This is a genomic window from Nostoc sp. (genome assembly GCF_036917575.1).
Lineage (GTDB): Bacteria > Cyanobacteriota > Cyanobacteriia > Cyanobacteriales > Nostocaceae > Nostoc.
Window position 1 is genome coordinate 57,672 of the sequence record NZ_JBALDC010000008.1, and the last position, 57,671, is coordinate 115,342.

Here is a 57,671-nt window from a genome sequence, read left to right on the forward strand (position 1 = left end):
CACCCACAACCACGGCATCAACTTCCCCAGTAGCGAGTAGCATTTGTGCAACTTCCAACGCCTTCAGGGCAGAATTTTCGCCAGCCGTAATCGTGAATGCAGGGCCAGTAAAATTCCACAAAGCAGAAATCCGACTCGCCATAATGTTGGCGATGTGACTTACATATTCGCCGATTTCTACTGGTTGGTGAATACTATCTTTGACAATGGTTTCCAGTTGCGCCAGCTGTTCATCAGGTAAAGAAATTCCTTGGTTGAGTAAGCCATCCTTAACTTGCCAAGATAGATTCCATCTTTGCTGTAGCTGATGCACAGAAAACTCTGTCTCAGCAGCGATAATAACCGCCACATTGCCACCCTCCTGTAGTTTCGCATCTTTTATGGCGCGATCGCTAACCTTCAGGAGTAATAGTTGTTGCGTGTTTAATGTTTCGATTTCATTCGGTGGGATTTTGTACGATAAAGTATCAATTTCAAAATCTTTAATATATGCTCCTACTGGCGCTTTACCATCTGCTAAACCGTAATCTTTCAGAATATTTTCTTGGTTTTCTATACCGTGCCATCTTTGAGGCGGTAGGGAAATAAAATGTTGGGTGCCATCATAAATACTGCGTTCAAAAGCATCTAAACCATTACAGTTCCCGAAAAAGGCATCCATGCCAACAATGGCAACTTTGGAAGATAAAACAGGTGCGATTGATTCAACTGGTTGTGTTGTATTTCCTTGTTCTAAAATTATATGAGAATTAGTACCGCCAAAACCAAAAGCGCTAATAGCTGCCCGTTTTGTTGATAAATTATTATTCGGCCATGCTGTAGCTGTTCTTACAATTGTATCGGCGGAAATTGTCTTATTTTCTGAGGATAAAGGTTCAGTAACATTAATGGTTGGTGGAATTACGCCATGAGACATACTCAAAATTACTTTAGTCAAGCCAACCATACCAGCAGCAGTTAGCAAGTGACCTATATTTGCTTTAGCAGAACCCACCAGAGGCGCAGCTTGATTTTGACCAAAGAAGGTTTCTACAGAGTTGACTTCAGTTGTATCTCCTAGTAATGTGCCAGTAGCATGACACTCTAAATAATCGATGGTTTTTGGACTAATTTTTGCCTCTTTATAAGCTCGTTCAAAAGCTAAGATTTGTCCTTTAGGATTTGGACTAAGTAAATGCTTACCTTTGCCATCATTTGAAAGTCCATTACCACAGATGGTAGCAAGAATATTATCGCCATCTCTGATGGCATCAGAATATCTTTTCAGCATTACCATCCCAACACCATCAGAGGGAATTAATCCTCTAGAGGATTTATCTAAGGGACGACTAATATCATTTTCTGGATAACCTTGAACACCAGAAAATAGCATCCGCACGAATAAGGAATCTGCACAACTGATGGCTCCAGCTAACATCACATCAGCTTTGTGTGACCATAAGTAATGAGATGCTAATTTAATAGCATAAAATGATGATGAACAAGCAGCATCTAGACAGAAATTAGTCTCGGATAGAGAGAGGGCTTGAGCAATAATAGATGCTGGTAAGCCAGATATCATCGCATTGTAAAAAGACGCTTTATTTGCAGTTAATACAGCTAAATCAAAGTTTTCATACTGCAAAAGTTCTTTGACAGCAGGGGTAAGAGCTTTCTGGTAAATGGGAGAGAATAATTGATTAGATAATTTTGTCGGTAACGACAAATTACCTAAAATGATGCCACATTTTGAGAGAACAGTTTGATTACCCCAATAACCACTCTTTACAATTGCTTGTTTAGCAGCATACAATGACCATTTGAAGGTGTTATCTAAACTAGCAACTAACTCTGATGGTAGATTGTATTCACTAGGGTCAAACTGAAAGTTACGGATGTATCCGCCTTTGAGCGAATAGGTTTTGTCTGGTGTACCTTTAACTGGATTATGAAAGATTGTTGGGTCTACTCCCATGTCTTCGACAGTTGCAGAGGATGTCGAATCTTTTTTATTAACAAGATTTTGCCAAAACTCTTCCGGGTTTTTCGCATCAGGAAATAGACATGATAATCCGATAATGGCTATTTTTTCCACTAGTTATATCCTTAAGGTTTGGGTATTAGGCAAGAGATATTTAAAACGCAGGATTTACGCTGTTCCCCAAACTTTAAACTAGTCAAATCTCACATACGAGGTAAGAGAGGCGCAGAGAAAAGAAGTTGAAAACTACTAGCTTCGGAGTGATTTCATTGACCAAATAATTGCGTGAGCGCCGAGCATACGCGAATATATTTGTCCTTGACGATCATGTACGATAAAGTCAGCGATCGCACTAGTTGCTGTTTTCGCTTTCACTTCACAAGAAACGTAAAAAGGTTTGTTATGTGGTGTAGCTACAAACTGTTCATATTTTTCCACTCTACCAGGTAAACAACCTTCTTGATAAAAGTGCTGTGTCCAAATCCATAACCCGTGCATACTCAAGTCAATCGTATAAGGATTGATCCATTGCACTGGAAATTGTCCTTGTTGCTTGTCGCTGATTTCTTGCCAAAAACATTCTGTAGTAATTTTTTCTGGGCTAATGTTTAAAACTTTTTGGACTTCCTGAAAAGCAGGGCCATGAAATAATGTACTTCCTCCATTTTGGTAAAGGGCTTTTCCTGTAACGGTGATGATGTTATCCTGTTCAAGATTAATTGATTCATAAGGACGGCAAATGGGGATTTCTTGCCGAAGATTGAGTTGAGCGCTAAAATGATAATGAATTTTTCCTTGTGGGTTTTTACTCCAGATTTTCGCTTTAATTTCGATGCTTTCAAAGCTAATCTTGGAAATCTCTTCTATTTCTAAAATATGTTCCTTTGCTAAAGATTCATTGACAGTAATCCCCTTCAGAATTTTAAAATCTTTGTGATAGAACAATTTGTAACCGGGATAAAGTTGTTCACAAGCATTAATCATCCATGACATTGCACAAGTTGCTGGTAAAACTGGAGAACCAGCGATAGTATGATCCAGCAAAAAAGGATTATCTGCTAGTGTGATTTGGCGACGAATATGATGGGTTCGTAGTTGAGAATCTAGTTCTGTGGCAACTGGAATTAGTTTGCTACCAATCACAACTTGTGTAGTTGCATGATTAGCATTACCCATTTCTTGAACGAGCATTTGTGCTCCAGCTGCAACGGGAATTATTTCAATTCCACGCTCTTGAAAAACTTTCTTTAATTCCGGTGTCACCATCCCACTATCCCAAGCACCCCAGTTGATCGCAACTACATGACATGAGGGATATTGTTGCTTGAAGATATGGGCTGATTTATTGAGAATTTCATTGGCGATCGCATAATCCGATTGTCCAGTATTTCCGTGAAATCCTGTTACGGAAGAAAACAAAACCAAATACTGGAGTTGATTAGGATTGATGCAAGCCAACAGGTTTTCTAAACCTTGAACTTTGGCGGTGTAAACTTTTTCAAAATCCTCTTCTGTTTTCTTTTCAATTAACTTATCGGCTAAATTGCCAGCGCCGTGGATGATTCCTGTAATTGACCCAACATTAGCCAGCTTTTCTTGTAAAGCCTGCGTATCTGTAACATCAACACTGATATATTCTGCTTTAGCTCCGGTTTTTTCAATTGCTGCTAAAGTATTTTTAATTTCGCGGCTGGAGGTAATTTTGTTATATATTTTTTGCACGCTCATGGGTGTGGGTTTCTCTCCTTGGGAAAGAAGATTTTCCATGATGCGTTTTTTCAATGCGGATTCATCACAATCTTGAGCAAAATCTGGCTCGGTTTCTAATAGTTCGGAGCGACCGAGAAGGATGAATTTGCCGGGTTGCTGTTGGGCTAATTTGATAGTACACTCAGCCGTAATCCCTTTTGCACCGCCGCTCACAACAAAGACAGATGATGGACTAAGCTGGGCTGTTTGGGTCATAAATCCTCTGATATTAATTCGTAATTCGTAATTAAGACAAGTTGTTTTCTATCTCTTTCTCTGTTTACTCTGCGGTTATTTAAAAAACGAACCGCAGAGGCGCAGAGAGAAAAGATTAATCAGCAATTAAAGTGACTCGTCCTTGTGAGCCGTAGCCAACTTCACTGATATAAAGATTGGGGTCGTGAAGCTCGGCGATAATATTGTGTACTGACTGTTTAGCGTCAAGTCTGGGACTTAGGTCGATCGCACGAGTGAATACTTTTGGCCATTCCCATCTCAGAGTCTTGGTTAATCCGAATAAACCAGCGCCGATCGCCCCGAAGTTGACTTTGTACTCTAAGCCGAAGGCTCCATCAAGGTGAGCTACTGTACAGAAACAACTACGTCCATGCTTTGCAGCTTCGTTGAGGGAAGGTTTGAGGTGTTTCGCCATTAAAAATACGTGCTTGACGATCGCCTTTTCTTGTTCGTTATAAGAAATACTTCCGGTGTGATTTCCTACAAACATTGGATGGAGATGGATGAAAGCCCCAATCGCTCCGCAGTGAGATGCGATCGCTTGCAATTGTTGTTGAAGATGTTCTTCACTCAAGTTTGCTAAGGTGACGCGGGTTACTCCTGTGGGTAAGGGCGCTTGTTGGACGATCAGCGATTGGGGGAAGCTGATAACTACTACTTTCCAGCCTTTGGCGATTAGGGATTCAGTTAATTTGAAAGTGGTGAGGGAACCATCATCGGTGATTAAAGCGATGTGTCCCTCTGGTAACGTGAAATCCAAATAATCGGGTTGTACTAGACTTCTGAGTTTGACCGGATGGCGCTGGATATTATGCTCTAATTCTGGTGGCTGTTGGACAAACTCAGGCTCAGACTTTTTTTTTTCACCTCCAGCTAACTGCTGTAGGTAATCGACTATTTGACCGATGGTGCGGAGTTCTCCGAGTTCTTCGATATTCGGTTTGGGTAAGTTGGGGTACATTTCTTGCATCGCCCCTAAGATTTCTACCCGTTTGATAGAGTCAATCCCTAAGTCGGCTTCCATGTCCATTTCCAATTCCAGCATTTCTACTGGATAACCAGTCTTATCACTGGTGATGGCTAGTAGGGTTTGACCTAAGTCTGCAAATTCATCAGTTACAACTAGTTCTGTGTTGAATGCGACAACTATACTTGATTCCGGTGAAGTAACTACCTCAACTACGGGTACAGCCTCTACTACAATCTCGGTTGCTTGTTGTACTTCGTGAATTGCAATTTCTACAGAAATACTTCTGGAAGCCTGGGATTGCAGATACTCTACAACTTGACCGATGGTGCGGAGTTCTGCCAGTTCTTCAACGTTTGGCTTGGGTAGGTTGGGGTACATTTCCTGTAGCGCCCCCAGGATTTCTACCCGTTTGATGGAGTCAATTCCTAAATCGGCCTCCATATCCATGTCCATTTCCAGCATCTCTACTGGGTAGCCCGTCTTGTCGCTGGTGATGGCTAATAAGTTTTTATCCAAGTCAACAACATCAATGGTTGCGCCGGATACAGGTGCAGCAATTATGGCTGCTGGTTCTGGGCTGAATACGACAATTTCGTTGACTGGGGGTGAGCTAATTTTGACTACAACCTCGCTTTGAGGTTCTACTACTGGGACAGGTGGCTCGGCTACAGGCTTTACTGTCTCGGTAGGAAGTGGGGAGAAGAGATTAGGGAGCAAAGAAGAGGAATTTTCATCCTTCTTAGCAGTGGGAAATACAGGAGTTTCAATTACAGGCTCCACCACTTGGGGAGTAGGCGGTAGAGGTGCTGGGGTAACATTTAAGCCATTTTTAGCTACAGGCTCAGTTACAGGCAAAGGCTGGCTTTCTACTATCTTGGTAGTAGGAGGTACGGGTGCATCAGTAAGAGTTGTTTCTCTGGTGAAGGGAGCGAAATTGCTAAGTTTCTCTGTTAGTTGGGTTGCTCCCTCACCAGAGATGATTTGAGAATACTCTTGCTGTATGAGTTGGAAAAAGTTTTTAGTATATTCCAGTTGCTCTTGGAGATATTGCTCATGGATGCGTAGGGTTTCACCTTGTTGGGAATGAAACTGCATCATGCTGCGCTCTAAGCTTTCCATCACAACTAACTTCATTTTGGCAGTTTCGGCTGTTGATTTACTTTCACTCAACAAGGAATTCTGCTGCTGCATCAGTTGGAAAAACGCTTTGGCGTATTCCATTTGATGGTTGAGATAAGTACCGTGAACTTGTAAATTCTCGGCTTGATTTTCCTGAAACTGTGTCAGAAGATATTCTAAACTTGCTAAAAGTTGTTCGTAATTTGTAAGTTTTTCTGGTATTGGTTGCATCTTAGATTCCTGGGCTGGTTGTGAAAGGGTCACAGGATTCATCTGTTGCTCTGTTTGGGTGATATTAGAAGTCACACTACTCATTGCTGGGGTGAGTTTTTTATGTCCGTTAGTCTCGATCGCAGCCAGAGGTGGTGTTACACCTGGGCTACTAAACAAAGGAGCCGCATCAGGATATTCGGGGGTAGGTAATGTGACTTGATGCCCATCCTGCAAAGCTAGAGCGAAAGCATTTTTCGTTTTTTCGGATCTGTAGTTTATCCCGTTTAAACGGACATTTAATGTCTTCTTCGTCTCAATTGGGGGGATAGTTTGAGGAAGTTGGTAAGGATCGAGGTTATTCAAAGCCAAACCAATTACTCGCAACTGCACAACTGCTTCTCGTAAGGAGCGATCGCTATTCTTTTGAGTGCTGGGATTTAAAGATACGGTTAGGTGTGGGCGATCGCCAAGGATATCTTTTACCAAGTTGGTGAGAATTCTTCTCGGCCCAAATTCCACAAAGCAAGTACCACCCGCCGCATAGATATTTTCAATTTCCTGTTTAAACAGCACTGAATTAGAAAGGTGCGTTTCCAAGATTTTTTGAATACCTTGGGGTTCTTTGGGATACTGCTTACTGGTGACGTTGCTGTAAACAGGGATTTTGGGACTTTGGAATTTGACAGACTTAGTAGCGATCGCAAAGGATTTCTGAGCAAAGGCGATTAGCGGTGTATGGAACGCTGCTGAAACAGGTAACAATACAGCTGTATATCCTTTCTCGTGTAAAGCCTCTCTAACTCTGACTATTTCTGCGGTAGGCCCAGCCAAGACAAATTGAGTTGGAGAATTTTGATTAGCGATCGCAACTTGCGGAAAATGTCTGATTACGGCTTCCACTTTGTTGATGTCTTCTTTAACAGCCAGCATACTACCCGCATCATGATCCGGATCTTCGGGAGCCGCCATTGCTTGACCCCTAGCTTTCACTAAGAACAAGTAATCTTCGGTACTCAAAACTCCCGCAGCCCATAGCGCTGTCAGTTCACCAAAACTATGTCCCGCGACAAAATCTGATTTGAATCCAGCTTGTTGCAGAATACTGTACATCCCTGCACTCAACACCCCAATAGCTGGTTGAGCGTATTCTGTGCGTTGTAAAGCAGCAATTTGGACATTTTTTTCTGTTTCTCCAAACACAGGATGAGGAAAAACGATTTCTGACAACGGCTGCAAATTATCTTTGAGCAACAGGCTATCCATATAACCATGAAGACGGCGCATCAAAGGAAAATTCATCACCAGTTCCCGGCCCATCTCCAAGTATTGCGAACCTTGACCAGAAAATAGAGAGACAACTTTTCCGCCCAACTCCATACCAGAGGCGCGGTAATAAATTCCTTGGGGATGCTCCCAAGATGCTGCTGTTCCTTTGTGTTTCAGCCAGTCAATGCTAGTTTGCAGCAACTTGCAAGCTTCTTCGAGATTTTCAGCTACGAACCCAAATCTGGCAGCAGAGAGGGGAATTTGTGGCGATTTGCACTCATTGACTAATTGGGTGTAATGTGCTTTGCCTTCAGGCGATCGCAACTTACCTAAAATCTCTTCCGATTTGCTCAACAATTGGTCTACTGTGGGAGCAAACAACAGCACTTCACTAGCACCACAGTGTAAGCGGTAAGCGTGGTTTTGCTCGGCTTCATATTCTTCCAAAACAACGTGATAGTTAGTTCCACCAAAGCCAAAAGAACTTACACCTGCGCGTCTTGGCGCTTCCCCTTCTGGACGAATCCAAGGTCTGGTTTCGGTATTCAAATAAAAGGATGAAGTTTTAATGTTGAGTTTGGGGTTCGGCTCAGTGATATTAATTGTCGGCGGTAATACTTTGTGATGTAGCGCCAAAGCAGTTTTAATCAAACTCGCCGCACCCGCAGCCGCTTTTGTGTGTCCAATTTGTGATTTCACACTACCCAAAGCGATGTGCTGCTTTTTGTCATCATGCACATCAAAAAAGTCTTTTAAAGATCCGAATTCTGTCGGATCTCCAGCCATTGTACCAGTGCCATGTGCTTCCATCAAACCAACGGTGGCGGGAGAAAAACCGGCATCTTCATAAGCACGTTCTAAAGCTTTGACTTGACCTTCTTTGCGAGGAGCATAAATACTCTTGTAACGCCCATCGCTGGAAGTACCAATACCTTTAATTACGGCATAGATTTTATCGTTGTCCCGTTCAGCATCTTCCAACCGTTTGAGGACAATCATTCCGATACCTTCACCTAGCATCATCCCATCTGACTTAGCATCGAAAGGTTTGACATTTTCACTAGGAGAAACAGCCGGTGTTTTGCTGAAAGAGATGTAAGCCATGATGGTGTTATCGGTATCAACACCACCAGTCAGCATCATGTCAGAACGATGCTCAACTAGCTCACTAATTGCCATTTTTAAAGCACCAAAGGAACTAGCGCAAGCGGCATCAACTACGCAATTCATCCCGCCAAAATTCAGGCGATTGGCAATTCTACCCGCGACTACGTTAGCTAACATTCCAGGGAAAGCATTCTCATCCCATTTCACATAAGCGCTTTTGATTTTATCAACGATTTTTTGCGTATCTTCGTCAGATAAACCACTGCTTTTGAGTGCTTTTTCCCAAATCGGATATTCCAATCTTGCAGAAAGTGGCATTCCTAATTGCTTGGCCATCGCCACGCCTAAGATTACCCCAACCATCTCGCGGTTAAACTGACGTTTTTCCCCATAACCTGCATCTTCCATCGCTTCTTTCGCAACTACTAAACTTAATAGTTGCGATACATCTGTAACTTCCAAAATGCTGGGTGGTATGCCGAATTCCATCGGGTTAAAATCTACCTCTGGAAGAAATCCACCTCTTTTACAGTAGGTTTTATCTTCAGGGCTTCTGGGATTTGGATCGTAATAGTCTTCAACACTCCAGTGGGTGGAAGGAACATCAGTAATACAGTCAATTTTGTTTACTATATTTTGCCAATATTCCCGCAAATTTCTGGCTTGAGGCAATAGAGAAGCCATCCCAACAATGGCGATAGGATTGTGTTGTAATTGTCTGTTAATTCTGTTGATTGACACTGATTTATCTGATTTCATGTTTCTTTCCTCTATAGACTTCATTACAGCCTTTTCACAATTATTGATAAGGCTCTCTAACTCCGCTAAGGCAGTATCAATTGAATAAGCAGACATAGGACATAGTTAGTACTGTGGATTGTGTAGCTACAGTAATTTCTGTTGCCTACTAAATAATGAAAATCTCTCATCTTATAAGCAGCTAGCTATCCTATCTGTGCTAAATGCTTTTCTCCAAATCGACACTACACGACACGACTGCCTTCATATAGCCTTAGATTTATAGGCGATTTTGGCACACTGTGTAGGCGTAGCCCGTCGTAGACATCGCAAAAAAATGTTAGACAACGCTAGACTCTTAATATTGTGGCAATAGGTCGATGACGTTGTTAAAACTGGTAAAATAGTCTTGGAGTTTAATAGCTGCTTAACCAGTGAATTCAATCCATTTGTAATAGTAGAGATTTTCCGCAATGGTATCCTACTAGAGCGATGAAAACTGAGGAGTAGCTAAGGAAACAGAAACGTTTTTTTCACCCGATACCGTTTGATTATCTAGCCTAATCACAGCAATATAGCTGGTGTTAATAACAACGTTCTGTATCTCAATCAATGTCATAGCTAGTTTCAACGTCCAGGATAATGTATTTTATGGTATTTGACCTAGTGAAGTTGACAATTTCGTTACAGAAAAGACACCACCTTTAATCAGAGTTTATGCCAATTGAGAAAGTAATTAAACGAGTACCATGTCATGAAAACACAGTTATCTTTAGTTATTTTTAATTTAAAAACATCAATTAAATAACTAGTTTATATAACCACTTTAAAACATTGAATTAATAAAAACACTAGCATACTTTACAGAAACTAAATTATTCCTTTAAAGTTATTTTATAAATGATTATATACTTTTACTGATATAAATTTTGAATTAAACTTAATATAAAAGTATAATTTATGACTAAATTAATGTGCGATAAATTTTGTTATCTATGGAATAAACATAAATATTTTCTTGATTTAGTTAACACTACAAATCTGTCGTCCAGCAAGTAACAGCCCAATAGATACATAGATAAATTGAAAAAATACAAGTATTATTTTTCAGATAAACATCATAATTAAGTTAAAGTATTTGGTTATTTTTCAATATAAGTCAACTTAAAAAGCAAGGTGGTTATTTATAAAGCAAATATTAATTTTTAATATGTTGCTTGATAAACATAATATGGGTTTAATAGGTCTTCGGTAAAAAGTAAATCGAAGCAAAGCTTAGGTGAGAGCATCTTATCTACCACCTAACCCGCCTTGCAATTAATTGCAAGGCGGGTTAGCTTAAGTAGGGGCAATTCATCAATTACCTCTACTAGAAATCGTTATCATAATGTCTTATATTACACAATCTTGACAAGAATAGTCTGTTAGTAATATAAAATCTGCTTAATAACTAACTATTTGTAAATATTAAATTGCTAAATAAAAAAAGTAATTAGTATATCTTTCAGCATATCATCTTGCTGCAATAAAATCTTAAAGTGAAAGAATCAAGATTTATGCAAATTGAATTAGTTGACAATAATTAAGCATTTTGCCATAATTAATAATAAGTTTATCCCGATTTTTATTTCATTTTTATTAGCGCTTCGTTGTTCTTGAAAGTTAAGTTTCCTGACTAGCGTTATTGTATTTTACGCTACTGGATTAGATATCAAATTAGGATATAACTTAGGAAGCTTTAAAGTAACACGCCATTAATTTTCACGCCACAATAGTAAGTTTGGGCGGTAAAAGCGTACAACAATTCATATAAAACCAATTTAGACCCCTCCACTTAATTTAAAGTAGAAAACTTAGAGGAAAAGCCCTTTTGGTAAATTGCGGATGAGTCTATTCTAATCGATTAAATATAACCAGGCTATCACCTAAAAAATCAGAATTGGAATGAAAAGATGGCAGTAAATAAAGAAAGTCGATTATTCACAAAACCCGTAGGGCGATCGCAAGTAATTTTAGCAGCTTCTCTGACTTTAGCGGCTGGATTAATCGCTTTCTATAGTTTGGCCTCCTATTGGTCTAAACCTAAAGTTGTGACATCGCAAGCGATTCCTCCAAAAGCTGCCACGCCTGCGAAAATTGCTGTGACAGCTTTGGGACGTTTGGAGCCAGAAGGCGAAGTTACTACTTTAACTGCTCCTGCTTCTAATAATGGGGTACGAGTAGACAGACTGTTGGTGAAAGAAGGAGAAACGGTTAAAGCAGGGCAAGTACTGGCATATCTCGAAAATTATGGTCGTTCTAAAACATCTTTACAACAGGCTATAGACCAACTCCAAGTTGCCAAAGCTAAACTAGCGCAGGTGAAATCTGGAGGTAAAAGCGGAGATGTTGATGCTCAAAAGGCTGTAATTGCTCGGTTAGAGCCACAATATAAAGGGGACGTTGCGACACAACAGGCGACAATTGACCGCATCCAAGCGGAAGTAGACAATGCTCAAGCTGAGAACGATCGCTATCAGCAATTATATAAACAAGGTGCGATCGCGGCTTCTGTAGTAGATACCAAAGCTTTGCAACTAAAGACTACACAACAGCAGCTAACAGAAGCTCAAGCCACCCTCAAACGGACTGAAGACATATTCCAAGCACAACGCAAGCAAGCACAAGCGCAACTCACCAGTATTAGTGAAGTGCGTGGTGTAGATGTTCAAGTAGCACAAACTGAAGTTAACAGTGCCACAACTTCTGTTCAACAAGCAAAAGCCGACTTAGATTTGAGTTACATCAAATCTCCCATAAATGGCAAAATTTTGAAAATTAACGCCAAAACCGGAGAAGTCATCAGCACCAGCAGAGGATTTGCTGAAATCGGTAAAACATCTCAAATGTATGTGATTGCAGAGGTGTATCAAACCGATGTTCAAAAAGTGCGTGTAGGACAAAAAGCTACCATTAACAGCACTGCATTTACTGGAACAATAAAAGGAACTGTAAAAGAGATTGGTTGGCAGGTTGACAAGCAAAACATCTTTAGCCTCAACCCTAATTCAGATACAGACCGCAGAATAGTTGAAGTGAAAATCTCCATCGATAATCCCGCAGAAAGTGAAAAGGTTGCTCGTTTAACTAACTTACAAGTGGATGTCGCCATTCATATTTAGTCATCAGTCATAGGTCATTCTACAAATGACCAATGACAAATGATAAATAACAAATGACAAATAATAAATAAATCTATGATTTTCAAAATTCCTTTAGCATGGCTACAGCTAGCCCAGCAAAGAGTTCGTTTATTAGTAGCTGTAGCTGGTATTGGTTTTATTGTACTGCTAATGTTTGTACAACTTGGTTTTCAAGATGCTCTCTATTCCAGTGCAACCGCAGTGCATCAGAATCTCAAGGGAGATTTATTTCTAGTTAGTTCGCAATATAAATCTTTAACCTCAAATCAAAGTTTTTCGCGGACTCGTTTATACCAATCTCTGGGGTTTGATGGTGTAGAGTCAGTTAGCCCCATGTATTTACAATTTGCCAAACTGAAAAATCCGGCAACTAGTGAGAAATATTCAATATATGTCATTGGTTTCGATCCGGGTAGACCTGTGATGAACATCCCAGAAGTTGAGAAAAATTTAGACAAACTCAAAACTCCTGATGTTGTGCTTTTTGACCGGGGTTCTCGCCCAGAGTTTGGCCCAATAGCCGAAAAATTTAATGCCGGAGAGACTGCACAGACAATTGAAATATTCCCCTTCAACTCATTAATTGGTTATAGAGTGAGAATTGGTGGCTTATTCACATTAGGGCCTTCCTTTGGTGTAGATGGTAATTTACTTGTTAGTGACTCCACTTTCTTGAGGATAAATCCTAATACTCGTCCAGCAGATATGATAGATATTGGTTTGATTTCCCTCAAACCTGGTACTAACGCAGAAACAGTACTGAAAAATTTACAAACAAGTTTGCCTAATGATGTCCAAGTTTTTACACGCCAAGGCTTCATTGATTTTGAAAAAACATATTGGGCTGTCAGAACACCTATTGGTTTTATTCTTAACTTGATGTTAACAATGGCTGCGGTTGTTGGTGTAGTTATTGTTTATCAAATTCTTTACAGTAATATTGCTACACAGTTCATTGCTTATGCCACTTTAAAAGCCATAGGTTATACCAATAACTATTTACTAAATGTGGTATTTCAACAAGCTTTAATTTTGGCAATCTTAGGTTATATCCCAGGATTTATTACTTCTATCTTGTTATATGATTTTGCAGCAGAGGCAACTAAATTACCAATACTTATGACTGCTAATAATGCGGTAATTGTTTTAACTTCAACAGTTTTAATGTGCATAACATCAGGAGCACTTGCTATCAACAAACTCCGCTCCGCAGATCCAGGAGATGTTTTCTAACTAGTTCATAGCAAAAAAATAACTTGATTATTTTGTCATGATATAGACTGATAGCTAAGTATTAGTGCAGCTTCTCCATAAAAAAAATCTTCCTATATCAATTTTATATTTTAGATTAAAAGTATTTACCAAAACTATAATTTGGTATTACTTCAAATCTTTTATCTAAAAGCTCAAATTCACCTATTTAACAATAATTTCGATTTTATGAACCTCAAAGACAAAACTCTCCTAATTACTGGGATTAATGAATTTGTCGGTTTGCGTACAGCCGAGTTAGCCATAGCACAAGGGATGAAGGTTCGTGGACTACAAAGTTCTACAGCACAGAACAAACAATTACAGAACTTAGGTATAGAGGTAATTATTGGTAATATCACCGATTCTACTATTGCTCAAAAAGCTTGTCAGGGAGTAGATATCGTTTTACATACAGAGCAAATTGCCGAAGAAGCTGGTGAAATTAAGCATTTTCGTGATATCAATGTTGGCGGTACTATTAATATGGCTAAAGCCGCTAAACAGGCTGGTGTCAAAACATTTGTGCATTTATCTAGTGTAATGGTTTATGGTTTCAATTATCCTGATGGTGTTACAGAATCTGGACCACTCTCTGGCGAAAATAACCCCTACTGTCAAACAAAAATAGAAGCCGAAACAGCACTTTTAGAACTAAATAATCCCTCAGATTTTGGCATTATTGTGATTCGATCTGGAGATATTTATGGGCCAGGCAGTATTCCCTGGATAGTTAGACCAATTCTGATGATGCGCCAAAAATTATTTGCTTGTGCCAACGATGCTAATGGAGTAATCAATCATGTGTATATAGATAACCTGATTGATAGCATCTTTCTCGCAATAGAAAAAGAAATTTATGGGGAAATATTTAATATTACTGATGGACAAGAAACTTCGTGGAAAGAGTATTTTATACGTTTAGCAGCAATGGAAGATTTACAAGCACCTCTTTCATTGTCGAAAGATGAAATTAAATTGTTTTTGAAGTTACGTGTTCAAGGACAAAAACTTTTTCGGAAAAAAGTTGATATTTTACCAGAGTCTATAGATTTTATGACTCGTCCTTACGCTTGTTCTATTGCCAAAGCCCAAAATCTGTTAAATTACAAACCAGCAATTGACCTAGAATTAGGTATGCGGCAAACACATGAATGGCTGCAAAAAACAGATATTCAAAGCTTGATGAAATAGTTCTTAGGGAGTAAGAAGTTATAAAAATTAGAATAGTAGGTTGGATTAAGCGATCGCAAAACTCAACAAAACTTTGATCTGGGTTTTGTTCCTTAAACTAACCTACTAAAATCTGACTTTTTATATTGTGTTTACCTAACTACAATTAAGCAGAAAATAATCCACAGATTTTCCGAATACATGTTTTCTATGAGTAGCAATCAGCCACGATTGAGTATCGGATTGCCTGTATACAATGGTGAAAAATTTATCAAAGAAGCTATAGATTCACTCTTGGCTCAGACCTTTGAAGATTTTGAACTAATTATTTCAGATAATGCATCTACAGATAAAACTGAGGAAATTTGTAGAGGTTATGCCGAGCAAGACCAGCGTATTTGTTACTACCGCAATGACAAGAATATCGGTTGTGCTCGTAACTTTGATCGTGTCTTAAAACTGTCTTCGGGTGAGTATTTTAAATGGGCAGCCCATGACGATCTACATTCTCCAGATTTTATCAAGAAGTGTGTTGAGGTACTTGACCAAGATCCTACCATAATCTTGTGTCACTCCCAGGCATATTTCATTGATGAACAGGGGAATTTTATCCAAAATTACGATATCAAAGTCAAGGCAGATGCACTAAAACCACACGAGCGTTTTCACGAATTGCTGACCAAGCATTTATGTTATCAATGTTACGGGGTAATTCGTGCTGGTGCTTTGAAAAAGATACCGCCTATGGGTGGTTATGGTAATGCAGATGGAATTCTCTTGTTAAGACTTGGTGTTCTCGGTAGATTTTATGAAATTCCTGAATACCTGTTTTTTTTCAGAAGTCATCCGCAACAATCAATGAGTATGTTTTTCCCAAATTATTTGTTGTTAACAAATAAAAATCAAAAATCATTCTTGAGTATGCTGCCTGATTTTTATGCATATACAGTGTGGTTTGATTCAGCAAAAAAAGGAAAAATTTTATTGCCACATTGGAGAATGATTTGGGAGTATATATTCTCTATCTGGTGTTGTCCCCTGAGTTTATATGAGCGGCTGTGTTGTCATATAAGTCTATATCAGCAGTTAAAAGGAACAGAATATCTTTTGTTAAAAGATTTGCTAATAGCGCTGCAAAGACTTTGGAAACGTTGGCAACCAGCATCAATTAAAGAACACCAAATCACGCTTTGAACGAATTAGTTCAGAAATAAAAGCTGATTAACGCAGCTTTGTATCATCTTCAAAATCACCTATCTTGACTAAAAAATTATGCTGAAACTATCTCAACTATCTCATGTTTTGCTTGCTACTTTAGTAAGTATCAGCTTTGCTAAAACAGTGAATGCTGAGCCAACTGCAACACTTAACGTTGTAGTAAATGGAATACATCATCAAAAAGGTGAGATTTGCTTTCGAGTTTATGCAAATGAAAAAGGATTTCCAATGAGTAGTACTAGTGAAGCTCAAAGTGGCTGCGCTAAGATTAATGGCGGTTCTGTAACAAAAAAATTCTCCGGTTTGAAACCTGGAACTTATGCTGTCGCTGTGGTTGACGATCAAAATGGCGATCGCAAACTCAATAAAGACTTTTTCGGTATTCCCAAAGAAGGTTTTGGAATTTCTAAAAATCCAACTGTGTCCATACAAACAGGTACACCAAAGTTTCGTGATGCCAGTTTTGTTGTAAACAAAAATACAACAGTTAACATCATCATGAAATATTCGCTTGATTCGTAAAGGGACTGGGGATTGGGGATTGGGGACTGGGGATTGGGGACTGGGGACTGAGGACTGGGGACTAAGAACTGGCTCTCTAGAAGATATTTCTGATTCCTAATCCCTAATCCTTTATCCCCCATCCTTAATCCCTAATCCCCAATCCTTAATCCCCATTACCCCTTATCCCCAGAGGGGGCCCCACCTTCCCCAGTCCCCAATCCCTCATTCTGTCGGAGACTAAAAATTTAATGGAAGATTTGGCAATATTTCTGTCTAAGTCTTTGATGGGTTGGCTGGTTATTCAGGTGTGTTTCACGCTTGTCTTTATATGGTATCTACGCTCGTCTAAAAAAAACTTATTACCAGATGACCAGTTGCCCAAAACAGCAGTAATTCTTTGCTTACGGGGAGCTGATCCGTTTTTGCCTCGATGTTTGCGATCGCTCCTAAATCAAAACTATCCACAGTATGATTTAAAATTAATCGTTGATAGTCACGAAGATCCGGCTTGGAAAATTGCTAGTGAAACCATTACTGAGCAAGAAGCAACTAATGTTCAAATCAGCCCTTTGAGAATAGTACGTAACAGTTGTAGTCTCAAATGCAGTTCTTTAATCCAAGCTATCCGTGAGTTGGACGATTCTTATAAGGTGGTTGCTTTAGTAGATGCTGATACTATAGTTCATTTGAATTGGCTGCGAGAATTAGTTAGTCCTTTGGGCGATGCGAAAGTCGGCGCAACAACCGGCAATCGTTGGTATGTACCAACTGGTAAGTATTGGGGTTCTTTAGTGCGGTACGTCGGCAATGTGTCCACGGTAGTACAAATGTTTATCTTCCAGATTCCTTGGGGTGGAACTTTGGCTGTGAAAACTGAAGTACTTCGTCAAACAGAACTGCTAGATAAATGGGGACAAGCTCTAGGCGAAGATTTTATGATGCACAATATCTTGAAAAAACATGGTTTTCAGGTAAAGTTTGTGCCTTCGCTGCTAATAGTCAATCGTGAAGAGACTGATTTATTCAACTTAATAGACTATCTCAAGCGCCTTATACTTTTTTCTCGACTGTATCATCCCCGTTGGTTGGCTCTTGTTAGTGAAGCTGTTTCTAGCATTTTGTTTCCGACTTTACTAAGCGTGTTAGTTCTAGAGTCGTTGTTAGAGGCAAAATGGGAAGCTGCGGCTCTGTTGTTAGTCTGCTATGGAGTCTACACTGTCGGATTACTCTTGATAATGCTGGTGTTGGAATTAGAGATACAGCGAATGGTTCGCTCTAATGACCAGGCGATCGCTAAATTATCAGCTGCTACAATCATCAAAATGTTGATTGGGATTCCCTTAACACAGTGGGTTTATGGGTTAGCGATGCTATCATCCCTGTGGACATCAACTGTCACCTGGCGCGGTGTCAGCTATCGGGTTAAAGGGCCTTGGAATGTCCACTTAGTAGAATATCGCCCTTATCAATGGTTGGATCAGCCTATTAATAGCAAGGTTTCTCTTTGAATAAATCGCTAAATATCAACTAGGGCATGAAAGTTCTTACACTAAACATTCCCTAGTCATCAAATTGTATTATCTTATATTTAGTAGAACTATATTAGCTATAACCCTTGTAAAAAGATACATTTTTCCTAGTTGATTACCAAAACGCATTTATATTTTTGGCAAGGGTTTAGACAAATATATTAAGGGGAATTTTGACTTAGCATTTTGGATGTTTTGATAGTTTCAATCCAGGTTTATAAACATCCGTTTCAAACTCGACATTTTCAGCTATCTGACGATGCGTAAATCCTTAGTCTAACTGTATTAGTGGGAATTTCTGAGCCAAATAATCAGGATGTTCATCAAACATTTGCTGCGTAAATCCTAAGTTAACAACCAGCAATTTTGTGAAATATTCCCCTTTATTATGACTAAGCAAAAACTTCGCATTGCACTGTTTACAGGGTTATACGCTCCTTTCTTGACTGGTGTTTCCGTTGCAGTTCACCAACGAGTTCGTTGGTTGCTAGAACAGGGACATGAGGTTTTTTTAATTCATCCCCAAATCAACGATCGCTACCCAAAAAATGTTGGCGATCGCCCGATGCCAGGTTTAGAGGAAATTCAATCTTTCCCCAATTTTTCTGCTTACGCATTCCCTACAGAACCACTGGTATTCTACAAGTCTCTTCCTCAACCGTTGAACTATCGGCATTGGAGTGATACCAAGTTGCTGGAGAAATTCAAACCCGATATTATCGTGGTTGAAGAGGCAGCCCAAATGAGAGGTTTATACTCATTTTTCTTGCAAGGCTATGGTCGCCCTATCGGCACTCAATACGCAAAAAGAACAGGCACACCAATAATATCACTCTTCCATACAGATATCGTTGCGTATATCAAATATTACTTTGGAGACAGGTTCTTCAATTTAGTTCGTCCCATCGTTCCCGTTTTAGTTAAGCAATTTAGTGAGTCTTATGACTTCAATTACTTCTCTTCTAAAGAGCAACTGACTAAATACGAAGAACTAAAATGCCAACGTGCTGAATACGTCGCTTATCAAGGTATCGATTGCGAAAAATTTCACCCGCGAAACATCTGTTACGATCCAATTCCTAATGATAACCGACCAACTCTTTTGTTTGTCGGACGCATTACCCCCGAAAAGAATGTCAACCAATTACTTGATATCTTTCCAGTCATAGCTGCCAAAATTCCTGATGTCCATCTGGTGATTGTTGGTAGTGGCCCGCTAGATGAAGAGATCCGTGAGCGTGCTAAAAAGTATGGAACGGGTATTACTGTATGGGGTGAGTCTCACGGTACAGAACTTCTGGGTTGGTTTGCTAGAGCAGATATTTTTGTCAACCCCTCCGTCACCGAGAACTTCTGCACGACAAATAACGAAGCATTAGCGTCTGGAACTCCTCTGGTTGCTGTTGTTGCACCGTCAACCTCAGAACAGGTATTTCCTGGTCGTAACGGTTTCCTCGCCCAACCTAACAATCCTACAGATTTCGCCCAAAAGGTAATTGCAATTCTGGAAAATCCTAGTTTGAAAGCAGATATGACTAGAAACGCTCGCCCTTCCATACTTGACTTTGATTGGTCAGCGTGTATGCAGAAATTTGAACACAAACTTTACCAAATCGTTGAAGGAGCGCAGAAGGTAGAGGTAGGTACAACCAGTATAAGACTACAGCGATAAGAAATATGGCGATCGCTAGTATTTACAGTATTAGCGATCGCTAAATAGCGATAGCACATTACTAGCTGATGCTTACAATATCGTGATATGCACCATAAAGAAGACAGTTCGTATTTTTATGTGCGTGTCCCTGCACGAGTTTTAGGATGTCTATGTGCTGGTGAAATTACCATTATTCTATTTCCTGGGCATGGGTTAGTGCTAACAGAACCAATTCAAACCTATCTCATTCCTGAAAACTTGAGAATGCCCAATAGTGAGTTTGATGTATTGTTCAAGCATCCTGGGCAAAAGATGATCCGAATCTTACGCCACAACGAATTTTGTCCAGAAATCGATGCAATTCATGAGTGAAGTTCAACTTATTTCAAGCATTTGAGAATCGACATTTAAAAACCAATTCTCATCAACAAATTCTATATTTTCATCATAAATAAGAACTAATTCACCAATCTTTTGAGTATTATTATTTGGTATTTCTGTGGGATCAACTATAAGGAAAAATTTTAGTTGTAAAAAACGTTCTTGGTAAGTAATACCAATATAACTGCTAACTAATTTGGCTTCTAGGGTACGAGGCAACGTAATTATTTCATAATATTCATCTTGTTCATCCCAGTAACCGCATACTTTATAATTACATTGATTAAGATGTTCTTGAACAAGAATATTGGTATCTAAATTTTCTAATATTTCAGTTAAATCTCTCCAGACTTGATGATTTTTTAATTCTAATCTTGTCATAGTTATGTGGGTTTAATGTTCTGTTACCAATCCAGGGAAGTGTAATCTCCCATCAATGAATTTTGCATGAAATCGACGGTCGCCACCTTTACCTAAGACTTGAGATTTCAAATCGTAGCCTGATTCTTGGGAAGCTACCAATTAGCTAACGTTAACGCAAGCTAAAAGCGAGGTAGGGTGCTTTTATTAATCCTCTTGCATTTTTGTATTTGCATCGCTGTGCTATTTAAACGCAACCTGCTGCAATGCGATTGTTTTAACTTACAATGCGATTGTTTTGACTGACAATGCGATCGCATCGACTGACAATGCGATTGTTTCGGCTGACAATGCCATTGCATCGACTGACAATGCGATTGTTTCGGCTGACAATGCCATTGCATCGACTGACAATGCGATTGTTTCAACTTAAAATGCCATTGACTTACAAAAATTAATCCACTCTATAAAGTTGTGCGAAAAAATCTACAATTGGGTCAAGCTAGTCTTAGCACTATGCCATCCATGCAAGATTGGCATAGTAAACAATCCCCACGCTAAACCTGTAATTAACCCAAAAGGCGTAACCAGATAGTTATTAAAATTCCACAAACCAAAAATCTGTGCTGCCAATTCCAAAGGATAAGCCATCATCAGCACACTTGCAATTGCCACACCACTTCCACCATACTGACTTAACCAGTAAAATCGCTTACCACCAGTTACGCCATACAACAGACGAGTAATCAGCAAACCCGTCACAGTGCCATAGCAGCGCATACACACAGCCATAATAAACGGTGGTGCTAAATCTAACCCCATATCTGGTTGCGGACATACATGATTACCCATGAAATAAATGATGTCCGCAATTCCAGAAAGCAAAGACACTCCAGACGCAGCCAAAAAGGGAGCGATAGGTGGGCCAAAAACCATCCCTACCAACAAGAAATCAGCTATAAAACTGACCCAATTAATTTGCAACTCTTCACTAAAAGCTACTCTTGTCATTTCCCTTTGTCTGCGCCTTTGCGTCTACGTTTTCTTAACGTACCTTATTTACATAAGGACTTGTCAACTTATCCAACTGCTGAATCAACAGACTCAGGAACAAACCTACATCTGTCACCACACCCACCGATTCTACAGAACCGCGATCGCTTAACTTTGTCACCACAGCTGGATTAATATCTACACAGACCATTTTCACACCAGCCGGGGTCATATTACCCACGCCAATTGAGTGCAGCATTGATGACAGCATCAAAATCATCTCTGCACCTTCTAAGTGTTTGGCATATTGCTCCTGTGCTTGAATCAAATCCATTTGGGTATCAGGCAAAGGCCCGTCATCCCGAATCGAACCCGCAAGTACAAAAGGTATATTATTGTGGACACATTCATACATCACGCCACTTTTAATTGCTCCCGCCTCCACAGCTTTCGGAATGCTGCCATAACGGCGGATATTATTAATTACCTTCAGGTGATGGCGATGTCCACCATGCACGGCGACACCCCGCTTCATATCTACACCCAAAGAAGTGCCCATGATACTTTGCTCGATGTCGTGAACTGCGATCGCATTACCACCCAGCAGTGCCTGTACATATCCTTGCCGAATCAGTTGCGCCAAGTGTTCGCCGCCACCAGTGTGAATTACCACAGGGCCAGCCGTGACAACTACTTTACCACCAGCATCGCGGATTTTACGTAATTCCCAAGCCACTTGCTCAACGACTAATTCCACGCGCCGTTCGCTGGAAACTCCTGCCGACATAAAGCTAAATTCTTGAGTGCTGCGGAGTTCCCGCGATTCAGTTTTGCGGATGGTGCGGATACCTAAAACGTCTACAATTACCTGTTCACCGACTTTTAAATCGCGGAGGATTTTACACCGAGCAACTAAACCAGTGGGAGTTTCAGTAATGGCGATCGCGCTATCCATTCGCTGATATTCTACCTTCACCCACTGACCATTAATTCGCACTTCGGTGGGATAAATTGTACTGACGTAGAAATCATCAGGCGCAACGCCATCTTGAATTACTGGCTCTAGTTTGGCATCTCGTTCATCATGGGGTAAATCTACAGCACCCAACTCAATCAACCGGGAAATAATTTCTTCCATCACCTCATGGGATGGTGCTGATACTCTCACCTCGGCGGCTGAAGTACTTTGGCGCTGTTCTCCCAAGCTGAAATTTAGGACTTTGAAACTTCCGCCAGCATCTATAATCAAATCCAAAGCACGGTTAATTAAGCCAGCATCTAGCAAATGTCCTTCCATGCGAATGACGCGGCTTTCTACCGAGACATTCGCATGAATTTCATCCCTAACTGGTTCTGTTACCCGCAAAGTTAAGCATTTAGCCGCACCACCAGCTTTAAGAAATTCTGTCAAAGGTGTTTCTAGCACTTGGAAGCCTACATCTGCAAGGCGGGTTTTCAAAGCATCACTCGCCTTATTCATGATGACGATGCTATCTACATTCACCGTATTACAAGCAAAGTTGACTGCATCAGCCTCTTCAATTGCGATCCGCTTTTCTGGTGCAACTCGCATTTCAATTAAGCGGTTGGAGTAAGAATCAAAAGCACCGGGGTAGTACAGCAAATAGCCATTTGCTAAGGGACAAAAACAGGTATCTAGGTGATAGAAACGTTCGTCTATTAATCGTAGAGATAGCACCTCAATATCCAGCCATTTAGCTAGATAAGGGTGAGAATCTAATTCCGAGCGGAAACCGTATCCCGCCCATAACCAACGTCCTTCTCGATCCAGTAGTGCATCTCCTGCTCCCTCAAAGGGCAAATCTTTGGGAAGTTCATTGACTGTATAACCATTTGCCTCAAACCATTGCTTGAAGTAAGGTTCCTCTCCCTGACGTTCTTTGTGCAAAAAGCGACTGAGGACGACATTCTCGCCCAGAACTAAGCCAGCATTGGCGGTAAAAACCAAATCAGGCCAGCCTTTTTCAGGTGGTACTAAATCTACAATGGCGTGTTCTTTGAGGATTTGATGTAGTCCCTGCCACTGTTCCACGGCGCGATCGCGCGATGATTTGTGAATATTCCCTTCCATCCAAGGGTTAATCACATAGTCTACATCGTAGTGGTCAGGAGGGCACATTAAAAAGCGAATCCGGGAAGTCATAAAAATCTTACAAGCGTTTTGTATGCTACAAGCTTACTTTGAATACAGACCTTTGTTTTTCTACAGGTAAAATCTGCTACTAAAGCTTCTATCTTTTGATAGTTGAAGACTTTGCAAAGGCTTCGTCATCAATTCTATTACTGAAAAATGGTAATGAATAGCAATTTAAAATTCCAAATTAAGAAAGGCTTATCTAATTTAGGTTTCCAGGAAAGTGGGGCCAATAAAAGTGTATTAGAGGGCGAAGCAACTAGATTAAATTCATCGGTATTAGCACCAAAATCTTTATTAAATGCTCTCAAATCCACAGTTCATAGTATGCTAATAACAAGCAACTAACTACTATGTTCGGCAGGTAAAGTCAAGCGAACGCTCATTTTCCCAGCGTTCGCTTTTAACTTTTCACCAACATCGGTGGCTTCTTGGTGACAAAAGCCCCCGTAAGTCTAAGTGTAACAGTGGGGTTTGGGTGAGCAAAAAACTCTTCAATCGCGGGGCGAAGTCTTGAAAATGCTGTTCCATGTATGGGTTGAGTCTGCCACCAGTGAGTTCAGTTAAAGTCTTCATCGCGGGAGCAAAGTCAATTTTTTAACGTAGATGCAAAACTCCCGTAGGCTAACACAAAGAGTGCATACTCCTACGGAAAAAGAAGCTACGCCTTGGGTTTCGTAGAGAAGAACGTAAAAAAGAGAAGGAAGAAATGTTTAACTAAACTGTATTGTCCTATAAATAATTTGCTTACCCTGCCCCCTGCCCCCTGCCCCCTGCCTCCTGCCTCCCTCAAGCAGTCACTATATAAGATGAATTGATCGCTGCTACACGACCAGCATTTACCAAAGCTTGATATACTATCGCCGCTACCTCAGCGCGTGTAGCATCGCGGATAGGATTGAGTTGTTTCAGGTTTGGGTAATTAACGATAATTTTTTTGTCTATAGCTTTTACCACCTCATCTTTGGCATATTCAGGAATCTTGGCTTGGTCATCGAAAACTTTAATAGTTGCCGTACCATTGCTAGATAACACCAGTCCATTCACCAAAGAGACAATTACTTGCACGCGCTGGATATTTTTGTTGGGACTAAAGGTATTGTCGGGAAAACCAGAGAGAAATAAACCTTGATATGCCTGTTGAATTACCTTGGATGCCCACAAGTCTGCTGGTACATCTTTGAATTTGATCGCCGGACGGCTTGATGGTGGATTGAAAGCTTTTACTAGTATTGCCGCGTATTGTGCCCGTGTCATCGTCGCATCAGGTTTAAATGTGCGATCGGGAAAACCATTAACTATTCCCAATTTGACTAATTCTCGAATAAACCCACCTGCCCAATGATTCGCAATATCGGTTAATTCAATAGTAGGTGTTGGTGTTGGCGTTGGCGTTGGTGTTGGTGTTGGTGTTGGTGTTGGTGTTGGCGTTGGCGTTGGCGTTGGCGTTGGTGTTGGCGTTGGAGTTGGTGTTGGCGTTGGGGTCGGGGTCGGGGTTGGGGTTGGGGTTGGAGTTGGCGCTGGAGTTGGTGTTGGTGTTGGAACCGAACTATCTGCAAACTCTATGTTTCCAGTGACTTTAGACGCATCTATTTTATTTCCTAGAGAAATCAGCTTGTTGGAACTGACATTTTGCAAATCAAATTTACCGTTATTGCGTAGAGTATTGCCCCCTGGATTATTGGTACTGCCGATATCCGGTAGAGCAGTTCCAATCACTGTAATTCCATCATCAGTATTATTTTCACTAACATTATTACGTAATACGGGACGGGCACTACCAGAGATGACAATCCCAGAACGGTTTTCATAAATTCTATTATCTCGAAGGATGGGTGATGCAGTATCACTAATGGCAATGCCAAAACCTGTTTTGAAGTAGGTATTATTTTCAATTTGGCCTTTAGAATTTTTAGCGATCGCAATTCCATTAGCTGCATTCTCACGGAACACATTACCCAAAACAACTGGATTAGCATCGCCTGTAGCAAATACTCCCTCCCGCTTATTATTGATGAAGGTACTATTAGCAACAGTAGGGGCAGTTGATTCAATCCAAACACCACTACCACGACTAGCCAAATTTGTTACAGTTACCCCCCGCAGTTCAGCTTTCTCTAGCACTACAAAAGTGACATTCTGACCAGCAAAAGTACGGCTCAGATAGCTACCACTTCCTTCAATCAAAATGCCATTGCCTTTATTGGTTTCATTACCCACAACTGTGACGCCAGATGGAATCGTTAACGGGAAGACTTCACCGCTAGCAGCATTGTAATTACCATCTGCCAGTTGAATCTTGGTATTAACAGTAGCTACCTTGAGGGCTTGTGTAATAGTTTTGAAGGGGGCTTGTTGAGTACCTGGGTTAGTATTGCTGCCTGATACTGGATTTACGTAAAAAGTTTGAGCCATATTTATACTTTCATAAAATACATAGCTATCCTAACGCTAACCATGAAAGTAAGTAGTATTTGATGCATTAAGTAAGTTTAAGTACTTCTCAGTACAAAGTTAAAAAATTGGGAGCGTTTCTACTTCAGGGTGTTCCCGCTTCTCCTGTCAAAGAGGCTACGTGCGATAGGCATCGCTTCCGTGGGTAAATTAGTTATAGGCCTTTTGCGATACTGCCACATTACGAAGCCAGTAATAAACAAAATTAACGGCGCAAGTCCTACAAACACATAGAGAATGCGAGTAGGTAAGCCACCAAATGTGCCGAAATGTAGGGGAGTGAAGGAGTTGAGGATGCGATCGCCTAAAGACGGTTTCAAAGCATTGTCTACTCGCAAAACCTTGCCGCTATACTGGTTGAGGTAGACATCACTGTTTCCATCGTCTTCTATTTCTTGAGGAAACTTGTAGCGTATCTGGTTTTGTCGGCACATATATTCGGTTAAGCTTGGCATCGGGTTGGTATAGCTCTTTTTGACTGTATTCACAACCACCTCAATCGGCAGCATTTCCCCTTGAGGCGTAATCGTTCCAATCTGCTTATGCCGTTGAAAATCACTAATTTCGGATTGAAAGACCAGCAAGCTACCAGTTAAACCAACAATAATCGCAATCAGTCCAACACCTAAGCCAATGTAGCAGTGTAAAGCAAATACGAAGTTACGCAGGTTTTTGTAAGTCATGATAGATATTCGTGCTAAATAAACGTCAAAGCTCAAACGAAATCGTTCCCAACACAGTTAACGGTGCTTGAGGAACGACGAAGTAGCCCTGAGTGTCGTAATATTTGACATCGAAGATATTCTTAAAATTGAGCGCAGCCCGCCAATTATCATGTTTGTAGGAAATGGCAGCATCAGTTCTCAGATAAGAAGAAACAGTAAATGGATCGCTCTGGTTAGCAATGCGCGAACCGACAAAAAAGATGCCTCCTCCAAACTGTAACCCTTTCAAACTCCCCTGTTGAATCTCATAGGTTGTCCACAGAGTTGCACCATTATATGCAGTATTTACCAAACGCTGACCTTTGATGGTCGGATCATTATCTTCGCTGACAAAGGCATCATTCAAATAGCCAGAAGCAATGATCTTCCAACCTGGTAAAATTTCCCCTGCCACATCCAGTTCAATTCCTCGACTTTTTACTTCCCCAATTGCGATGGAGAAGTCAGTATGGTTCGCGTCTGTAGTGGGTATGTTTGTTTTAGTAATGTCATAGGCTGCTAGCGTTGCAGAAAGCCGTTGATCAAAAAACTCAGATTTGATACCAACTTCGTACTGTGTACCGCGAGAAGGTTCCAGTGATACTCCACTAAACGTTGTCGCGTTGTTGGGAACAAAAGAACGGCTGTAACTGGCATAAAGCGAAATTGGCTCTATGGGTTGATAGACTAATCCCACACGTGGCGAAAAAGCACTGTCGTAAAAATTAGAGTTAGTGCTGTTTTCATCTCCGATTTTTGCACTGTTATCGCTAAAAACAAAATCGTATCTGCCACCAACTAATAACTTTAGATTAGATAGTAGAGTTACCTGGTCTTGCAAATAAATACCTGTTGTACTTATCCTCGTACCGAATACACGTTGCACCACTGTCCCTGTCGGACGAGCACCATAGACTGGATTGAAAATATCTATTGAGGCGATATCACCACCAAAGAAGTTAGGATTAATGTCTGTGTTGCGACGTAACTCCAAACCCAGCAGGAGTTGATGGGCAATTGAACCTGTGTTGAACTTACCAATTAAATCAGTTTGCCAGGAGTAGTCTTCATTTCTGCGATTGCGATTTACGATGATGTTGCCGCGCAGTACACTACGACCGTCTGGTTCAAAGTCAGTGCCGGCTTGGGTATAGATATTGTTGTCAAACGTCGATTGCACAGAAAAAGAGCTTCGCAATTGTAAATTCTCACTGAAGCGATGATCTACTGTCGCGGTTCCCCGTTGGAAATCTATATTTAAAAAATCGCTAGGCTCTCCCAAGAAACGACTGATGGGAAGAGTCAAGAACACAGAGCTCGGTGGCAAACCCCGATCAAAAGACCCCCGTCGTTTGCCATATTCATATTCAAAACTCAGGGTTGTGTTTTCGCTAGGCTTGTAAGTGATTACAGGTGACACAGAGAAAATATCTTGATGATAGAAATCTCGGAAACTGCCAGAATTTTCGTAGGCAACGTTCAAGCGATAAAGTAATTTTTTGTCGGTGGTCAGTGGACCAGAAAGGTCTATGGTACCTCGATAGAAACTGAAGCTACCTGCGGTCAATTCTGCTGCGTAGTAGGGACTGCTCAAGGGCTGCTTGGTGACAAAATTGATGACACCACCAGGCTCGACCTGACCGTATAGTACAGAGGAAGGACCTTTGAGAACTTCAACTCTTTCTACGTTGGCACCATAGGTGAAAAAGTTGCTGGTTGTGAAGCCATTTCTCAGAAGGTTGGAGTTGGTGAATCCTCGAATTGTGTAGTCATCAGAGAAACCACCGTAGCCCGATAAGGGTGATACTCCGGACACATTACGGGTAGCATCGCTAATCCGCGTAATTTGCTGGTCTTTAATCACCTGTTGCGGAATTACTTGAATTGACTGAGGAATATCGCGCAACGGTGTATCAGTTCTAGTGGCGGTTGATGAATCGGGTACATTGTATCCATCTTGCTCACCTGTCACCACCAATTCAATCGGTTCATCACTGTTGGCTGATGGTTTTGGCTGTGTCTGACTTGGCGGCTGACTAGCTTGGGGCTGTTGTGAGGTTTGGGGTTGTTGCTGTTGCGCTCTAGATGCAGCACTAGCAACAGAGAAGATTATACCCTCGTCTGGACTGTCAGATAACTCAACTGTTGGTACACTCCCCTCACCGATAACTGTCACCCGAATAGTACTGACATCAAAATTACTAACTGTTATTTCAGTAATACCTGCAATCGGTTTAGTCGAGCGGAATGTAAAGGCTTCACCCGACGGTAAACGTAGTTGAGCATTGGGAACATCAGCGATAAAGCTATTACCAGCACTGCGATTTGTAACTTGCAACTGTTGCCCCTTAGTTGTCTGTAAAATTATCTCCACCCCTTGATTCGTGGGATTTGCCTTTACTCCTGTTACCTGCACAACTTCACCCCCTTGATTAAGGAGGTTGTTTGGTGTTGGGGACTGTACCAGTAACATTTGGGCGCTGGTAATAACAGGTTCTATTTCGCTTAGTTGTCGAATCTTTTTAGTTGCTTGAGGTGGCTTCGCTTCTTGTACTGTTTTTGCTGGGCGAAGCCGATTAACCAATAAATTAAATTTCGGAATATCTTGCGCTTTCGCTGGCTGAACCACTAGAACCATAAAAAGTATCAACAACCACTCCAGTCTGCAACTGAAGATTTTGAATGTTTGCTTGCTCATTTCTCTCACACACACCGTAGTATCCCAAACAACAATCTTTATGTGGGATTTATTATCAACAGCATAGGGGAATTTATAGCGAAAAACTTTCTAAAGCTATATGCCGAAACGGATTTTTTTAGGTGTTTTTGGCAACAATAAATCTATCTAAGTATTGACTTGGTTGGATGCCAAAGCGCTTTTTAAAAGCCACAGCAAAACGACTAGGACAGTCGTAACCTATTATCTTAGCAACCTGTTTTATGGTCATTTGCTGACTCATAATCAGTGTTCTGGCTTTTTCCATCCGGTGTGCCCATAAATAGCCAAATACTGTTGTGTTAAAAACCTGACGGAACCCGATTTTGAGCTTGTAATCGTTCAAACCTACTTGTCGCGCCAATTCTAGTAATGAAGGTGGATTGTCAAAATCGGAGATTAAAATTGCTCTAGCATGATAAACTCGGTCAATATCATCTCCTCGCAAAATGCGCGATCGCATCAATTCCCGTTCTCCAGATGTATCGGGTTCCAATTTCAGAGCGATTAATTCTAAACATTTGGCTTGCAAGTAAATTTCTTTAATTAAACCTTGGAAAGGACAATTAACTATTTGATGCAAAATAATTTGCATTTCGAGTGTAGTTTGCCCCATACGAAGGTAATTGAGAAAGGATATGTTGTCAGTTTCTAGATACAATTGGAGTGATTTAGGTAGAAAGTCTAAGCCACTAACTTCATCTCTGCAAAAGAATTCCTGTAGATTGATCCCGACCTCTACCTCCAGAATGTATTGACCAGCCCGCCAATAAAATCCACTACCAGGAACTTCCTGATCGAAATCAAAATAAGTTGCTGTGAAATTTTGTCCCGCAGGTATCATTTCTGACTCATTGTCTCCGATAACTGCAAAACTAAACTCCATTAAGGGAAGGTTATAACAATTAGTCTCAATAATTAAATCTTCGGCTAAGTCATACTGTTTTATTAGCAAGTTGATACCCGTGGGGAAAGCCATTACATATTGATAACCCCAACTTTGCTGTTTTGGATCGTTCAACACTGCTAGATACCCAGTATGATATGAGTTGGTTTTTGTAGGTTCAGAGGTTGGAGTAGTTTTTTGCTGTTGGTGATAGGCTTCTCTTGTTGAAAGAAACAGAGTCATTTTTATGATTTATTGATATTTTCTCCTAATTATCATATAGTTAGCTGTTTGAATGGTAGTAATGCGATCGCCAAATGCATTGGGATGAAAACTGTGACTACTATTGCGGCGTTGCATAATTTGTCTGTATTCTTGCAAAGAGAAACTTTGATAGTTTTCAAAGATGTCTAATAAGAGCGCTTCTACTTTTGGGCGAACGCTCCTATGGGTAAATTAGTCATAGGTCTTTTGCGATACCGCCACATGACGAAGCCAGTAATAAATAAAATTAACGGCGCAAGTCCTACAAACACATAGAAAATGCGGGTGGGTAAGCCACCAAAAGTACCGTAGTGGAGTGGGTTAAAAGAGTCAAGGATGCGATCGCCTAAAGACGGTTTCAAAGCATTGTCTACTCTCAAAACCTTGCCGCTATACTGGTCGAGGTAGACATAGCTGTTTCCACCGTCTTCTATTTCTTGAGGAAACTTGTAGCGAATCATCAAAGCGCTGTCTGGTTTTTGAGCAAAATAAACGCTTCTGAGTTCTGCACTGGGTAATTGAGCTTGAGCAGTTTTTAGTTGCTCGGTAAGCTTCAGGGGAGACTGACCAGGGATAAGTTGAGAAACAGCTTCCTGCTTGGAACTAAAAGTGATTGCCCGAATCAGAGGCTCACTAAATTCATTAAAATTCCAGCAAAAACCTGTGAAAAATGTGAACAAAAGAAACACACCTGCAATTACACCAGCAACTTTGTGAATATCAAAGTTTACTCGCTTGGGATGAGCATCAAGCTTGATTTTGAAGCCTGTCAATAACTTCCTCCACCCAGGCCAGAGAAATATTCCTGTAATCGTTAAAATGCACACCAGTAAACCAACAGTGCCAACAATTTTGTATCCAATGTCGCCTACCAAGAGACTGTAGTGGAGTTCATAAATAACCTTGTAAAAGCTGTCTATATAGCTGGGATTGAGACTATTACTGAGAATTGCTCCTGTATAAGGATGAACGTAATTGTCAATCCAATCATTTTCCTTGATGACATAGATGACATTGAATGGTTCATCTGGTTTTGTCGGCACATAAACTCGGTTGAGCTTGGCATCAGGTTGGTTGGTATAGCTCTTTTTGACTGTATTCAAAACTACCTCAATCGGTAGCATTTCCCCTTGAGGCGTAATCGTTCCAATCTGGTTATGCCGTTGAAAATCACTAATTTCGGATTGGAAGACCAGCAAGCTACCAGTTAAACCAACAATAATCGCAATCAGTCCGACAGCTAACCCGATGTAGCGGTGTAAACCAAAGATCACTTTACGTACTGTTTTAGATGTCATAGTAGATACTCTTGCTGTACTAATCAAAACGAATATGAAATCGTACCTTGCACGATAAAGGGTGCGCCTGGGATAACCTGAACTCGACCTTGCGACCCCTCAAAATACCTAATGTCAGAGAGGTTTTTGAAATTGAGTCCAATTCGCAAATTATCTTTTTGGTAATACAGTGCTGCATCCAAGCGAGTATAACCGGGAAGCACAAAGGAATTTTCTAAATCTCCTGCTCGCTCACCGACAAAAAATGCCCCAAATCCAACGCCTAATCCTTTCAAACTACCCGTTTGCAGGGTGTAAGTTGTCCATAAACTGCCACCATTGTGCGGCACATTATTGAGTCGATTGCCGATCGCAAATGTATTGTCTTTGGTAATTTCTGCATTGGTATTAGCATAGGATGCGATCACCTTCCAACCTGGAAGAATTTCACCTGCAATATCAAACTCAACACCTCGGCTGCGCTGTTCACCGACTTGAAGCGAATAACCAGGATTATCTAAATCGTCAGTGAGGACATTTTTCAGCTTCGTATCATAGTAAGCCAGTGTTGAAGATAACCGACTATTAAGCAACTCTGTTTTGACTCCAACTTCATAGCCTGTACCACGTTGGGGGTCAAAGGGTTGATTGCTGATACTTCTACCGCTATTAGGGGTAAAAGACTGGCTGTAGCTGGTGTAAAGTGACACTTCTTGAATCGGTTGATAAACAATGCCTACACGTGGGGTAAATGCATCTGCATTGTCGGGTGCATTTGCAACATCGTTGGTAGTAGATTCATAGTGATAGGTATCAAATCTTCCACCTACCAGCAGTTTGAGGTTATCCAGCAAAGTAATTTGATCTTGCAGATAGATACCAAACGTCTCGGTGACATCATTACCAGTTCTCAAGGGATCAAACTCACCAAAAGTAAAGTTATAGTTGGGGTTAAAAACATCAATGAATCCAGCCGAACGATCTCTAGCAGAGAAAAAGCTCTTCTGTCGTGTGAGTTCTAAGCCCAACAATACCGTATGTTGAATTGATCCCGTTTTGACTTTGGCAGTCAGGTCATTTTGCCAGGAGTAGGTTTCATAGTATTGATTGCCAATAGAATTGCCCAGTTCAAAGGTGCGATCGTCTTGTGTATCACCGAAGATTTGTAGAGTAGCACCGGGACCACTTTCAGTACTTGCTGTATAACGAAACAAAGACCGGAGCGAGAGATTAGGATTAAAACGATGGTCGAGATAGAGGGCTGCTAGGGTTTGGGTGAATTTTTCCTGCCTGGTTGGGTCGCCCAGATAACGACCGATTGGAATATTGGGAACTTTATTGTCACTCAGTACCACCAGTCCCCGATCAATCGGTCGTGCGTCTCTCAGATACGATACATCTAGGTTTAAGCTGGTATTTTTGCCTAACTGATAGGTAAAGGATGGCGCAAAGAAGAATCGTTCAGTCTGCACGTGATCGCGAAAACTCCCTGCATCCTCGTAGGCAATGTTCAAGCGATACGCTAATGTTTTCTCGTCGTTGAGTGGACCTGCAAAGTCTAAGGTTGGACGGTAGAAACTATAGCTTCCGGCTGTAAAATTCAATTCATAGAAAGGATCGAATAATGGTTTTTTGGTAACACGATTGATGATTCCCGATGGGTCTACCCGTCCATACAGAATGGATGCAGGCCCCTTCAAGATTTCGATGCGATCAATGTTTGCACTTTCCTCTTGGGTTCGCGAGAAGCCTTCACCGCGAAATCCATTCAAGAACGGCTCGGCACCAAAGCCCCGAACAGTAAAACTCTCTCCACGGTTGCCAAATGAACTACCGTAAGTGACACCACTGACATTACGCACTACATCTCTAACGCTAATCGCACCCTGATCGCGGATCACTTCTTGGGGAATTACCTGAATTGAACCGGGAATGTCCCGCAGTGGTGTATCGGTTTTGGTAGCAGTTGACGCATTTGGCGCATTGTATCCTGTATCCTGTTCACCTGTGACTACCAATTCAATCGGCTGCTCGTCCTGTGCTGTTGGTTGCTCTGGCTGGGTTCGTTGTAACCCTGATACAGGCGGGGTGGGGTTTTGCGTAGATGCAGCACTAGCCACCGAGAAGATTAGACCCTCGTCTGGACTGTCAGATAATTCAACTGCTGGTACACTCCCCTCACCGATAACTGTCACCCGAATTGTATTGGCATCAAAATTACTAACTGTTATTTCAGTAATACCTGCAATTGGTTTAGTCGAGCGGAATATAAAGGCTTCACCCGACTGTAAACGTAGTTGAGCATTGGGAACATCAGCGATAAAGCTATTACCAGCACTGCGATTTATAACTTGCAACTGTTGCCCCTTAGCCGTCTGTAAAATTATCTCCACACCTCGATTCGTGGGATTGGCTTTCACTCCCGTCACCTGTGCTACCGTTACACCATCTTGAGCCAGCAGTGCAGCACTTCTTTGAGGATGAATAACATCCTGAAGCCGAGAAATAGCTGAATCTGCTTGAGCAGGTTGCATCATCAAAATTGAAATCGCACCCACTACGAAAAGAATATAAGATTTTTGACCTATTGCTCCACACATCACGATCGCAGCACTCCCAGAACAGTTGCAACTCAATTTCAATAACTTTTAGGTACAATAGGACATTTTCTGATTTCAGGTGATCTCTACAGGGTCAAAAGCGATCGCTAGCCGGACTGTTTTCGCCACTGTGCTTGATAATCGCTGGGATTTATGCCAAACTTTTTGCGGAATGCAGCAGCAAAGTAACCTCTATTGGTAAATCCCACTGCGTAGGACACCTGAGCTACATTCATCCGTCCTTCCATGAGCAATTGACCAGCTTTTTCCAGGCGATAATCATGCAGATATCCAAACACTGTTGTACCAAAAATTTGACGAAATCCTTGCTTGAGTTTGCGGTCGTTTAACTCTACTTGTTTTGCTAATTCAATTAATGAGGGTGGGTTGGTAATATTTTGAAGCAAAATATCTTTGGCTTTATAGATGCGTTCAACATCGTTTCTCTTAAAATTAACCAACTGGTGGGAGGGTGTACCATCATTAAACAGTTGAGCAAATTGTAAGGTAATCAGTTCCAGTGTCTTAGCTTCTAAATAAGTGCGTCGCATGATTCCCTGAAACGGACAGTGAAGCAGTTGATGTAATGCTAATTGCATTGCCGGGGTCATTTTGCCAAGTGATTGATGAAATGAAGGCGGTGTGTCTGTTTCTAAGAAGGGTTTGAGTCGGGAGGGTAAATATGCTTCCTGACCCATACTCAATAATCTCAGCAGATGCGGTTCCAAACGAACCCTAACATCGACATTTTGTCCCGCCATCAATTTTTCAATCTCTCTGACTTCTCCTAAGCTGTAAAATAAATAGCTTTCTCCAGGTTGTTCGCAAATATCTTCGATTTCCTCTGTGAGTACCCCTGCGCTACGAAAAACCAGAGTCATGTAAGTATCACTATCCACAAAATCCCAACCAACAGTCTCTGGTAACTCCAAATTAGCAATGTCTGCTCGCAGTCCCAGACAAAGTGGAGTGTTACTAACTTGACCTTTTAGGAGTGGATGCTGCAAAATTTCAACACTTTCAATCTCATTAGAATGGTAGGCAATCTTTCCAGTTTGTAAGCCTTCTTCCCAGATTTCAGACCATTGGGCATTTGTATAAACTTTTGCCATTTTAGTTAATTAAGTTTATTCTCAATATTCTTGAGAAATTCTCTCATGTTTTTCTAGCTGATGATGTAATATCAATTCGGAATACTCACTCTGCCAGAAGCAAGCTACGGAATTAAGAAACTTGAGATAGTAGACGTTAACACCCACCCGTGCATAAATTGGTAGTTCAAATGAACTATCTAAATCTTTGATGCGATCGTCAAGAACCTTCAGTTTTTTTACCATCGACTTCCTTGGGTCCTGTACAACGTTTGGGGGTTCTCATCACAATCATCGGCCACTGAGGACGTTCAGTGAAACCATGTACGCGGGCTTCTCTTTGGATACTTTGAATTTCGGCGATCGCCAGTGGTAGTATTTGTGAAATAACTAGTAAATAATAGCCACTAATTACTAACCTAAAATCAATAGGGAGCGAGTCTACAAGAGAAGCTTAGAGCTTGGCGCTTATAAATAGGTGTTTCAAATCTTCAATAAAGCTAGTAAAAAATTTGTCCTCATCTACCTGTAATGCCACCCAAGCATTTGCTACTGTTTTCGTGGCAGGACGACTATCAATCAATGTCTTTCCTAGTGTCCACTGTCCCTTTGTTTCAACCCGAACTTTTACTCTTTTCAACATCAGGGTTTCTGGATAAAACAGGTATCCTAATGTTGCCGCATCATGAACAAGAAAACCTGAAATTCCTCCTGTTTCTCGATAACCCAAGGCTGTGCCAATCATGAACTCACAAAGATTTGTCAAGAACTGAGAAAGTTTACTCTCTGGATTTGCTTGAGTGACTGCCACAGTCATATCTCGCGTAAAAATTAAGCGTCGGGTTACGTCTAGCGGCAGCACAACGATATCGTCTCGGCTATCAAATACTGTCTGAGCAGCTTCAACATTAAACCAAATATTGAATTCAGCATGGGGAGTAACATTACCAAGACAGAAGAAAGCACCCCCCATAATCACAATTTCCTTGGCTTTTTTCAGGATACCGGGACTTTTGGTTTCCGCCGCCGCGAGGTTAGTCAAGGGTGCGATCGCTACAATGGTAATTTCCCCCGGAGCAGCGTTCAACTCATCGATAATCAGTTCATCAGAATAAGGAGCATCCTCAAAAATGTGTGTGGCAGGGGGTAAAGTATGAGAAAGATTGCCCATCCCATCCGAACCATGAATATGGCTGGCATCTTCTATAATTTCTCTTTTTGCGAGAACACCGCGACCCACTTTAATGTGGGGAAATCCTGCTAAATTTAAAATCTGGCTAGCACTAGAGAACGTGCATTTAGCAGCAACATTGCCATCTGCGGAAGTAACAGCGACAAGTTCCGCGAGTCCTTGTTTAACTAAGCTAAGAAGCCACAGGAAGGTATAGATATCATCTCCACCTGGGTCAGTGTCGAGAATAATTTTGCGATGAGTAAGTTGAGTTGTCATCAAAAAAATTGCTTAAGTAAAAGATGATTGTATAAAAGTTTAATTAGGTATTATCAAAAGCTATTTTTCTAGAGTTATCATGCTAATTGCTGCTCCATATAACTGCTCTGAATTGGGTTAGTTCTCTAAATTCAAAGTAATTACTATAGTTGTGTCAATAAGTAGCTATAAATGCGATTATTTCTTAGCTTATTGATAATAAATTCTTTTATTGACATGAGGCGATCGCCTCATGTCAGGCAGCCCTGGAGAGTGATGATTTGCTCAAGGGTCTAATTACAAAGCTATGTATTTTTTTAGTTAATTCGTAAGTACAACTGAGCCTCGAACTGTCTTAAGCGAAATAAAAGTTTTATACCTCGGTGATAATTTTTTAGATCAATTTTGCAAATACCTTTGCTTTAGTAGTTTATTAAAGCACTTTTATATGAGACAAAACAAGCAGATGAATGTCATATATTTTTAGTTAATGTCTTACAGACTAGCTTTTTTGTCAATATATAAGTATTATAACTTTGAAGATAAGTAAGTAGGTATGATAAAATACATCTATATTTAGTTTTGTAAAATCTATAAAATCAATTATTTATAAGCTGTTTACTAATTTCATATAGCATTACATAGGTTGATTTTTTAACGCCAATTTTATTACAATGTCACAAAGATTGTTTTTCTCTAACCTGAGTAACATAGGCTTCAAATGCTGACTTATTAGTACCACCAGTAAAAGTCATAGCAGCAATGATACCTTCTGTTGACATTGCTCCAATCATCGTCACATTTTTTCCACGTCCGTCAGGACGAGTACCATAAGCACAACTACCTTGGGGCGAACGAGCGAAGTGTCTAGTCATGGCGATGTTAACTCCAGCCTCATCGATAAATATAAAGTACTCAGAGAATTTTCTTACAGTTGATCAAGACAAAGTAATTAGAGATTTAGTCAGTTCATTTATTCTGCAACGATCAGAGGCTGGTCTAAAGTTTCGTTACCGTTATCTCTTTTATTTCTTTGCAGCAAAAAAATTGGCAGATTCTCTTCATCGAGCAATCGTTTATTGAAACAGATTATTTTGCACCACTGTTATATGCATGATATAGGATATAAGGATCGTCAAAAACTAGCGAATAAGCTTAATATTCCAATTCAGGTGCAGCGTTCAATTTTGATTGCATCAAAGACAATTCAAGATTAGTTTGTTGCTCACAAAAAAATGAAATGCTGTGAAACTATAGGCAACTAGAGGAATAACCTAATTATTAATTTCCAATAATCCAAGTGGCGGCCTAATTTCAATGCGACCAGATTGCAAGTCTACCATTGGAGCGATCGCTTCTACAAAAGGAATCAAAACAGTCTTTTGCTTTTTGTCAGTAGTAAAAGATGGATGCAATTTTACTTCTAACAAATCATTGCCGGCGGGGATGATGTCTATTACCGTACCGACAAGTTCGCCAGATACTTGCATGAAGACTTCCAAACCAATCAAATCAAGGACATGATATTCATTTTCGCCTAATTCCGGGCGATCGCTTGCTGGCACCATTAATTTACAACCGCGCAACGCTTCCGCGCGATCGCAATTTTCCACACCAGCTAATTTGATTACATACAAGTTTTTGTTACTGATGTAACGTCCTGTCAATAATTCGATTGGCTGCGGTTCTATGTCATCCGAACACAACAACCAACGTTTTCCCGGCACTTCAAATCTTTCAGGAAAGTCTGATACAGGATAAACCCGTAATTCTCCAGATAATCCTTGAGGGGCAACAATTTTACCAATTTCTAACCAATTATCGAGATTAGGGAAGGTGGGGCCCCCTCTGGGGATCAGGGGTAATGGGGATTGGGGATTGGACTTTTTTGATTTTCCTTTTCCTCCTCTGCTTCTCTGGTTTTCTGCACCTCTGTTCCCTATCTCTTTGTTAGCTTCATCGTGTTTCATTTCTATTTTCCCTACTAGGCAGTCACAGCCGCACCTTTATAAGCTTCTTGGGCCACTTTTGCTAAACGTTGCATGGCAGTGGCAATCTCTTCATCGCTGCCTGTGAGGCTGATACGGAAGCATTGGTGCTTGTGCGCCCACTCTTCCTCTAAACCTGGGAAGAAGGTACTTCCAGGGACAATAATCACACCTACTTGCTTAACTAGCTGATAAAATTCCCAGTCACTAATGGGTAAATCCTGTAACCATAACCAAGCAAAAATTGCTCCTTCACCGCGATGGAGGAACCAAGGTAAATCCTTGGGCATCGCTTGTTCTAAGCTGGTTTCTAAAACGGTAAATTTATTTTGGTAAAAGGGACGGATGACAGTATGAGAAATTTCTACTAAAGCACCAGAATTGATTGCATAAGCTGCGATCGCTTGGCCGTAACGTGAAGAATGGAGACTCATATTTGCTTGGAAACACTCCAGCGCCTCAATCCACTTTTCATCCCCAATAGCAATACCAATCCTTTCTCCTGGTAATCCCGCTTTTGATAAACTCATGCAGTGTAAGATATTATCACCAAAGATTGGTGTCATTTCGGTAAAATTCAATGCTGGGAAGGGAGGCGCATAAGCTGAATCAATTAATACGGGCAGATTGTAAGGCGCAGCCAGGGCGGCAATCTTTTTCACCTCATCATCGCTGAGGACATTACCAGTAGGATTACAGGGGCGAGAGAAAAGGACACAACCAGTATTTTCTGTAATCGACAGTTGACTGAAGTCAGGACGATATTTAAATCGGTGGGCAGCTGCATCAATATCAAGAGTTGGTTTGTAAGCAGTTAAGGCTTTTGGAACTAAGCAGATACCACCGTAACCTGTGTAGTCAGGACTGAGCGGCAAAACGATTTGTTTTAACTCGCCACTGGGGGTGTAACCACCGAAGGTATTGGCAGCGTAGAAGTAGAGGGTTTGACTACCGGGGGTGATCAGGATATTGCGTTCGGTTAAGTTTAACCCGTAGCGTTTGTTGAAGTCGTTGGCGATCGCTTCAACAAATGGTGCATAGCCCTGACTTGAGCCATAACGGCAAACTACCTCGCCATATTCTGGACTAGCCAAAAGCTGTGCAGTACAATCCCGCCATAATTGCTCTACCTCTGGCAAAATCAACGGATTACCAGCGCTCAAATTAATAAAATGCTGCCCTGCACCCGCTCGTAATGTCTCGATAATATCCTTCATGATTGCTCTGACGCCAGTCAGGTTGGACATTTGAGCGCCAATTTGAGTAAGGGCAGGGTTCATAAGCTGTGACAAAATATATTAATTTAGGGGTGGACAAATTATTTGGGGGTTGCTGCTGATATCCAGTTTACATTGTTGTCAAAACAGCTGTTGCCGCCTTTAACTAATCTAGCCAGAGAATCATATTTTAACAAAGTAATATTTATCGTTATAGTGGCGATCGTGCTTGGTAAATATGATGAAGTAATACAAAAGTTTATCATGCGTTCAATATTTATTGAGATTGAAGAAAGGAATAAAGTATAGGTTACAGGAGTACAAGGTACAGATTATTCCCTATTACCTCTCTCTTAATCCCAATGACAAATGACAAATCACAAAACTAAACAGGAGCGCTGAATATTAAAAGTTAAAGCAGCAGTAGCTCACAGCGCAGGTAAGCCGTTGACGATTGAAACCGTTCAACTGTCAAGGCCACAAGCCGGCGAAGTGTTATAGCCGTAGTCACATAGGTTAGGACATTTTAAAAGAGTGGAAGCTAGGAATAGTAATAGTTTTGCCTTCTGCCTCCTGCCTCCTGCCTCCTGCCTCCTGCTATAGTTGAGGTGAAAGCAAGCAAAGTTTGTCATACCGACGCTTTCACTTTATCGAGTGACGATAATAACTCCAAAAAAATTAATTTCTTAATGTAAACAAATTATTTGGCAATCGACAAATAATACTCAAATCGCTGCCCGAGTTGTTTAACTGTTAAATTCTGAGTCCAGTACTCCACTAAGGCGTGACCAAATGCCCAGGCGTTGCGATCGGGTGAAGCGGAGTTTTCCAGCAGTAGCGGCCAAAGGGATAGCAATTCAAAGTTGAGTGAGTTGGAGTTCAAGAGCGAGAAAAGTTCATATCCCATTTGCAGTTTGCCAATTACAATTGGCAACTGTTCGACGGGAATTTGCTCCGCTAGCATATATGCTAGGGCTGGAGATCCGGTTGAAAGCGTAGAAACAAACTGAAGGACGGGACTTTTGAGCAATGTCGTCAATCCTTGTGTTGTCGTCATCTGAAAAGTGTAGTGGTCGATGATTTTAGCGGCGGCGACGATGCGGGCTTCTAAATTACGCAAAAAACGGGCGAGACGGAGTTGCTTGGTAGGTGCGATCGCATCTACTAATCCCAACGATAGCGCCTCCACTCCCCAAGCAGTTCGTCTTGTTTTGCTGTCACTTGTAACCACGGGTAAAACTAGATTACAGAAGTTCCCTAACATTTTTGCCCGATACTCAGTGGCTTCGCGAATGGCAATTTCTTTGGCGCGATCGCCCCATTCCCAATCATAAGGTGGTTGCCATTCGCGGATCGGACGTAGACGATCTACTTGAGTGACGATCGCGATCGCAGGTAAATCTGTAACTTCTGCTTTGATGTCTTGCAAAAAGTCCACATCCATTTGCAGGGCGGGATCGAGGGCAGGGGTAACTAACAGCAACAAATCGGCGTTGATCGCATAATCAAGCACCAAATTTCGGAGATCGGCACGGTTGACTTGTTCATAACCAGGTGTATCCCAAAGCGTTAGGGTTTCCCCAGTTTGAGTCTGCCATTGATAATTCTGAATGCGATCGGTACTGGGTAAAACATCAACGGCTGCGAGATCCGCTTGAAATAGGGTGTTAATCAGACTACTTTTTCCTGACCCCGTGCGCCCCACCAGCAGAATATTCACGGGTTTTTGCTCAACCGCCTCGGCTGGTTGGACTTGAGTCAAGATTTCTCGGAGTGTTTGAGTTTTTGCCTTGGGTAAAGTTGGTGTAGATACTACGGTTGCTGGAACTGGGCTACGTCCGTAAAGAGCGATCGCTTGTCGGCATAAGTTTCTCAAGGCAGCTTCCCGAAATAACTGGCTCAAATTACCCAATAATTGCTGAGTTGCTTGGTTACTGAAACCCTGACTGGCTTGTTTTGCCACCGCCGCCACCGGATTTAAGATCCATTGTGCCCAGTTCCAAACTTTCCAGAATTTCCGAGCTGATGGTTCCAACTTCCGGTAGACCTCATATCCTTGGTATGCTTGTCCCACGGTTACTTGATTCAGGACAGGGGATAACTTTTGCATCCACCGATCCATATCATCCACCGTTCCTCGAATCAGCCCATAAGCTTGGGGGACGTAAATATTCAGCAAAGGGTATTGAATCTGAGGATTGTAGATATGAGCGATCGCTACCACTAAATCCTGACATCGCGTCCAAAAAGTTTGCCAGTCTTCCCAAATCGGGCGATCGCTTTGTGCTGCTTGCAGAATTTCTTGAAGAGCGGCTTCTACAAGTTTTGTGGTGTCACTTCCCACAGATTGCCCTACTCTATCCTCTGCTGTCGATTCCAGTTCTTCTTGGACTTGGGCTAATACAGCTTCCACCTGGTTAACAGCTGGTTGAGTCCATTTGACTAGCAGCCAACGCCAACCTACGAATAAAACGGTGAATACACCCCAAATCCAATTAATGCCCCAAGCGTGAATTTGCGAACCGGCAGACACCAGTAAGAAAATGATGATAAACGCGATCGGAATTGCTAAGACAACCCACTGCCACAGTTTTAATCGCACCATTACCCATACCTGCCTTGGTTAGACTTCTTATATTGCTATTGTCGATCTAAATCTTGTGGTGAGTTCTGGATTACCGCGTGTATTAGAGTGTAATCTAGCTACTAGTTCGTGTGATGTGTTGTGGTAAAAGTGGAGATTTGCCTGCCTTTTAGATAAGATTTACGTGAATAAATCACAAAAAACTGCCTTGTGGGCGTTGAATTATGCTTGTAGATTTTACGGTTGAAAACTACCGCTCAATTAAAGAACCTGTAACCCTAAGTGCGGTTGCTCAAAAACAAAGCGATCGCTTGCCATAAAACCTAAAATACTAGTGAATATGTTGTTGACTTGAGTGAGTACGACCTAAATGATACTATTGCAACTTCCCGTTAACGGTAGAGATGGTAATTGTTATCCATAACTCATTGCGATATTGATTCTTCTACTAACAATTCTGATGCTGCTTCACTCTCACCTACGTTATTAGATTTAGAAAAACCATCTGCTACATCTTTGATAAAACCAGCTACAGGTACTGCAACTAGTAAACCCAAGACTCCGCCAACATTGGTTCCTACAAGCAAAGCAATTAATACCCATATTGGTCTAATACCAGTAAACTTACCTAATAAACGGGGTGCGATCGCCTGATCGATTACCTGATCGATGACAACAGCTACCGCAAAAACCTTAGCTGCTAGCCAAAAATCATGTGACGCTATTACTAAAGTTATTAAAACAAGACTGACAACATCACCAAAGGGAATTAAGCTTAAAAGGCCAACTCCCAAACCAAAGAGTAAACCAAACTGGACTTGAAAACCTAAAAACAATAATGTTATTGAAACACCCATTAGCAAAGCCAAACTTACCTGACCTATTAAGTAATTTTGGAAGTTTTGCTGAATAGACTGGCTTATCTGCTGGGCAAGATTTCCAGGTATTTTTTTAAATATTATCTCCCAAATTCTTGGTCCATCTAACAATAAGTAAAAAGTTATAACTACTGTGATTAATGCCTCAGAAACACTATCAATTGTATCTATAACAATACTTAAGAGCTTATCTGAAACAAACTCTATCTCATTTGGTAGTTGGTCATTAATTCGTGCTAATAACTGACTTAAATTCACATTTAATTTGTGCCTCAAAAACCAATCATTTACAATCTGAAGCTTTTCTTCGCTAGAATCAATCCATTGGGGAAAGACTTTAACCACTTCATTAAATTGCTCTAAAACAATGGGTATTAAAGTGATACCTAAAGCCACAGCAATTACCAATGCTAATATAAAAACTAATGCTACTGCATAGCTGCGTTTAACTTTTCGCTGTTGGAGAATCGAAACAGGATAGTTTAAAATGAATGCAAGCAAGGTAGCCAATACAAGAATTGTTACAACAGGTTGAAAGTTTTTAATTAGCAAAACTGCTAGCCAAGCATTGAGGAATACTAGAGGAAACAACAGTGTAAAAATTAACCATCTAAGTAATTGATTCAGTGAAAAATTCATAATTAATTTCAAAGCAAAAATTATTCTATTTACTAGATTTAACCGAATAATCAAATCTGCTCAACAGGAAGTAGACAATAAAAACTTTCCCCCAGTACAGACACAATTCATCTCGTCTTTCCCAATTTTCTATTCCCTACTCCTCATTATTCTAATTATTAACTTTCAGTGAAAGCTAATAATTGCTCCTCATTTATTCGCCCTGCTTGATAGAGAGTATTAGTAATTTCTGAAATAGTTAAAACCGCATGACTGCGATAACCATTTTGCTGTAACCTATCTTTTACCCCCTGTTCATGATCGATAAATACCACAATATCATTAACCTTTAATCCTGCTGATTCCAACTTTCCCGCTCCTTCCATGACACTTTTGCCGCTAATGAGAATATCGTCAACCACTACAACTGTTTCACCAGTATGAAAGTTACCCTCAATTACTCTCCGAGTTCCGTGTGCTTTCACCTCTTTACGCGGGAAAATCATCGGACAATGAAGGCGCAAAGCTAAACCAGTCGCAGTAGGTAAAGAACCATAGGGAATACCTGCTAATCTATCAAAATTCAGGTTCTTCAAAATATTCTCATAAGCTGTGAGAACTTGATTAAAAAGTTGGGGATTGGAAATAATTTTGCGTAAGTCGATGTAATAAGGAAATATAGCTCCTGATGCTTGGACAAAGCTGCCAAACATAATGCAGTCAATATCATAAAGTTGTAAAATCAAATCTTGGTGGGGGTGCTGATTTAGAAAACAAACATCAGGAAACCACACAGAACAAGTAGAATTTTCGTGAATAATTTCAGTTTTTATTTGATTAATTTCTGCACGTAAAGACTGGACTTCCTCTGATAATTGTGTATTTCCCAACATATCTTGAGGAACAGGAATCAGTAAACCATCACCATTACTATTCAAGCCAGCTTCTAAAATTTGCTTTAGATTTTGACCCTCCGCCCAGATACTACGCGCCATAATAATTCGTTCAGGTGCAATTGCTCGAATAAGTGCTAAAACTTCAGAATTTGTAGTTCCTACTTCCAAACCCAATTGTTCTGGAGTTCCCCAGGTTTTAGATTCTTTTACTACCTGTAAATAAAGAGGTGATTCGTTTGTAGGATACTGCTGTAAAGTTTCTGCACTTGGATTAGAAGTACAGCATAAAATAAACGCCGCTTTATCAGGATAGACTAAAAAAGGTGCTACGTGATCTTGTCCTGTATAGGGACTGAGAGTGATTGCATCCACCTGCCATTTTGTAAACACAGTTTGGGCAAAAATGGTACTAGTATTTAAGTCACTATGTTTGGCATCTAAAATCACTGGAATGTGGGCTGGAATAGCTGCTAAAGTTTTATGTAGCAGTTCTAAACCAGGAATACCTAACGCTTCGTAAAAGCCAAATGTCGGTTTATAAGCACAAACGAAATCAGAAGTTTCCGTAATAATGAATTGTAACCACTTTTCCAAACCAGCCATCAGTTCTTCAGATTCATAACGCCCAGGCATCATCTCTGGATTTGGATCGAGTCCGACAAATAGTAAGCTTTGATTTTCCAAGATATTACGATTCAATTTATCAAAAAAGTTCATTTTTTTAGTTTAAAAAAGTATTGTTTACCAAAACATTGATTCTATTAATTTAGTACCACCAGCCTGACGCCCTAACCCTGAGTGAATCACTACAAATAAGATAACCATCGGCACTGAGGCAAAGTGAACAATTCGCAATGCTTGCCAATCGCCGAATAAATCCACAATCCAGGGAAATTGAGCAGGTTTATACATTCCTATTCCTGTAAATAATGCCAGCAGCAAGATGGGAATAATTGCTGTATAAACAATCCGATGCCAAGCATAAATTAGGCGTTGAGAATTTTGAGTTTTTTGTAATGCTTTGAAATCATTAGCACCTACAAAGCGATGTCGCCAGCGTCGGGTAATTAAAATGTAAATTCCATACCACAACAGATTCAGCGAAAATAGCCACATTGCAGCAAAATGCCAGTGTCTACCTCCTGCCAGCCAACCTCCTAAAGTAAATATCAAAGGAATGTGCAAACCTGCGCGTCCACCAAAAACAGGGTTGGCGTTGTAAATTTGTAGTCCACTGGTGAGCATGATAAATAGACTAATGATGTTACAAGAGTGGAAAATTTTGGCTCCTATTGCTTGAGTGGGCCGCTTTCGAGTTGGAGATGGAACGTTATAAGTCATAAATTTTGACTGATAAAATTTGCTGTCTATCTGTCTTAAGTAAATAGCCCAGCAAGTTTGGAGGTGGGCATTGCTTATCTTTATTTTCTCATCATTAGATTCAGTATTGGAATGGGGTTTTCTGACAACCCTAGAGTTGTCAAATTATCAGATTTTGGTTGGGGAATGTGAGAGCGTTTTTTATCCAGTATGTATTGGCGCTCAAGGCGGTTTACTTTTCAGACATCCTTTAAGATTAAAACATCAACAGATATCAAACATCATTTAAGCAAGGAGAATAAGATGGCTAACACAGCCAATCTCACAGGTGTGGGAAATTTAGGTGTTGCGATCGCCGATCCCCTGATTGGTAGCACTACACCAAACACTGCTGAGATATTGGAAGTTACTGGTCAAGGAGAAGTCAGCGTTCCCACAACTTTAACTGAGGTGCAATTGGGGATTAAAGTACAGGGAAAAACCGCAACCGAAGTTCAACAAGCAACTGCTCAACGTTCAACAGCAGTCGTTGATGTGCTGCAAAACCTTGGGGCACAAGAACTTCAAACCACATCTATTCAACTAAATCCGGTCTATAGCTATGAAAATAATACTCAAACCCTAATCGGCTTTGAAGGTCTCAACACACTTGAGTTTGAGTTACCAACAAATCAAGCTGGGGCAGCAATTGACAAAGCTATCCAAGCAGGTGCAAATGTAATAGATAATATCAGCTTCACTGCCTCAGACCAAGCATTGCAACAGGCACGTCTGCAAGTTCTCAGCGAAGCTGTTAAAGATGCCCAAGCTCAGGCTCAGGCTGTTTTTAGTACTTTACAGTTAACCCCTGGAGAGATTATTAAGATTGATATTAACTCAGATGACAATCCTAGACTATCTCCTTTGGTGTCTAATTTAACAGCAGATGGGGCGTTTGCAACAGCTACAACTTCTATAATTGGTGGTCCTCAAACGATAAAAGCTAGTGTTTCTCTAGATATCGGTTATTCTCCAAATTCAGCAGGGACTCCCGCTTGCGCTACTGATAATCTCACAGGTGTGAGAAATTTGGGTGTTGCGATCGCCGATCCCTTGATTGGTAGCACTACACCAAACACTGCTGAGATATTGGAAGTTACTGGTCAAGGAGAAGTCAACGTTACCACGACTTTAACTGAGGTGCAATTGGGGATTAAAGTACAGGGAAAAACTGCAACCGAAGTTCAACAGGCTGCTGCTCAACGTTCAACAGCAGTCGTTTATGTGCTGCAAAACCTTGGGGCGCAAGAACTTCAAACCACATCTATTCAACTAAATCCGGTCTATAGCGATGAAAATAATACTCAAACTCTAACTGGTTTTGAAGGTCTCAATACACTTGAGTTTGAGTTACCAACAAATCAAGCTGGGGCAGCAATTGACAAAGCTATCCAAGCAGGTGCAAATGTAATAGAGAATATCAGCTTTACTGCCTCAGACCAAGCATTGCAACAGGCACGTCTGCAAGTTCTCAGCGAAGCTGTCAAAGATGCCCAAGCTCAGGCTCAGGCTGTTTTTAATACCTTGAAGTTGACCCCTGGAGAGATTATTAAGATTGATATTAACTCAGATGACAATCCTAGACCATCTCCTTTGGTGTCTAATCTAGCAGCAGATGGGGCGTTTGCAACAGCTACAACTCCCGTAATTGGTGGTCCTCAGACGATAAAAGCTAGTGTTTCTCTAGATATCGGTTATTCTCCAAATTCAGCAGTGATTCTCGATCTACCTCTTAATGGATTGCAGCAATTTGCTTAGAGGATGTTTTAAAAGTCCCAGAAGGTATAATTTTGCCGTTCGACTTTTTTAAAATATCCTCTTAATCAGGAATTACGCAACTGTCACAAGCACATGGCGCAAGTACACCGTGCCATGTGCCATTCTCATCGGTGATGTAGGTGCTGACTTTTTCCTTTTAGATTCTTTGGAACAGCACTAAATAAAATATGAGCGATCGCACCACTTACCCAAGCCTGTACTTCATACAATTTTCTAATCTTTTCGTCTAGTCGAGTGTTAGAGAAGAACGCAAAATTAAGAGGTAAAGAAGAGAAATTTGATAACTGATTCACCTATTAAAACTTTTGCCACAGACCCACTATAGTAATTTTAAATACAAGCCGAACTTGTAAAAGTCTGACTAAGCTTCATCAATCATCTATACGTAGTAGCTTGCGGTAAAATGGTTGTGAAAAATCGGTGATGCGATAACGTTTATAGTTATCCATAAGTTCAATTAAAAAATTAATAAACTCGAAACTAGCCATCATCAGTTCATAACTCAGGTCAGCATTGCCATCAAACTGAATTCGGCAACGGGTTAAGTCTGAGGGTAAAGTAGCAACATTCCAGGAAGCGACAAAGGGGACATGTTCGCTAGCTTCGATCTTTCGATGTCCTTCCAAGACCCCTTTTTGATAAAGACTGATGGCATAGGGTAAGAAATTGCGCCTAGCACCCTGAACATAAGGTAAGTAAACACTGGCTTGTTGTTGAGTTGCAGGCTGGAGTTGCTCAATAGACATAGTTAAATATTCCTCAAGTTAGTTAGTAACTAGGGATATTAGTGGATATTAGTAGTATTCCCAAAAGATGTGTCTAAAGCACATAGTGGGGAATAGGGAATGGGGCATGGGAACTGGAGAGCAGAGGAGTGGAGTTCAAAGACTCGTCAGCAAGTATCAAAGACTTATTCCTTATGCCCAATGCCCAATAAATGAAGTTACTACTAAGAAATATTAAAATTTCGGTTACAATAATGCTGCATTAACTGTTATCGAATCTGGGAACGATAACACTAAAAATGTCTACTGTAAAGTGGTGAATGCCGTTGTTGCAGTTTTTCCCAACAAAAAGCTGCTGCTACCTTGCTATTACTTTACCCAAACCGGAGTTCTCATTGGAGAAAGTCTGACTCTAGAAGCTTCCTGCTTAAGTGGCTATCAAAGGAATCAAGCCTTGTCTAAGAGTAGCAAACGTGGTTAATACGAGGTAATTACGTAGATGGCGGTAACAACAAAGGTAGTCCCAGCGGCTTTTGGCTTAGGGATAGTGGGTATTACAGTTTGCCCATTCCGATTAATATCGGGAAAAGTAGCTTAGGGATATTTGTCCGTAAAATTACTAACTGTAGACAAATAGTGGTTTTTGAATCAAGCAACCTAACCTATGCCAGCGAATTCCTGGCCCGAAGAAGATTCTTATCAAGAGCTTGATCCGCTCAACTCCTTGTTATCTGACCTATCAGCAGATGAGGAGTCGGTGTTAGAGACAGATTCTATGTCTCTAACATCCCGGTTTCAAGGTCGTAGAGGCAAAGCAGCTCTAGTCTTGACTATCGTCTGGAGTGGCACGATCGCTCTACATTTAGTTTCTTGGGCTTCCATTTTTATTCTAGGACTGACCACCATTCTAGGATTTCATGCTTTGGTGGTAGTGTTTACTAAATCCCGTCGCTATCCAAAAGAAATACAGGGAGATTTACCTTCTGTTTCTGTGCTGGTGGCTGCGAAAAATGAGGAAGCGGTAATAGCCAAATTAGTCAAAAATCTTTGTAGTCTGGAATATCCAGGTGGGCAGTACGAAATTTGGATAATTGACGATCGCAGCAGTGATAGCACGCCACGTTTATTAGCAGAACTCCAACAGAAACACGATCATCTGAAAGTACTAAGGCGTTCAGCAGAAGCTACTGGTGGCAAATCGGGGGCGTTGAATCAGGTATTGCCGCTGACAAAGGGCGACATTATAGCAGTATTTGATGCTGATGCCCAAGTAACACCAGACTTGCTGCAACAGGTTGTACCTTTATTTCAAAGAGAAAACGTGGGGGCGGTGCAGGTGCGAAAAGCGATCGCCAACGCTAAAGAAAACTTTTGGACTAAGGGTCAAATGGCCGAAATGGCACTTGATACCTGGTTTCAGCAACAGCGGACTGCCCTTGGTGGCATTGGCGAACTGCGAGGCAATGGTCAATTTGTCCGGCGTTCAGCCTTGGAAAGCTGCGGTGGCTGGAATGAAGAAACCATTACCGATGATTTGGATTTGACAATCCGCTTACATTTGGACAAATGGGATATTGAGTGTGTTTTCCATCCAGCAGTGCAAGAAGAAGGAGTGACAAGTGCAGTTTCACTCTGGCATCAGCGCAACCGTTGGGCAGAAGGCGGATATCAACGCTATTTGGATTATTGGGATTTAATTCTCAAAAACCGCATGGGAGGGCGCAAAAGCTGGGATTTGCTGATTTTTATGCTAATTATGTATATCTTACCGACAGCAACAGTCCCAGATTTATTAATGGCGATCGCTCGTCATCGTCCACCCATGTTAAGTCCGATCACAGGCTTATCCGTTACTATGTCGATGGTAGGAATGTTTACAGGTCTAAAACGGATACGTCAAGATCAAAAATTCCCACTTTCTACATATTTTATGATGCTGGTGCAAACCCTGCGTGGCAATTTATATATGTTGCACTGGTTAGTCGTCATGAGTAGTACTACTGCTCGGATGTCGGTAAGACCAAAGCGCCTGAAATGGGTGAAAACTTTGCATACTGGGAATGGAGAATAGGAAATAGGGCATGGGGCATGGGGCATGGGGAATAGGGACTGGGGAACTGGAGAGGGGAGGAGTGGAGTTCAAAGACTCGTCAGCAAGTATCAAAGACTTATACCCAATCCCCAATCCCCAATCCCCAATTTTTTATTCATCATCTACTTCTGATTCTTCTACCCATTCTGATGTAGTTATGGAATCGGAGAATTCTGGAAAATCATCTGCAAAGCGGATAATTTGCCCGTTGAAAAATTCTGCTACACGTTGAGCTGCGATCGCAACTTCGTCAGGTTCCCAATCAGGTGCGGGTGTTTGTTTTGGGGGTAGAGGCAAAGTTTGCATCCCGTTTCCATTTACCCCGTTTCCATTTGCCCTATTTCCATTTACCTCATTTCCATCTCTTGCAACCAACTCGGTTTTTTGTGGTGCTGGTGGTGGGGTGATTGGCTGCGGTACTGGTACTGGAGGCGAAATTTGCTGGTTGTAACTGGGTGTGGGTGGCTGCTGAACACGAGTAGAGTCTTTTGGCGGAGAATTTTTTTTGGCTGAGGTAAAGTTTGAAGAAGTTCCTTTTTCTAAATTTATCTGGATTTCACGCTGGAAAGTCTGCTGGAAAGCTGCCGTAATCATTGGTAGATAAGATTTACCCTTGTCATACCATGCCTGTTTAATAGCAATTCGAGCCACAACACCGTCGAAGTCTATGAGTTGGCTCATTTGACGCAGCATTTCTTGCCTTGATTTTGGCTGGAGGTTGGCAAGCACTTGTTGCCAAATCTGAGTTAAGTCATATTCTGCTTCCCCAACAACTTCTTCCTCAACTTCTGAAGTTACGGGTTCAATTTTCGCAGGTGACGCGGGCACAGATACAGGTTCTGGGGTTGGTGGTGAAACTGAGTTAGCAGCAGAATTGTGATTTGTTTGCTGTTCAACTGGGGGAGATGAAGTGACGGGCTGATTTTGGGCTGTCGCTTGATGATGGTTTGTAGAATTATGATTCGTTTTCGGTTCAGCTAAAGGTAAAGAAGAGACTGGGTGATTTTGGGCAACTACTGAAGGATAGCTTGGAGATAAAACAGGTGTATTAACTTGCAACGCGACACTTGGGGCTTGTGGCTGAATATTCGTCGCACTTGGTAACAATCCTAGTAATGTTACTTCCAACCACAAACGCGGCTGGGTGGTATTTTTAATTTGTACTTCAGCTTCTCGCAAGTGTTTTTGTCCTGCCAAAATCACGCTCATATCGAAGTATTGAGCAAATTCAATCATGGCTGTCCAAGTTTGCTGAGTGCAAGCAACTAAATCGTGGCGGTTGGGTGCTGTTTTGGCTATGAGTAAATCGCGGTAAAAAGCAGCGAGATTTTGCAGAACAGTTAGGGGTTCTCGACCCCGATCTAGAATGTAGTGAGTACAGTCTAAAACTGCTTCCGGTTTATCTTGAGCGATCGCATTTAAAAGCGCTAGCAAGTCCTGTTCGCTTACCGTCCCCACTAAATCCCAAACTCGCTCTGGTGTCACTTCACCCGCTAACAAGCCTAATTGGTCAAGTAGACTTTCGGCATCTCGCAACCCTCCCTGAGCAAGTTGGGCTACCAGGGTGACAGCATCAAGTGAAATATGAATGTTTTCATAAGATGCGATCGCACTTAAATGCTTCACCATCGCCTCTAAGTGAATGCGTCTAAAATCAAACCTTTGACAGCGCGAAATAATCGTTGGTAACACCCGTTGCGGGTCTGTTGTCGCCAACACAAAAACCACCTGTTTCGGTGGTTCTTCTAGTGTCTTAAGTAGCGCGTTGAATGCCTGGGTACTGAGCATGTGGCACTCATCGATTACATAAACCTTATAGCGACACTGCACAGGAGCAAACTGGGCTTTTTCAATCAACTCGCGGATATTATCGACACCAGTGTTGCTAGCTGCGTCGATTTCAATTACATCTAAGGTGTAGCCTTTAGCGATACCCTGACAAACCTCACACACGCCACAAGGTTCAGCAGTAGGCTTGTCACTTTTGAGACAATTAAGGGATTTAGCCAGAATTCGGGCACTAGAAGTTTTCCCCGTACCTCTGGGCCCAGTGAATAAGTAGGCGGGGGCGATTTTAGATGTGCCGATCGCGTTCGTGAGGGTGGTGGCGATCGCCTCTTGACCCACCAGTTCAGCAAAACTCTTGGGGCGATATTTGTGGTGCAGGGGTTCATAAGACATGGAAATATTGACTTCAATGCCTTTTAAAGTTAATTACTAGCACCGAGTCGAGTTTAGGATTCAATTATTTTAAACTCTCGTACCTGGCTTTATTTATCGATGTTGCCATAGTGCCGTACTTAACTAAAATTGTAACTTTTGGCACTCAGCAATACAAGCAACCAAAGATGATATCAACATCAATGTATGGGAATTATAGCATATTATTTAGTACATTTGTTCTGATTGATTAGTGGAGATCAGGGAAAAAACTCTTGACAAATGACAAATGACTATACGTTTTATTGACTGAACTAACGCCATAGTCCAGTGCGATCGCTACAATTTTATAGATAAGTAAAACTCGATGGTGCAGCAGATGCTCAAGCGGCTATTTCAATGGCTCAAAAAGCTTTTTCAGAGCTTATTTGGTGGAAAACACACTACCTCAAAATCTAGGGGGAATGTGGAAAAAGAACCAGCACCACCCTTGAGCGATACGGATCTGGAATTTCTCTTCAATGAACTGTTGCAGGGAGTACATCAAGCAAGAGGGGAAGCATGGGCACAGAAGTGGCTGCATAATATCGAACATCGGATCACAACTCAAGACTGGGTTGAGTGGTTGGGGCGCTTTGGCGATAGATTGCTCGCATCTCCGACACCAAATAATGAAATGGCTGCGCGGTTAGTGCAATTGGGTGAATTGGGCGTCGGCGAAATCGGAGATGTTGCCTATAATATCGGGATGCAGTTGTTGACACGCAATGAAGGCGAACCAGTTTGGGAATACGAAGGGCCAGATGCTTTTAACACTGCTTTGACTTCTGAAGTACCAGCCCCAGTCTTAGAGTCAGCAGAACCACCAGAGAATCTCCCAGAGGGAGAATACCAAACTGTCACCCTAGAACAGTTGTTTGTCATGTTGCAGGAGGATGAAAATTTACGTCAGCAGATTGCTCAACAGCTTGCTATTGAAACAGACGACCCCCAAGTGCTTGTCCAAGCATTAATTAATCAGTTGTATCCTGATGGTCAACCGACTACAGAGCAAACTGAAAATTAACTGCTGGAGAGAGTCAAATTCAAGAGTTAAATCTGGGAATTGTTACGTTGTAATGCTATGCTCTTGAAGATTTGTATATTTTTTGCTAGTTTACTACGGAAGCGCTGTCGGAATCTAATGGATTTTTACGTAATTGATGATTTTTTTAACACAACGATGGCTACAATCTAGAAAAACAAAATCCAAGAGTGTGGCAGATGCTCAGGCGGATATCGCAGTCGCTTAAAAGGTTTTTAACGCGCCTGATTGCAAGTAAACAGAATAGTTCTCTCAAGGGTGCGAGAGGACGCAATCTGGTGGAGATACCACCAGAACTAACCAATGCGGATCTGGAACAATTGTTTATCCAATTGTTAGAAGGCGTGCATCAAGCACGAGGACGACAGTGGGCATTGAGGTATCTGCAACGAATCGAAAATCGCGTTCCGGCTGAACGCTGGATAGATTGGTTGGTGATGTTTGGCGAAAGCTTGCTAGCTTCACCTACACCGAATCCTCTTTTAGCAACACAGATGGTGCAATTGGGGGAACTTGGTGTTGGCAGAATTGGAGAAGTTGCTTATGACATTGGCATTCGGCTAATGCAAAACTTACCTACAGAGATAGAATATCAGGACAATCAGGCACAAGATGACGGAGAAAGTACTCCTGGGCAAGAACCGATCCGCGATTTTGGCGAACAGTTATGGGAGTACGATGAGCCAGATGTAATAAAAACTACTCCAGGGCAAGAACTGATCCGCGATTTTGGCGAACAGTTATGGGAGTACGATGAGCAAAATGTGGTAGAAACTACTCCAGGGCAAGAACTGATCCGCGATTTTGGCGAGCAGTTATGGGAGTACGATGAGCAAAATGTGGTAGAAACTACAACCGATGAAGAAATTCTCCCAACTTCCCCCGGACAAGAGCTAATCCGCAATTTAGGTGAGCAATTATGGGAGTATGATCAGCCAGATGTTGAACCAATCACATCAGCCCCCCAAAATGCCTCTTTTGAGGAAAGATTGGCCGAAAACTTCGAGGAACTGGTATGGGAGTATGAAAGAGAAGACGCCCAAACCACAATACCAGAAAATATTCCTCTGCCCGCACCGGAAGATTCAATTACCTCGTTAGCCCAATTGAGGTTTGACGATGAAGAAGTTGTTCAAATTACAACACCAGCAAATCTCCTTTCCACTAGACAAAAAACTGAATTAGCAACGTCTGGCTCGGTGGAAACCTGGGATAACACTTTGACGAATTTAGAGCCGAATGTGGCTAATACCTTAGATGAGTTGTGGGTGAAATTGGATCAAAGTACCAATTTAGTGCAGCAACTTGCTTCGGATTTGGCAGGTCAAAGCAGTAATTCCTCTAATATTGTTGAGCGAAATAGCGATAATCCGATTACCCACGCTCAAGGGTGGTTTTACCAAGGTCTAAGCCAAGCGAAAACAGGTGATTTGTTAGGGGCGATCGCATCTTATGACCAAGCGATTGAACTGCAACCCGAATTTGCAGAATATTGGTTTAATCGAGGCTTAACGCTGTTCCATTTAGAACGTTTTGAAGAAGCGATCGCCTCTTACCAAACAGCCACAGAACTGAAACCCGACTACTACAAAGCTTGGTACAACCGGGGTGGAACTCTCGGAGAATTAGGATATTTTGAAGAAGCGATCGCTTCTTTTGACAAAGCCATAGAAATCAAGCCAGACTATCAAGAAGCGTGGTCTAGCAAGGGTTTGGCATTGCTGAAATTGGGTTGGCTACCAGAAGCTATTGCCAGTTATGACCAAGCGCTGCAACTCGAACCAGAAGACCAGGAAAACTGGTATCACCGAGGCATTGCTCTAGCTGTTAGCGAACAATTTGCCGAGGCGATTATATCTTATGACAGAGCTGTAGAAATTGACCCAGATTATCACGAAGTTTGGATAGATCGGGGTGTAGTGCTGTTTAATTTAGGCAGGTGGTCAGAAGCGATCGCCTCCTGGGATAAAGCCCTGTCAGTTCAAACCGACTTCTACTTAGCTTGGTACAATCGGGGTATAGCGTTAGACAATTTAGGACGTAGACAAGAAGCGATCGCCTCCTATCGCCAAGCGATCGCCATAAAACCCGACTTCCACTTAGCTTGGTATAATCAGGCATTAGCACTATTTTATTTAGAACAATTTGCCGAAGCGATCGCCTGTTATGATCACGCTTTGCAAATTAAACAAGATTATTGGGAAGCTTGGATTGGTCGGGGAACTGCGATCGTTAATTTAGTAGATTCTGAGACATTGCTCAATTTGTCGAGTAGTCTGATAGCGATAAATCCCACCTTACAACAGGGCGGCTACGAAGGAAAATTAGCCAGCTACGAAGAAGGGTTAAAGCATCTGCGGACAGACACCCATCCAGAAGGTTGGGGGAGATTGCATTTTGCGATCGCTAATACTTACTACGAGCAAGGCAAAAAACATACCAATCCCCGCGATTATTGGCGCAAAGCTGCATCTGAGTACCATCAAGCGCTGTTAACCTTGACACTAGAATATTTTCCTCAGTTGCACTTAGAGGTTTTGCAATCTCTGAGCAAAGTGTTGATGGGTTTGGGACAAACCACACAAGTTCAAGAATTGCTACAACGTGGGACAGATTTATTGCGACAATTACTGAGTGAAGAAACTCGCTCAGACGAAAGTAAAAAACAGCTAGCTATAAAATTTGCCGGCTTCAATCAATTAGCAGTTGATTTAGCTGTGGAGTCGGGTGATTTAGTAGAAGCTTGGGAAATTGCCGAACAAGGTAAAAATGCTTGTTTAAATTGGCTGCTTTCTGGTTGGAATGATCATATATACTCGCCTTATTATGGCGCAATTCAACAACTATTCAATCCCACAACAGCAATTATTTACTGGCATATTAGTCCAGTTGCCCTACAAACTTTCATTCTCAAAGACCAAGCACCATCACCAATTCTCCTGTTTACACCCATGCAAGATGCTGGGGCAATACCTTTAGGAGAAGACGCTATCCGTCTGAATGAATTGCCCCTACCTGAAGCAGTGCAACGCCTAATTGAATTTGAAACTTGGCTAGAAGATTGGCATCAACAATACCAAGAATATCGCAGCACAACCCAAGACAAAGAAA

41 protein-coding genes and 2 pseudogenes (2 of these 43 cut by a window edge) are annotated in these 57,671 nt (G+C 41.3%); 14 read left to right on the forward strand and 29 right to left on the reverse strand.

The features are described from left to right. The 4 genes and pseudogenes from V7K79_RS02095 to V7K79_RS02110 form a co-directional block, all read right to left on the reverse strand. Positions 1-2,074, reverse strand: partial view of a PfaB family protein gene (locus V7K79_RS02095; protein ID WP_335044255.1) — the beginning only. It extends 2,675 nt beyond the left edge of the window; only the first 2,074 of its 4,749 coding nucleotides appear in the window; the start codon lies at positions 2,072-2,074; the stop codon falls past the left edge of the window. Positions 2,075-2,209: 135 nt separating this feature from the next. Next, positions 2,210-3,925 carry an SDR family NAD(P)-dependent oxidoreductase gene (locus tag V7K79_RS02100; RefSeq protein ID WP_335044256.1) on the reverse strand — a complete coding sequence of 572 codons (1,716 nt, stop codon included), beginning with the start codon at positions 3,923-3,925 and terminating at the stop codon, positions 2,210-2,212. 115 nt (positions 3,926-4,040) lie between these two features. After that, positions 4,041-9,476, reverse strand: coding sequence for a beta-ketoacyl synthase N-terminal-like domain-containing protein (locus tag V7K79_RS02105; RefSeq protein WP_335044259.1), 5,436 nt, complete (start codon positions 9,474-9,476; stop codon positions 4,041-4,043). Between the two features lie 241 nt (positions 9,477-9,717). After that, positions 9,718-9,978, reverse strand: a pseudogene (locus V7K79_RS02110) (hypothetical protein). Between the two features lie 1,333 nt (positions 9,979-11,311). On the opposite strand from V7K79_RS02110, the gene V7K79_RS02115 reads away from it, so the two are divergent. From V7K79_RS02115 to V7K79_RS02150, 8 genes are all read left to right on the forward strand, one after another. Continuing rightward, the gene (locus V7K79_RS02115; RefSeq protein ID WP_335044261.1) at positions 11,312-12,520 is read left to right on the forward strand and encodes an ABC exporter membrane fusion protein; all 1,209 of its coding nucleotides are present in this window, start codon (positions 11,312-11,314) and stop codon (positions 12,518-12,520) included. 75 nt (positions 12,521-12,595) lie between these two features. Then, entirely contained in the window at positions 12,596-13,774 is a 1,179-nt protein-coding gene (gene devC, locus V7K79_RS02120; protein WP_335044263.1) for an ABC transporter permease DevC, read from the forward strand. A gap of 207 nt (positions 13,775-13,981) precedes the next feature. Continuing rightward, positions 13,982-14,986 (forward strand): NAD-dependent epimerase/dehydratase family protein, encoded by a 1,005-nt coding sequence (locus tag V7K79_RS02125; RefSeq protein WP_335044265.1) that lies wholly within the window; start codon positions 13,982-13,984, stop codon positions 14,984-14,986. A gap of 189 nt (positions 14,987-15,175) precedes the next feature. Then, entirely contained in the window at positions 15,176-16,159 is a 984-nt protein-coding gene (locus V7K79_RS02130) for a glycosyltransferase family 2 protein (RefSeq protein WP_335044267.1), read from the forward strand. Positions 16,160-16,237: 78 nt separating this feature from the next. Next, complete coding sequence (locus V7K79_RS02135; RefSeq protein WP_335044269.1) at positions 16,238-16,705, forward strand: DUF2141 domain-containing protein; 468 nt, start codon at positions 16,238-16,240, stop codon at positions 16,703-16,705. A gap of 230 nt (positions 16,706-16,935) precedes the next feature. After that, entirely contained in the window at positions 16,936-18,195 is a 1,260-nt protein-coding gene (locus V7K79_RS02140) for a glycosyltransferase (RefSeq protein WP_335044271.1), read from the forward strand. A gap of 409 nt (positions 18,196-18,604) precedes the next feature. Next, positions 18,605-19,888, forward strand: coding sequence for a glycosyltransferase (locus tag V7K79_RS02145; RefSeq protein WP_335044273.1), 1,284 nt, complete (start codon positions 18,605-18,607; stop codon positions 19,886-19,888). A gap of 87 nt (positions 19,889-19,975) precedes the next feature. Further along, on the forward strand, positions 19,976-20,242 hold the full coding sequence (locus V7K79_RS02150) for a hypothetical protein (RefSeq protein WP_335044274.1): 267 nt from the start codon (positions 19,976-19,978) through the stop codon (positions 20,240-20,242). A 3-nt stretch (positions 20,243-20,245) separates the two neighbouring features. Here V7K79_RS02150 and V7K79_RS02155 read toward each other — a convergent pair whose 3' ends face one another. The 16 genes and pseudogenes from V7K79_RS02155 to V7K79_RS02230 form a co-directional block, all read right to left on the reverse strand. Beyond that, the gene (locus V7K79_RS02155; protein WP_335044276.1) at positions 20,246-20,632 is read right to left on the reverse strand and encodes a hypothetical protein; all 387 of its coding nucleotides are present in this window, start codon (positions 20,630-20,632) and stop codon (positions 20,246-20,248) included. 12 nt (positions 20,633-20,644) lie between these two features. Next, positions 20,645-20,773 (reverse strand): hypothetical protein, encoded by a 129-nt coding sequence (locus tag V7K79_RS02160; RefSeq protein ID WP_335044278.1) that lies wholly within the window; start codon positions 20,771-20,773, stop codon positions 20,645-20,647. A 120-nt stretch (positions 20,774-20,893) separates the two neighbouring features. Continuing rightward, a complete protein-coding gene (locus V7K79_RS02165) occupies positions 20,894-21,025 on the reverse strand; it encodes a hypothetical protein (RefSeq protein ID WP_335044280.1) in 132 nt (43 codons plus the stop codon). Between the two features lie 72 nt (positions 21,026-21,097). Further along, a complete protein-coding gene (locus V7K79_RS02170) occupies positions 21,098-21,622 on the reverse strand; it encodes a DUF2085 domain-containing protein (protein ID WP_335044281.1) in 525 nt (174 codons plus the stop codon). A 34-nt stretch (positions 21,623-21,656) separates the two neighbouring features. Further along, positions 21,657-23,768, reverse strand: coding sequence for a bifunctional arginine dihydrolase/ornithine cyclodeaminase (argZ, locus tag V7K79_RS02175; RefSeq protein ID WP_335044282.1), 2,112 nt, complete (start codon positions 23,766-23,768; stop codon positions 21,657-21,659). Between the two features lie 780 nt (positions 23,769-24,548). Continuing rightward, positions 24,549-26,174: a DUF1565 domain-containing protein gene (locus tag V7K79_RS02180; RefSeq protein ID WP_335044283.1), complete on the reverse strand. Its 1,626-nt coding sequence runs from the start codon at positions 26,172-26,174 to the stop codon at positions 24,549-24,551. Between the two features lie 119 nt (positions 26,175-26,293). Next, positions 26,294-26,896, reverse strand: coding sequence for a PepSY-associated TM helix domain-containing protein (locus V7K79_RS02185; protein WP_335044285.1), 603 nt, complete (start codon positions 26,894-26,896; stop codon positions 26,294-26,296). 25 nt (positions 26,897-26,921) lie between these two features. Further along, positions 26,922-29,555: a TonB-dependent siderophore receptor gene (locus V7K79_RS02190; RefSeq protein ID WP_335044287.1), complete on the reverse strand. Its 2,634-nt coding sequence runs from the start codon at positions 29,553-29,555 to the stop codon at positions 26,922-26,924. Positions 29,556-29,733: 178 nt separating this feature from the next. After that, positions 29,734-30,762 carry a helix-turn-helix transcriptional regulator gene (locus V7K79_RS02195; protein WP_335044289.1) on the reverse strand — a complete coding sequence of 343 codons (1,029 nt, stop codon included), beginning with the start codon at positions 30,760-30,762 and terminating at the stop codon, positions 29,734-29,736. Positions 30,763-30,944: 182 nt separating this feature from the next. Beyond that, positions 30,945-32,081: a PepSY-associated TM helix domain-containing protein gene (locus tag V7K79_RS02200; protein WP_335044291.1), complete on the reverse strand. Its 1,137-nt coding sequence runs from the start codon at positions 32,079-32,081 to the stop codon at positions 30,945-30,947. Positions 32,082-32,104: 23 nt separating this feature from the next. Next, positions 32,105-34,702 (reverse strand): TonB-dependent siderophore receptor, encoded by a 2,598-nt coding sequence (locus V7K79_RS02205; protein ID WP_335044292.1) that lies wholly within the window; start codon positions 34,700-34,702, stop codon positions 32,105-32,107. A 65-nt stretch (positions 34,703-34,767) separates the two neighbouring features. Beyond that, positions 34,768-35,772 (reverse strand): helix-turn-helix transcriptional regulator, encoded by a 1,005-nt coding sequence (locus V7K79_RS02210; protein WP_335044293.1) that lies wholly within the window; start codon positions 35,770-35,772, stop codon positions 34,768-34,770. 21 nt (positions 35,773-35,793) lie between these two features. Next, complete coding sequence (locus V7K79_RS02215; RefSeq protein ID WP_335044294.1) at positions 35,794-35,997, reverse strand: hypothetical protein; 204 nt, start codon at positions 35,995-35,997, stop codon at positions 35,794-35,796. Further along, positions 35,978-36,127, reverse strand: a pseudogene (locus V7K79_RS02220) (hypothetical protein); the annotation flags it as partial. The gene V7K79_RS02215 and the pseudogene V7K79_RS02220, both read right to left, overlap by 20 nt. A 78-nt stretch (positions 36,128-36,205) precedes the next feature. After that, entirely contained in the window at positions 36,206-37,201 is a 996-nt protein-coding gene (locus V7K79_RS02225) for a nucleoside hydrolase (protein ID WP_335044296.1), read from the reverse strand. A gap of 656 nt (positions 37,202-37,857) precedes the next feature. Beyond that, positions 37,858-38,088, reverse strand: coding sequence for a transposase (locus V7K79_RS02230; RefSeq protein ID WP_335044344.1), 231 nt, complete (start codon positions 38,086-38,088; stop codon positions 37,858-37,860). Between V7K79_RS02230 and V7K79_RS29910 the strand changes: the two genes are divergently transcribed. Further along, positions 38,060-38,263: an STAND family AAA ATPase gene (locus V7K79_RS29910; RefSeq protein ID WP_442938885.1), complete on the forward strand. Its 204-nt coding sequence runs from the start codon at positions 38,060-38,062 to the stop codon at positions 38,261-38,263. The two genes, V7K79_RS02230 and V7K79_RS29910, sit on opposite strands and share 29 nt — an antisense overlap. Before the next feature lie 191 nt (positions 38,264-38,454). Here the strand turns inward: V7K79_RS29910 and rimM are convergent, their stop codons facing one another. The 6 genes from rimM to V7K79_RS02260 all read right to left on the reverse strand — a co-directional run bounded on the left by rimM (position 38,455) and on the right by V7K79_RS02260 (position 46,702). Further along, positions 38,455-39,150: a ribosome maturation factor RimM gene (gene rimM, locus V7K79_RS02235; protein WP_335044298.1), complete on the reverse strand. Its 696-nt coding sequence runs from the start codon at positions 39,148-39,150 to the stop codon at positions 38,455-38,457. A gap of 14 nt (positions 39,151-39,164) precedes the next feature. Continuing rightward, positions 39,165-40,448, reverse strand: coding sequence for a valine--pyruvate transaminase (locus V7K79_RS02240; protein ID WP_335044300.1), 1,284 nt, complete (start codon positions 40,446-40,448; stop codon positions 39,165-39,167). Positions 40,449-41,085: 637 nt separating this feature from the next. Further along, positions 41,086-42,990: a GTPase family protein gene (locus V7K79_RS02245; protein ID WP_335044302.1), complete on the reverse strand. Its 1,905-nt coding sequence runs from the start codon at positions 42,988-42,990 to the stop codon at positions 41,086-41,088. Between the two features lie 404 nt (positions 42,991-43,394). Beyond that, positions 43,395-44,486, reverse strand: coding sequence for an AI-2E family transporter (locus V7K79_RS02250; RefSeq protein ID WP_335044304.1), 1,092 nt, complete (start codon positions 44,484-44,486; stop codon positions 43,395-43,397). A 158-nt stretch (positions 44,487-44,644) separates the two neighbouring features. After that, positions 44,645-46,078, reverse strand: coding sequence for a bifunctional orotidine-5'-phosphate decarboxylase/orotate phosphoribosyltransferase (locus V7K79_RS02255; protein WP_335044306.1), 1,434 nt, complete (start codon positions 46,076-46,078; stop codon positions 44,645-44,647). A 24-nt stretch (positions 46,079-46,102) separates the two neighbouring features. Further along, on the reverse strand, positions 46,103-46,702 hold the full coding sequence (locus V7K79_RS02260) for a cytochrome b/b6 domain-containing protein (protein ID WP_335044307.1): 600 nt from the start codon (positions 46,700-46,702) through the stop codon (positions 46,103-46,105). Between the two features lie 282 nt (positions 46,703-46,984). On the opposite strand from V7K79_RS02260, the gene V7K79_RS02265 reads away from it, so the two are divergent. Further along, positions 46,985-48,478, forward strand: a complete 1,494-nt coding sequence (locus V7K79_RS02265; RefSeq protein WP_335044309.1) for an SIMPL domain-containing protein — start codon at positions 46,985-46,987, stop codon at positions 48,476-48,478. A gap of 125 nt (positions 48,479-48,603) precedes the next feature. Here V7K79_RS02265 and V7K79_RS02270 read toward each other — a convergent pair whose 3' ends face one another. Continuing rightward, complete coding sequence (locus V7K79_RS02270) at positions 48,604-48,792, reverse strand: hypothetical protein (RefSeq protein WP_335044311.1); 189 nt, start codon at positions 48,790-48,792, stop codon at positions 48,604-48,606. A 78-nt stretch (positions 48,793-48,870) separates the two neighbouring features. Continuing rightward, positions 48,871-49,245, reverse strand: a complete 375-nt coding sequence (ebsA, locus tag V7K79_RS02275; RefSeq protein WP_289797664.1) for a type IV pilus biogenesis protein EbsA — start codon at positions 49,243-49,245, stop codon at positions 48,871-48,873. A gap of 292 nt (positions 49,246-49,537) precedes the next feature. On the opposite strand from ebsA, the gene V7K79_RS02280 reads away from it, so the two are divergent. Beyond that, a complete protein-coding gene (locus V7K79_RS02280) occupies positions 49,538-49,705 on the forward strand; it encodes a hypothetical protein (protein WP_335044313.1) in 168 nt (55 codons plus the stop codon). Positions 49,706-49,888: 183 nt separating this feature from the next. After that, positions 49,889-51,295 carry a glycosyltransferase gene (locus V7K79_RS02285; RefSeq protein WP_335044314.1) on the forward strand — a complete coding sequence of 469 codons (1,407 nt, stop codon included), beginning with the start codon at positions 49,889-49,891 and terminating at the stop codon, positions 51,293-51,295. Positions 51,296-51,427: 132 nt separating this feature from the next. Here the strand turns inward: V7K79_RS02285 and V7K79_RS02290 are convergent, their stop codons facing one another. Beyond that, positions 51,428-53,497: a DNA polymerase III subunit gamma/tau gene (locus tag V7K79_RS02290; protein ID WP_335044316.1), complete on the reverse strand. Its 2,070-nt coding sequence runs from the start codon at positions 53,495-53,497 to the stop codon at positions 51,428-51,430. Between the two features lie 346 nt (positions 53,498-53,843). On the opposite strand from V7K79_RS02290, the gene V7K79_RS02295 reads away from it, so the two are divergent. Together V7K79_RS02295 and V7K79_RS02300 are read left to right on the forward strand one after the other, a co-directional pair. Further along, a complete protein-coding gene (locus V7K79_RS02295) occupies positions 53,844-54,542 on the forward strand; it encodes a hypothetical protein (RefSeq protein WP_335044318.1) in 699 nt (232 codons plus the stop codon). Positions 54,543-54,739: 197 nt separating this feature from the next. Next, positions 54,740-57,671 carry the 5' portion of a CHAT domain-containing protein gene (locus tag V7K79_RS02300; RefSeq protein WP_335044320.1) on the forward strand. 998 nt of this gene lie beyond the right edge of the window, so 2,932 of the gene's 3,930 nt are visible here — the first part of the coding sequence; the start codon lies at positions 54,740-54,742; the stop codon falls past the right edge of the window.

Excerpts from the sequence above, each read along its gene's own strand:
- V7K79_RS02100 (WP_335044256.1), bottom strand. The coding sequence starts at position 3,925 with ATGACCCAAACAGCCCAGCTTAGTCCATCATCTGTCTTTGTTGTGAGC.
- V7K79_RS02105 (WP_335044259.1), bottom strand. The coding sequence starts at position 9,476 with ATGTCTGCTTATTCAATTGATACTGCCTTAGCGGAGTTAGAGAGCCTT.
- V7K79_RS02115 (WP_335044261.1), top strand. The coding sequence starts at position 11,312 with ATGGCAGTAAATAAAGAAAGTCGATTATTCACAAAACCCGTAGGGCGA.
- devC (WP_335044263.1), top strand. The coding sequence starts at position 12,596 with ATGATTTTCAAAATTCCTTTAGCATGGCTACAGCTAGCCCAGCAAAGA.
- V7K79_RS02125 (WP_335044265.1), top strand. The coding sequence starts at position 13,982 with ATGAACCTCAAAGACAAAACTCTCCTAATTACTGGGATTAATGAATTT.
- V7K79_RS02130 (WP_335044267.1), top strand. The coding sequence starts at position 15,176 with ATGAGTAGCAATCAGCCACGATTGAGTATCGGATTGCCTGTATACAAT.
- V7K79_RS02135 (WP_335044269.1), top strand. The coding sequence starts at position 16,238 with ATGCTGAAACTATCTCAACTATCTCATGTTTTGCTTGCTACTTTAGTA.
- V7K79_RS02140 (WP_335044271.1), top strand. The coding sequence starts at position 16,936 with ATGGAAGATTTGGCAATATTTCTGTCTAAGTCTTTGATGGGTTGGCTG.
- V7K79_RS02145 (WP_335044273.1), top strand. The coding sequence starts at position 18,605 with ATGACTAAGCAAAAACTTCGCATTGCACTGTTTACAGGGTTATACGCT.
- V7K79_RS02150 (WP_335044274.1), top strand. The coding sequence starts at position 19,976 with ATGCACCATAAAGAAGACAGTTCGTATTTTTATGTGCGTGTCCCTGCA.
- V7K79_RS02155 (WP_335044276.1), bottom strand. The coding sequence starts at position 20,632 with ATGACAAGATTAGAATTAAAAAATCATCAAGTCTGGAGAGATTTAACT.
- V7K79_RS02170 (WP_335044281.1), bottom strand. The coding sequence starts at position 21,622 with ATGACAAGAGTAGCTTTTAGTGAAGAGTTGCAAATTAATTGGGTCAGT.
- argZ (WP_335044282.1), bottom strand. The coding sequence starts at position 23,768 with ATGACTTCCCGGATTCGCTTTTTAATGTGCCCTCCTGACCACTACGAT.
- V7K79_RS02180 (WP_335044283.1), bottom strand. The coding sequence starts at position 26,174 with ATGGCTCAAACTTTTTACGTAAATCCAGTATCAGGCAGCAATACTAAC.
- V7K79_RS02185 (WP_335044285.1), bottom strand. The coding sequence starts at position 26,896 with ATGACTTACAAAAACCTGCGTAACTTCGTATTTGCTTTACACTGCTAC.
- V7K79_RS02190 (WP_335044287.1), bottom strand. The coding sequence starts at position 29,555 with ATGGTTCTAGTGGTTCAGCCAGCGAAAGCGCAAGATATTCCGAAATTT.
- V7K79_RS02195 (WP_335044289.1), bottom strand. The coding sequence starts at position 30,762 with ATGACTCTGTTTCTTTCAACAAGAGAAGCCTATCACCAACAGCAAAAA.
- V7K79_RS02200 (WP_335044291.1), bottom strand. The coding sequence starts at position 32,081 with ATGACATCTAAAACAGTACGTAAAGTGATCTTTGGTTTACACCGCTAC.
- V7K79_RS02210 (WP_335044293.1), bottom strand. The coding sequence starts at position 35,772 with ATGGCAAAAGTTTATACAAATGCCCAATGGTCTGAAATCTGGGAAGAA.
- V7K79_RS02215 (WP_335044294.1), bottom strand. The coding sequence starts at position 35,997 with ATGGTAAAAAAACTGAAGGTTCTTGACGATCGCATCAAAGATTTAGAT.
- V7K79_RS02225 (WP_335044296.1), bottom strand. The coding sequence starts at position 37,201 with ATGACAACTCAACTTACTCATCGCAAAATTATTCTCGACACTGACCCA.
- V7K79_RS29910 (WP_442938885.1), top strand. The coding sequence starts at position 38,060 with ATGTTAACTCCAGCCTCATCGATAAATATAAAGTACTCAGAGAATTTT.
- rimM (WP_335044298.1), bottom strand. The coding sequence starts at position 39,150 with ATGAAACACGATGAAGCTAACAAAGAGATAGGGAACAGAGGTGCAGAA.
- V7K79_RS02240 (WP_335044300.1), bottom strand. The coding sequence starts at position 40,448 with ATGAACCCTGCCCTTACTCAAATTGGCGCTCAAATGTCCAACCTGACT.
- V7K79_RS02245 (WP_335044302.1), bottom strand. The coding sequence starts at position 42,990 with ATGGTGCGATTAAAACTGTGGCAGTGGGTTGTCTTAGCAATTCCGATC.
- V7K79_RS02250 (WP_335044304.1), bottom strand. The coding sequence starts at position 44,486 with ATGAATTTTTCACTGAATCAATTACTTAGATGGTTAATTTTTACACTG.
- V7K79_RS02255 (WP_335044306.1), bottom strand. The coding sequence starts at position 46,078 with ATGAACTTTTTTGATAAATTGAATCGTAATATCTTGGAAAATCAAAGC.
- V7K79_RS02260 (WP_335044307.1), bottom strand. The coding sequence starts at position 46,702 with ATGACTTATAACGTTCCATCTCCAACTCGAAAGCGGCCCACTCAAGCA.
- V7K79_RS02265 (WP_335044309.1), top strand. The coding sequence starts at position 46,985 with ATGGCTAACACAGCCAATCTCACAGGTGTGGGAAATTTAGGTGTTGCG.
- ebsA (WP_289797664.1), bottom strand. The coding sequence starts at position 49,245 with ATGTCTATTGAGCAACTCCAGCCTGCAACTCAACAACAAGCCAGTGTT.
- V7K79_RS02285 (WP_335044314.1), top strand. The coding sequence starts at position 49,889 with ATGCCAGCGAATTCCTGGCCCGAAGAAGATTCTTATCAAGAGCTTGAT.
- V7K79_RS02290 (WP_335044316.1), bottom strand. The coding sequence starts at position 53,497 with ATGTCTTATGAACCCCTGCACCACAAATATCGCCCCAAGAGTTTTGCT.
- V7K79_RS02295 (WP_335044318.1), top strand. The coding sequence starts at position 53,844 with ATGGTGCAGCAGATGCTCAAGCGGCTATTTCAATGGCTCAAAAAGCTT.